Genomic DNA, 57,671 nt, shown 5'->3' with positions numbered 1-57,671 from the left:
CTCGGCGCCCTGCTCTCGCTGCTGCTGGCCTTGGCCGTTCCCCTGGCGGGGCTGATCGTCGCCAATCGGCCCGGCATCACCACAGGCATGCGTCGACTGGCCTATCTGAGCGTGGCGGCCCCCAGCCTCTATGTCCTGCTCGGAGTGGTGCAGACGCTGGTCGGCAGCCCGCTGCCCGATGTGCTGGTGTGGTCTCTGTTCTGGGTTGGCGCCATGCTGCTGGGGTGGGAGTCACACCAGACAGAGGCAGTGCAGGCCCGTCCCGTGAGCGGACTGGGACGCTGGCGCGTCGCCCATGGCATCAGCGCACTGGTGCTCTGTTGCTATGTACTCTTTCATCTGGCCAATCACCTGACCGGGTTGGTCGGCCCCGAGCTTCACGCCCGGGTCATGGAGGCGGGTCGCACCGTCTACCGGGCCGGCGTTGTCGAACCCCTGCTGGTGGCGGCGTTTCTCTTTCAGGTCGGCTCAGGTCTCTATCTTGCCTGGCGCTGGAGCAGTACCCGGCATGGCTGGCTGACCACCTTCCAGATCGCCTCTGGCGTCTATCTGTCGGTGTTCGTGCTGGGGCACATGAACTCGGTGTTCATCTATGCCCGCAGCTTACTCGGCATACCGACCGACTGGAGTTTTGCCACCGGTGGTGAGGCGGGCCTGCTGATGGATCCCTGGAACATTCGCCTGGTGCCCCACTACACCCTCGGCGTCTTCTTCGTACTGGCGCATCTGCTGGCCGGGTTGCGAGTGGTGCTCGCGGCCCACGGCGTGGCAACGAGCCGCATCAGGCTGCTGTGGTACACCGGACTGGCCGGCTCGGCAGCCCTCGCGCTGGCCATCATTGCCGGTATGGTGGGCGTCAGAATATAAGAGAGAAGAGATGTTAAATCATGGCTTGTGCGGCTTTAAATAATATTGATGCCTGACCATGAAATATTTCACCGTTCATATTTTGTTGAAATAAATTCGATAAACGACCGGTCCTTTTCGCTTGAACCATCAGTCCCAAAGGAGTGTAGATAATGAAAAAGCATATATTTATGACGGCTTCCGCATTGGTGACCATGCTGACCAGTTATGCCACATTGGCGGACGTCAACTTATATGGCCCCGGCGGGCCGCACACCGCCTTGATCAAGGTGGGCAACGCCTTTGAAGCGGAGACGGGGATCAAGGTGAACGTCCATTTCGGGCCGCAGGCGACCTGGAATGACGATGCCGGCAAAAACGCCGACATGCTGTTCGGCGCCTCCGAGCAATCGGCTTTGGCGATCGCCACCGACCATCAGCAGCAGTTCGACATCAACAAGATTACCCCGCTCTACCTGCGCCCGGCCATCATTCTGGTCAAGAAGGGCAACCCCAAGAATATCCAGGGTTTGACTGACCTGACCAAGCCAGGCATCGGCATAGTGGTACCTGAAGGAGCCGGCGTCAGCAATACATCGGGAACCGGGGTGTGGGAAGACATGATAGGTCGCACCGGTGACATCAAGCTGGTGGCCGATTTTCGAAACAACATAGTGCAATACACCCCCAACAGCGGCAGTGCCCGCAAGGCGTTTCAGGAAGATCCCAACGTCGATGCCTGGATCACCTGGATTGACTGGGCCAGGAGCAACCCGGACGTGGGCGACGTGGTGGCGATTGAAGAGCAGCTGGTGGTATATCGGGATGTGAACATAGTCCTTAACAAGAATCCGAGCCAGGATGCGGTACTTTTCGCCGAATATTTGAAAGGGGAAAAATCAAAGCAGATTTTTCAGCAGCTGGGCTGGTCCGACAAATTTTAATGACAAGAGAATGATGACCTTCTGATGACTATTATTGCATGCCAGTGCAGGGACGCATTGGCATCTATTTCCCCATAAACAGGATGGTCTGATTCACCAGATATTTATTTTGGCAATGCCGACTCTTGCTTAATAAATATGAAGCCTTAATTCATCGAGCGGATAAATTTGAAGATTGACAATCACAACCGCGAGACATTACTCATATTAACGTTCCATCACATATTTTCTTGCCGCAACATTGATTCACCCCAGCGCAGGATCAGAGAATTCACCGTCACAGGCCAGTGACACAAATTGCCACAAGGAAGGGCACAGCACGCTTTCGCTCCCCCCGGGGCAAGGCCCGGTCTCTTTTGTCGTTTGCGTACCCACGCCGACTGTGCAACCAAGGTTTGAGAATGAAACACGACATGCTAACGACGGACGCCAACAGCGCCGTTGCCTCCGTGGTTTATCGCACCAGCGAAGTGATCGCCATCTATCCCATCACCCCCAGCTCCACCATGGCCGAGCAGTCGTCGGCCTGGGCGAGCCAAGGCAGTGCCAACCTGTGGGGGGATGTGCCGCGAGTGGTGGAGATGCAGTCGGAGGGGGGCGCCATCGCCACCGTCCACGGCGCCCTGCAGACCGGAGCGCTGGCGACCTCGTTCACCTCGTCCCAGGGGCTGCTGCTGATGATCCCCAACCTCTACAAGCTGGCGGGTCAACTCATCCCCTTCGTGCTGCACGTGGCGGCGCGCACCGTGGCGACCCACGCCCTGTCGATCTTCGGTGACCACTCGGACGTGATGGCGGTGCGCCAGACCGGCTGCGCCCTGCTCTGCGCCAGCAACGTGCAGGAGGCGCAGGACTTCGCCCTCATCTCCCAAATCGCCAGCCTCAACAGCCGGCTCCCCTTCATCCACTTCTTCGACGGTTTTCGCACCTCCCACGAGATAGCCAAAATAGTGCCGCTCGCTGACGACACCCTGCGCGCCCTGCTGCCCGAGGCGGCGATCCAGGCCCATCGGGAGCGGGCGCTGACCCCCGACAAGCCGGTCATTCGCGGCACCGCCGCCAACCCGGACACCTACTTCCAGTGCCGGGAGGCGAGCAACCCCTGGTATGACGATGGCTATCGCCACGTGAGCGAGGCGATGGACGCCTTCGGCGCGCAGACCGGCCGCCACTACCGGCCGTTCGAATACCTGGGTCACCCAGAGGCCGAGCGGGTGCTGGTGCTGATGGGGTCCGCCATCGGTACCTGCGAGGAGGTGATCGAACATCTGCTGGCCCAAGGGGAGAGGGTGGGGCTGGTGAAGGTGCGCCTCTACCGCCCCTTCTCGGCCGCGCACCTGCTGGCGGTCATTCCCGCGAGCGCCAGCAAGATAGCGGTGCTGGATCGCACCAAGGAGCCGGGCGCCCAGGCCGAGCCCCTCTATCTGGACGTGATGGCGGCGCTGGCCGAGGCGGTCAGCCGGGGTGAGCGGGTCAGCTTGCCGCGGGTCATCGGCGGGCGCTACGGCCTCTCTTCCAAGGAGTTCGGCCCGGCCTGCGTGCAGGCGGTGTTTGACGAGCTGGCGCTGGCTAACCCGCGCCCGCGCTTCACCGTCGGCATCTTTGACGACATCACCGGCCTCTCCCTGCCGCTGCCGACCTCAGTACCCCCGGCCAGCCACCTCAAGCTGGAGGCACTATTTTACGGCCTTGGCAGCGACGGTACCGTGTCGGCGGCCAAGAACAGTATCAAGATCCTCGGCAACCACACCGAGCTCTACCCCCAGGGCTACTTCGTCTACGACTCCAAGAAGGCGGGTGGCCTCACCATCTCCCACCTGCGGGTGGGAACGCGGCCATTGCAGTCGGCCTACCTAGTGGAGGAGGCAGACTTCGTCGGCTGCCACCAGTGGCAGTTCATCGACCTTTACCAGATGGCGGAACGGCTCAAGGCGGGGGGCATCTTCCTGCTCAACAGCCCCTATGGTGCGGCCGAGCTCTGGGGCCGCCTCCCCCTCGAGGTACAGCATGCCCTGCGCGAGAAGGGTGCCCGCCTCTACACCATCAACGCCGCCAAAATTGCCCGCGACTGCCAGCTCGGCCAGCGCATCAACACCGTCATGCAGATGGCCTTCTTCCAGCTCACCACCATCCTGCCGCTGGATGAGGCCATCCGGTTGCTGAAACAGGCCATCGCCAACAGCTACGGCAGCAAGGGGCAGGCGCTGGTCGAACGCAACTGGCAAGCCCTCGCGGCCACCAGTACTGCCCTGACCCAGGTGCCCCTCGGCGAGGTGGAGGCCGGCAGTCGGCCCCGTCCGCCGGTGGTCTCCCCCAAGGCGCCGGACTTCGTGCAAACCGTCACCGCCGCCATGCTGGCAGGGCTTGGCGACAGCCTGCCGGTCTCCGCCTTCCCGCCAGACGGCACCTGGCCGGTGGGCACCACCCGCTGGGAGAAGCGCAACATCGCCAAGGAGGTGCCCATCTGGCAGGCAGACCTCTGCACCCAGTGCAACTACTGCGTGGCCGCCTGCCCCCACTCTGCCATCCGCGCCAAGGTGGTGGACAAGGCGGCCATGGCCGATGCGCCGGCCACCCTGGACGCGCTGGATGTGAAGGCCCGCGACATGCGCGGTCAGCACTACGTGCTGCAGGTGGCGCCGGAGGATTGCACCGGCTGCAACCTCTGCGTCGAGGTGTGCCCGGCCAAGGATCGTGCCGATCCGAATCGCAAGGCGATCAACATGGAATCGCGGCTGGATCACCTCGAGGCCCAGAAGGCCAACTACGACTTCTTCCTGGACTTGCCCGAGCGCAGCGCCGAGCAGCTGGAGCGCATCGACATCCGCACCTCCCAGCTCATCTCGCCGCTGTTTGAATACTCCGGCGCCTGCTCCGGCTGCGGCGAGACCCCCTATATCAAGCTGCTGACCCAGCTCTACGGGGACAGGTTGCTCATCGCCAACGCCACCGGCTGCTCGTCGATTTATGGCGGCAACCTGCCCAGCACACCCTATACCACCAACGCCGACGGGCGTGGCCCGGCCTGGGCCAACTCCCTGTTCGAGGACAACGCCGAATTTGGCTTGGGCTTTCGACTCACCGTGGATCAGCATCGCGAGCGGGTACGTCGCCTGCTGGCTAGCCTGGGGGACGCCGTCCCGGCCGAACTTCAACAGGGGCTGCAGGACGCCAGCCTGCCGGTCGCCGAGCAGCGGGCCCATATCGCGCTGTTGCGCGCCCTGCTGCAGGGGCGCGGCGACGCAGCGGCCCGGGAGCTGGCCCGTGATGCGGACTACCTGGTGGAAAAATCGGTCTGGCTCATCGGCGGCGACGGCTGGGCCTACGACATCGGCTACGGCGGGCTGGATCACGTGCTGAGCCTGGGGGAGAACATCAACGTACTGGTGCTCGACACCCAGTGCTACTCCAACACCGGCGGTCAGCAGTCCAAGGCCACCCCGCTCGGCGCCATCACCAAGTTTGGCGAGCAGGGCAAGCGCAAGGGGCGCAAGGATCTCGGTGCCAACGTGATGATGTACGGTCACGTCTACGTGGCGCAGATCTCCCTCGGCGCCCAGATGAACCAGACGGTGAAGTCGATCCAGGAGGCGGAGGCCTACCCGGGCCCCTCCCTCATCATCGCCTACAGCCCCTGCGAGGAGCACGGCTACGATCTGGCCCAGAGCCACGAGCAGATGAAGCAGCTGACCGCCACCGGCTTCTGGCCGCTCTACCGCTACGATCCGCGCCGCAAGGAGGAGGGCAAGGCGCCGCTGGCACTGGACTCTCGCGCCCCCAGCGCGTCGCTGGCCGACACCCTGCAGCAGGAGCCCCGCTTCGAGCGCCTCACCCGCCAGCTGCCGGAGGTGGCCAGCCGGCTCTATGAAGAGGCGCAGGAGGATGCCCACCGCCGCTTCGCCTGGCTGAGCCAGCTGGCCGGCAAGGAGGCGCCGGCGCAGGAGTAAGCGCTCAAGTTGCCACCAATAAAGAGGGCTCCCCGCGGGGAGCCCTCTTTTATCGGCTGGCGGCCATCAGGCGGGCATGTCGGCCAGCTCGTGGCGCTTCAACGCCAGCAGGGTGACCAGCAGGGCGGCACTGGCGATCAGCGCCATGCCGATATAGGTGGCGCTGAAGCCGGGCGCCAGCTCGACCGGGCTCAGGCTGGCCAGGTTGTGGCTGCTGCCCGCCGGCAGGACGGAGTGGAACAGCACGGCGCAGATGGCCACCCCGACCGCCCCGCCCAGCTCGCGGCCAAAGTTGAACAGCGACATGCCGATGCCGCGATCTTCCCGCGGCAGGGCGTTTTGCACCACCACCGAGAGCGCGGGCAGCACCAGGCCAAGGCCGATGCCGGCAAACGCCAGCCCCAGCCTGATCCAGACGTCGAAGTGGATCTGCCACAGGGCCAGCGCCGCCAGGGCGAACCCCACCACCACGAAACGCTTGTAGTAGCCGGTGTGACCGATCAGCTTGCCGCCGACGAAGGCCCCCGCCGTGATGCAGACCATGAAGATCACCATGATCTCGCCGCTGTCGCTGGCGCTCATCCCCTTCTGCCACTGCATCTGCAGCGGCAGGTAGACCAGCACGGCGAACATCAGCAGTTGCGAGGCCAGCGCCAGCAGCACGCTCACCAGATAACCGGGCTGACGCGCCAGGTGGGCCGGCAAGATGGGGTCATGGGCCCGCCGCTCGATCAGCACCAGCAACAGCAGGGCCACCACCAGCGCGGCCGCGAGCCAGATGGCGGGCAGCGCCGCCTCTGGCGAGAGCAGCAACAGGGTGAGAGTGGTGACAGTGATGAGCAGCGCCGCCCCCTTCCAGTCGAAGCGGCTGTGACGACGCACATTGAGGTGGCCCAGGTTGCGGTTCACCAGCCAGAGGGCGATGGCCCCGAGTGGCAGGTTGATCCAGAAGATCCAGCGCCAGCTGAGCTGCTCGGTAAAATAACCGCCGAGCAAGGGGCCGGCAATGCTGGAAACCGCGTAGACCGCCGAGATGTAGCCCTGATACTTGCCCACCTCCCGCGGCGGTATGCTGTCGGCGATGACGGTGAAGGCGAGCGCGATCAGGCCGCCGCCTCCCAGCCCCTGCAGCACCCGGGCGGCCAGCAGGGTCGGCAGATCCTGGGCCAGGCCGCAGGCCACCGAGCCGGCCAGAAACAGGCCTATACCGATGTTGAGCATGCGCACACGACCGAACATGTCGCTCAGTTTGCCGTAGATGGGCAGGGCGGCGGTGGCCGCCAGCAGGTAGGCGGTGACCACCCAGGTGAGGGCGGCGCCGGCATTGAGCTCGGCCCCTATGATGGGCAGCGGGGTGGTGACTATGCTCTTTTCCAGTGAACCCAGCGCGATCACCAGGGCCACGCTCGAGAAGATGGTTTTGGGGGACATAAGACGGGCTCGCTCCTTTGTTGCTCCAGCGTCTGCGGCGCAGAACTTGTTATTGTCTCATACATCACCGGCAGATGACCAAAACCAGGGCATCCGTGCCGGCAAGCATGACCCCGGTCGCGGCAATGTGCCCCCCGCTCTGGTAGGCTGCCCTTTTACCCCGAGAGGAAGCAGCCCCATGTCCGAGCAGTTCCGGTTTGAGCAGTACGACGCCCTGATTTTCGATATGGACGGCACCCTGGTGGACTCCATGCCGCGCCACCTGGATGCCTGGGAAGCCACCAGCGCCGAGTTTGGCCTGCCCTTCGATCGCGCCCAGCTCAACGAGTACGGTGGCATTCCCACCCGCAAGATCGTCGCCATTCTGGCCGAACAGCATGGGCTGGATATCGATGTGGAGGCCTTCACCCGCCGCAAGGTGGCCCTCTACATGGAGCATATCCAGCAAGTGAGCGTCTTTCCTGCCATGTGGGAGCTGGTCAGGCGCTGCCACGGCAAGGTCCCCATGGGTATCGGCACGGGCTCGCCGCGCAATCAGGCGGAGTCGATCCTCAAAAGTACCGGGCTCGATGCCTATATCCAGGTGGTAGTGAGCGCCGACGACGTGGTCAACCACAAGCCCCACCCCGACACCTTCCTGCAAGTGGCCGAGCAGCTGGGGGCCAACCCCGCCAACTGCCTGGTGTTCGAAGATACCCAGATCGGCCTGCAGGCGGGCCGCGCTGCCGGAATGGAGACGGTACTGGTGCTGGAGGGGGAGCTCTACCAGCGCTAGGCCACACAGCCCTCGCTGCGCCAATGAAAACGCCTCCGCAAGGGAGGCGTTTTGCATGCATCCGTACCGGCATGAGCCGGCCCCGCCTTACATGGCGTTGGTGGATTCGAAGATCTTGTCGGCCGACGCCTCGACGAAGCCCGGGTAGAGCACGCCGTCCGCCTGCGGGTAGCGCAGGGCGAATTCGTAGAAGCAGCTCGGGATGGTGCGCACACCGTCGCTGAAGGCCACGTCCGCCTTGTCGGCCATGGTGGAGGATTGCTCCAGCATCACCTGCGGGTCCCCTTTCACCTCGCCGCCCACGCTGTTGAGCACGAAGCCGGCCGCTTTCAGGGCAGCGTTCACCTGCTCTATGGTGTCGAAATCCCGCAGGCGGTTGATGTTGACGGTGAAGTGGTTGGCGCGATAACCCCAGGCCGCCATCCAGGCCGCATACTCGCTCTCCGCCAGCAGGGTCTGGTAGTCGGCATAGGAGACCTGCCAGGGGGCACCGGCATAGAGGAAGGCGGCGGTATCGGTCAGATGATCTGGCACCTGATCCACCAGCTTGTGGATGATGGCCTGGGCGCCTTCGGAGAGCTCCTCTACCTTCAGCTCGCTGATGAACACCTTGGGAGCGTCCGGATCCTTGTGCTCGAAGTGCTTGGCGTAGAGCTTCTTGGCCTTGAACACGTACTCGCCCTTCTGCTCGTAGCCAAGCGCCAGGAAGTGGGCCGCCAGCTTCTCCAGCCCCAGCTTGGGCAGGTTGTAGGTGCGAAACGCCACGTGATCGTTGACGATGGGCTCGCCGCCCCCCAGCAGGGTGTGCACCTTGTGGGCACTCGGGGTCACCTTGATGTAGTTGTCCCACAGATGACTGAACAGGGTGTCGATATCCTTTTGCATCTCTCTTTCCTTTGATTGCGGGTACAGACAGGGGCACCCTGAGGTGCCCCCTTTTCGTTGTTGTCAGAAGCTCAGGCCGGGAGACAGCTGATCCGGCATGGCAGCCTTGCTGTCTTCGACGGAAGCCACCGGATACGCACAGTAGTCGGCGGCGTAGTAGGCGCTCGCTCTGTGGTTGCCGGAGGCGCCGATGCCGCCGAACGGGGCGGCACTGGAGGCGCCGGTGATGGGCTTGTTCCAGTTGACGATGCCGGCGCGAATGCGCTTGAAGAAGTGGTTCCAGTCCGCCTCGCTGTCGCCGAGCAGGCCGGCCGAGAGGCCGAAGCTGGTGGCGTTGCCCTGGTCGATGGCGGCATCGAAGTCGTCGTAGCGAATGAGCTGCAGCAGCGGGCCGAAGTACTCTTCATCCGGCAGCGCGCTGACCGCGGTCACGTCTATGATGCCCGGGGAGACGAAGCCGGTGCCCGCTTCCAGGTGCTTGAGAATGAGCAGGCTCTCGCCACCGAAGCGCTGCAGGTTGGCTTGCGCCTCGACCATGCCAAGCGCAGCCTTCTCGCTGATCATGGCGCCCATGAACGGCTGCTCGGCGGCGTCATAGAGGCCGACCTTGATCTGGCCGACCACCTCCACCAGGCGCTTGACCAGAGCATCGCCCCGCTCGCCGCGCTCGACAAACAGGCGGCGCGAGCAGGTGCAGCGCTGGCCCGAGGTGATGAAGGCGGATTGCACGATGGCATGGACGGCGCCGTCGATGTCGCTCACCTCTTTCACGATCAGCGGGTTGTTGCCACCCATCTCCAGGGCCAGGATCTTGCCCGGCTGGCCGGCAAACTGCTGGTGCAGGAAGTGGCCGGTGCGGGATGAACCGGTGAAGAAGAGGCCGTCGATGTCCGGGTTGCCAGCCAGCGCCTTGCCGGTGTCCACCTCGCCCTGCACCAGGTTGAGCACGCCCTTGGGCAGTCCCGCCTCCTGCCACACCTTCAGCATGGCTTCAGCCACCATGGGGGTCAGCTCGGAGGGCTTGAACACCACGGTATTGCCGGCGATCAGCGCCGGCACGATGTGGCCGTTGGGCAGGTGGCCCGGGAAGTTGTAGGGGCCGAACACCGCCACCACCCCGTGGGGTTTGTGGCGCACGAACGCCCTGGCGCCCGGCATGGGGTTCTCCACCGTGCCGGTGCGCTCGTCATGGGCGCGGATGGAGATGGCAATCTTGCCCTGCATGGCGGCGACCTCGGTACGGGTCTCCCACAGCGGCTTGCCGGTCTCGCGGGCGATGGTCAGGGCCAGTGCCTCCTTGTGCTCGCCAAGCAGGTCGGCGTAGCGGCGCACGATGGCCAGACGCTCGTCGAGGGCCAGATCGGACCAATGATAGAAGGCATGGCGGGCGGCCTTGACGGCGGCATCGACCTGGGCGGCGCTGGCGGCCTCCCCTTGCCAGATCACCTGATTCTTGGCCGGATCCTTTGATTCGAACGGCTTGCCTTCACCGGCCAGCCACTGACCGTCGATAAACTGCACTAAATGAGTCATCCAATCACTCCCTGTGGTATGCAGGCAGCCGAGGCTGCCTGTTTCATATTCGGTTTCGTCGCCAGCCGGATCAGTCGAGATCGACGGCACGCACCATGTCGCCATCCTGCACCTTGAGCGCCGCCGCCATCTTGGGCGGAATGATGGCCTCGTGCTTGTCGAGATCGACCCGGATGTTGCCGTAGCAGGCGCGGTAGTGCTCGTAGCGGGTGTTGCAGATCAGGTGGGTCTTGCCGCCGATGGGCTCGCCCACCAGTACCCGCAGCTTCTGGCTGCGGCGCACGCTGCGAATGTTCTTCACGTCGCACTCGACGGTGGGGCCGGCATCGAAGATGTCGACATAGCCGCGATTCACGAACCCTTCGTCCTGCAGCATCTTGATGGCCGGGCGGGTCTTCTCGTGGGTCTGACCGATGACGGCGCGCGCCTCGTTGCTCAGCAGATTGACATAGATGGGGTACTTGGGCATCAGCTCGGCGATGAAGCGCTTCTTGCCGATGCCGGTAAGATAGTCGACGGTGGGAAAATCCATCGAGAAGAAATGCTTTTGCAGCCACTCGTAGAAGGGGCTGTGACCATCGCCATCGGAGACGCCGCGCATCTCGGCGAAGACGGTTTCGTCAAACAGCTCGGGGTGTTCGGCCATGAACAGAAAGCGGTGCTTGGAGAGCAGACGGCCGTTGAGCCCCTCGCGGGCGCACTCGCGCAAAAACAGGGTGCAGAGCTCGGAATTGCCGGTGTAGTCGTTGGAGAGGGTGAGCGTCTCCACCACGTTGTAGATGCCGAGCTTGGGGGAAGAGTGCACCACCTTGCCGATGTGATAGTTGTAGAACGGCTGGGACAGACCCACGGCCGCATCGATGGCGCAGGTACCGACCATTTCGCCGGTCTCCAGATCCTCGGCGACGAAGAAATAGAGGCAGTCACCCTTGCCCGCAGGCTTGTCCGAAAAGGTCTGGGTGGAGGCGTCTATCTTGCGCTGCAGCAGTTCATCGTTGACGGGCAACGAGGTCATGCCGGTGCCGGATTCGATGGCACAGGTCTTGAGACCGGCAAAATCTTTTTGCTCGATGGGACGGATAACCAACATAAATGACAACTCCCTTTCATTGACGACAGGTGGGGGCCCGGCTCCTGCCGGGCGGGTTCCCCACCTCAATTTGGATCAGGCGTTAACCACCTGGGCAACCGCTTTCTCGAACCGGGCCAGCCCTTCCTTGATGTCCGCTTCCGGAATCACCAGGGACGGCGCGAAGCGCACCACGTTGGTGCCGGCAACCAGCGCCATCAGACCCTGATCGATGGAGGCCAGCAGGAAATCGCGCGAGCGTCCCTTGTAGTCGTCGTTCAGCACGGCGCCCAGCAACAGACCCTTGCCGCGCACTTCGCTGAAACAGTGGTACTTGGCGTTGATGGCTTCCAGCCCTTCGCGGAACAGTTGCTCGCGCCGCTTGATGCCGCTCAGCACTTCCGGGGTGTTGATCACGTCGATCACCGCCTCGGCCACCGCACAGGCCAGCGGGTTGCCGCCGTAGGTGGAGCCGTGAGTGCCCACTTTCAGGTGGGAGGCGATCTCGGTGGTGGTCAGCATGGCGCCGATGGGGAAGCCACCGCCCAGCGCCTTGGCGCTGGTGAGGATGTCCGGCGTGACGCCCAGACCCATGTAGGCAAACAGATCGCCGGTACGGCCGACGCCGGATTGCACTTCGTCATAGATCAGCAGGGCGTTGTGTTTGTCGCACAGCTCGCGCACCCCTTTGGCAAACTCGTCGGTGGGACGAATGATGCCGCCCTCGCCCTGCAGCGGCTCCATCACCACGGCGCAGGTATTGTCGGAGATGACCTCGGCCAGTGCGGCCAGATCGTTGTAAGCCACGTGGGTGATGTCAGCGGGCTTGGGACCGAAGCCATCGGAGTAGGCAGCCTGGCCACCGACGCTGACGGTAAAGAAGGTACGACCGTGGAAACCCTGATGGAAGGCGATGATCTGGGTCTTGTGGGCGCCAAACTTCTCGATGGCGTAGCGACGGGCCAGCTTGAGGGCGGCTTCGTTGGCTTCGGCACCTGAGTTGCAGAAATAGACCTTGTCGGCGAAGGTAGCGGCGACCAGCTTCTTGGCCAGGCGAAGGGCCGGCTCGTTGGTCATCACGTTGGAGAGGTGCCACAGCTTCTCGCCCTGGGTTTTCAGGGCCTCTACCAGCTTGGGATGGCAATGGCCCAGGCCATTGACGGCGATCCCGCCGGCGAAGTCCACATACTCACGGCCTTCCTGATCCCAGACACGTGACCCTTCACCACGCACCGGGATGATCTTGGCGGGTGCATAGTTGGGAACCATCACTTCATCAAACACTTCACGTGTCACTGCCAACAACTCTGACATATTGCTCTCCTTCGATCTGGCGACAGAATAATCCACCGCCCAAAAGTTAAATCCATGTAAACACATCGGCATTGTCACAGAAAAAAAGCTAAAAGTCTGCAACAAAGCGCGTTACAGGGAACAATGTTCGATTGCCCGTGAGATTTTAGGCAACCGCATTGCATAACGGCTCAGGGGGTGTTGGCAAGAGATAATTTGGACAGGGAGGCAGGTGAATAAAGTGTCAGGGAAAATATTTTTGGCCTCATCACGATTTTGAGAGGCCGATCACGACTTGTCAGGAATTTGCCAGAAAATTGGCCAGCAATTGATGGCCCTGTTCGCTCAAAATGCTCTCCGGATGGAACTGAACCCCCTCTATATTCAACTGCTTATGGCGCAGGCCCATGATCTCGTCCGGGCTGCCATCGGCATGTTCGCTCCAGGCGGTGATCTCGAGACAATCGGGCAAGGTGTCGCGCTCCACGATGAGCGAATGGTAACGAGTGACCCGCAGCGGGTCGTTGAGCCCCTTGAAGACGCCCTCCCCCCGATGGCGAATGAGCGAGGTCTTGCCGTGCATCATCTGGCGCGCACGTACAACCTGAGCGCCGAACGCCTGCGCCAGGGATTGGTGGCCGAGACAGACGCCGAGGATGGGAAGCTGGCCGGCAAAACGGGAGATGGCCGCCAGAGAGATGCCCGCCTCGTTTGGCGTGCAGGGGCCGGGAGAGATCACCAGATAGCGGGGAGAGAGCCGGGCGATGGCGTCCAGCGTCAGCTCGTCATTGCGCTTCACCACCACCTCCTGTCCCAAGGCGCCAAAATATTGCACCAGATTCCAGGTAAAGGAGTCGTAGTTATCGATCAACAACAGCATGGGTCAACCAGGGCAGAGAATTAACGATCCAGATAGCGGCCCTGCTCCATCTCGCGCTCGCGCTGGCACTCGGCCAGGTAGATGGCGGCGGCGATGGCGGGGATTTTGTGGTGCTTGTCGATGGCGTTGGAGACCATCAGTTGCAGGGTATGCAGGTTCTTGGCCTTGCGGAACTTGCGCAGCCAGTGACCCTTGTCACCCAACTCTTCAATCGTGGTATTTGATTCGACAGACATGCTAACTCTTGGGGCAGACGCCCGCGTTTGAAATTGGAAGATGAAAACAACGAACAGCAGGTCGGGTAAAACAAAGAAAGCCAGGCAAATACCCAGCTCTCTTCTACTACACCTTCCCAGTATGTCAGGCTCGAGGAACGAAGCCGACTACATCATATACGCTGGCCAGGGTTTTTTCAGCCCTTTCCCGCGCCTTTTGTGCACCTGCCGCCAAAATGGCCTGCAGATGAGCCTCATCCTGACGCAGCTCGTGGAAGCGCGCCTGGATCGGCTCCAGCAAGGCAACCACGGCCTCGGCGGTTTCGGTCTTGAGGTGACCGTACATCTTGCCTTCGAAATGCTGCTCCAGCTCGGGGATGGAGCGACCGGTCACCCCGGACATCAGGGTCAGCAGGTTGGAAACCCCCGGCTTGTTCTCCGGATCGAAACGCACCACCGCCGGCTCGTCGGAGTCGGTCACCGCACGCTTGATCTTCTTGACGATCTGTTTGGGATCTTCCAGCAGGCCGATGAAGTTGGCCTCGTTGTCATCCGACTTGGACATCTTCTTGGTCGGATCCTGCAGGCTCATCACCCGGGCGCCTTCGGTCGGAATGAAGGGTTCCGGCAGGGTGAACACCTCGCCGTAGAGGTTGTTGAAGCGGGTGCAGATGTCGCGGGTCAGCTCCAGGTGCTGCTTCTGGTCGTTGCCCACCGGCACCTGATTGGCCTGATAGAGCAGAATGTCGGCCGCCATCAGCACCGGATAACCGAACAGGCCGACGTTGACGTTGTTCTCGAAACGGGCGGACTTGTCCTTGAACTGGGTCATGCGCGACAGCTCGCCCATCTGGGTGTAGCAGTTCAGGATCCAGCCGAGCTCCGCGTGCTGCGGCACGTGGGACTGGATGAACACGGTGCTCTTGGCCGGATCGATCCCCACCGCCAGATAGAGGGCGGCGGCGTCCAGGCAGGCCTTGCGCAGGGCGACCGGATCCTGGCGGGTGGTGATGGCGTGCAGATCGACGATGCAGTAGAGGCAGTCGAAGTCATCCTGCATGTTGACCCACTGACGCAGGGCCCCCATGTAGTTGCCGATGGTCAGCTGGCCCGACGGTTGGGCCCCGCTCAATACGATAGGTTTAGTCATCAGAGTGTTGATCCTTGTTATTCGGCCTGCCTGGCCAGCTTATTCGGCCAGCAGCGCGTCGAGCTGGGCAAACTGTTCGCATACCCAGTCCGGGCGGGAATCTGCGATGGGACGACCGTAGTTGTAGCCGTAGGTCAGCCCCACCACCTTCATGCCGGCGGCCTGAGCGGCCAGCACGTCATTTTCGGAGTCGCCCACCATCAGGGTGCGCGACGGGCTGACGCCCAGCTCGTGACAGGCCAGCAGCAGCGGTTCCGGGCTCGGTTTCTTGACGGGCACGCAGTTGCCCCCCAGCCAGAACGCGAAGCAATCGGCGATGCCGAGGGCATCGAGGATCGGCTGCACGAAGTGGCTCGGCTTGTTGGTCACGATCCCCTGCCGGTAGCCCAGCGCCTGCAGGCGGCGCAGGCTCTGCTCGACCCCGTCATACATGGCCAGCCCTTCCAGCAGGCAGGCCTGATAGTGACGGTCAAACAGCGGACGGGCGCTGGCAAACAGCTCGGGCGCCGCGCGATAGTCCAGCGCCCGCTGGATCAGCTTGTCGGCACCGTTGCCGACCCAGGTCCGCACCACGGCCTCGTCGGCCTCGGCCAGCCCGAGTTCGGTCAGCGTACGGTTGACCGCCAGCGCCAGTTGCGGGGCGCTGTCGATCAGGGTGCCGTCCAGATCGAACAGCACCAGGTCAAAATCACGTTCAGCGTTTGACATGAGAGAGCTCCGCCCGCATCTCGTCGATCACCGCCTTGTAGTCCGGGCGGCTGAAGATGGCAGAGCCGGCCACGAACATGTCGGCACCCGCCTGGGCAACTTCACGGATGTTCTCCACCTTGACCCCGCCGTCGATCTCGAGACGGATGTCACGGCCGCTCTCGTCGATCAGGCGGCGCACCTGGCGCAGCTTGTCGAGGGTGCCAGGAATGAAGCTCTGGCCACCGAAGCCCGGGTTGACCGACATCAGCAGGATCACGTCCAGCTTGTCCATCACGTACTCCAGGCAGGTGAGCGGGGTGGCCGGGTTCAGCACCAGACCGGCCTGGCAGCCCTGCTCCTTGATGAGGCCCAGGGAGCGGTCGACGTGGTCGGACGCTTCCGGATGGAAGGTGATGAGGGAGGCACCCGCCTTGGCAAAGTCGGGAATGATGCGATCCACCGGCTTGACCATCAGGTGCACGTCGATGGGGGCTTCGATACCGTAGTCACGCAGGGCCTGACAGACCATGGGGCCTATGGTCAGGTTGGGCACATAATGGTTGTCCATCACGTCGAAATGGACCACGTCGGCACCGGCGGCCAGCACCTTGGCGACATCGTCCCCCAGACGGGCAAAGTCGGCGGAGAGGATCGAGGGGGCAATCAGAAAGTCTTTCATCAGCGTCATCCATTGGCAGCGTGGCAGAAAAAGCGGCGCAATTTTACCGCAAACGAGCGCCGAAAACGACCCGCACAGGGTATGGAAAAAGCGAACCTCATCATGACAGAACATGAGAACCAAACATCGCGTCTACAAGTATCAATAAGACCCAGCCTCAAGTACGTGTTGTAAGGTGAACCTCAACGCTAGTTATCACCGCGAAAACCTTCTTCGTCATGTGTGATAGCCTTTCTACATCTACTCTCTCTTTTCCCATTTTTACTGAGCTTGCATCAGCGTCATCCCCCTCAACGACACCTGTGGTGAAGGCCGTGTTGCAACTATTCATATCTGGGCAGGACCTTACGGGAAGGAAGCAAACATCAGATGTGCCTGGATATCTCATGGGTACTCCATACAACACCTACTAGGACATAGTCTTTTTGCTCTGCACCTGACGATGCCCCCGTCCCGCTCATGGAGCGTCATCATCGCGGATAGACGGTTATTTTTTCTGCGCTTATAATCGCCGCACAGTGCCATAACGAAACACAAGGAGGTAAAAAATGGTTATCCAAGCGTGTCCGATGTTCTCGGCTCGCCTGTTCGGCACATTCGCCTGCTCTTGCCTGCATACCATCGCGCTGCGATAGCGGGTTCGAGCAAAGCCGACTCCCTTCCATACCGAGACCTTTCTCGACTCTGCCGTTGTCGCCAGCGCTCCTGATGACAGGGATCTTTGATCCCGCGATTTAAGAGAGCAAGAGCATGACAACCCTGATGAGTACCCATTCCCTGCAGATGAGTGCGGGGCACCTTCCGTTATTTGACCACCTCGAACTTGGCATCCGCGCGGGCGACCGGCTCGGCCTGATTGGTGCCAACGGCTGCGGCAAGAGCACATTGCTGACACTGCTGGCGGGCGAGCGCACGCCCCAGGCTGGCCGGGTCGTGCAGGCCGCAGCCTGCCGCTGCGAGTTCGTGGCCCAGCAACTGCCGGCCAGACTTTCAACCCTCAGCACCCGCGCCGTGCTGCTGGATGCGCTGGGCAACGACCCCGCCGCCGAATGGCAGGTGGACAAGCTGCTGGCCGAGCTGCAGCTGGAGGCCCAGGCCGCGCTGCCAGTCAGTGCGCTGAGCGGCGGCCAGCACAGCCGGCTGCAGATAGGGCGCGCCCTGCTGCGTCAACCCAACCTGCTGCTGCTCGATGAGCCCAGCAACCACCTGGACTTGCCCGCCCTGCTCTGGCTCGAGCAGTTTCTGCTGGGCTGGCGCGGCGCCTTCGTGCTGGTCTCCCACGATGCTCGCCTGCTGGACAGAGTCACCGAGCAGACCCTGATCCTGCGAGATGGCCAGCTGCACCGCTTCGCCCTGCCCTGCAGCCAGGCGCGGGCGGCGCTGGCCGCCGAGGATGAGCAGGCCCGCCTGCGCCGGGCCGACGAGCAAAAAGAGATCGACCGCCTGAGCGCCAGCAGCAAACGACTCGCCATCTGGGGGCGGGAGCATGACAACGAGAAGCTGGTGCGCCAGGCCAAGTCCATGGAAAAACGCATCGCCCGCCTGCAGGAGGAGCAGAGCCAGGTGGCGGCGCTGGCCCCCTGGCGGCTCGAGCTGCGCGGACTGAGCCTGCCCGCCGACACCCTGCTGCGGCTGGAGGCCCTCGACGTGGCACCGGCACCAGCATTGCCGCCGCTGCTGCGCGCCGAAGGGCTCTGGCTGCGGGCGGGTGACAGGGTCGCCCTGCTCGGAGCCAACGGCACCGGCAAGTCCTCCCTGCTGCGCCAGTGCTGGCGAGAACTGGCCGCGCAGAGCCCGCAGGCTGGCTGGTACTGCCACCCCGGCGCCAGCATCGCCTATTACGATCAGTCCCTGCAGCAGCTGGCGGACGACGCCACCCTGAGCGACGCCCTCTACCCGCTGGCCCCTCTACCTGAAGGGGCACGGCGGCAGGCGCTGATCCGGGCGGGTTTCCCCTATGCCCGCCACGGCCAGCAGGTGCACACCCTGAGCGGGGGCGAGCGGGCACGACTGCTGTTTCTCGCCCTGTCGCTCGGCAGCCACCACATGCTCTGGCTCGACGAGCCCACCAACCACCTGGATCTGGCGGGCAAGGAGGAGCTGGCCGAGGCCATTGCCGCCTTCCCGGGGGGCGTGCTGCTGGTCTCCCACGATCGGGAGCTGATCGAGCGCGGCTGCAACCGCTTCTGGCTGATAAAGGATGGGCGCATCCGGGAGGCTCACAGTGCCGAGCGGGCCTATGCCGAGTTGCTCGGCGATGCGCCCTTGCCGGCAGCAGACAAGGCAAGCCTGGCCGCCCCCGCCATGGGGCAGGCCCTGGCCGGCCCGACACATGACGAAGAGTTACTGCTGGCACGCTGGTATGAGCTCGATGCCCTGCTCGCCGCCGATCTGGCCCGCAAGCCCAGGCACCAGACCCCGCGCCTGCAACAGCAGTGGCAGGGCGAACTGGCACGCCTTGCTGACCTGCTCGGCTTTGCCTGACGCCAGCCAGCATCATCCATCCTTTATCACTCAACTCACGCGGCCAACTCAGGTTGGCTGCAAGGAGCCACCATGACAGCAACACAACAACCCCACATCAGGCTGGATCCGGTCAGCGACGCCGATCTGCCCCACATCTACCGCGGCCTCTCCGATCCGCGGGTCGTCGCCTACTACGGCGTCAGCTACGACAGCCTGACGGCGTGCCAGGCCCAGATGGATTGGTATGCCGAGCTGACCCGCACCGGCCGCGGCGCCTGGCACCTCATTCGTGACCAGCACACGGGCGAACCGCTCGGCGCCATCGGCTACAACGATGCCGACCCTAAGCACCGGCGGGCCGAGCTGGGCTACTGGCTCTATCCCGAGCATTGGGGCAAGGGGGTGATGAGTGCGGCGCTGCAACTGTGGCTGCCGCTCACTTACCGCACCACAGCGCTGCACCGGCTGCTGGCGGTGGTGGAGGAGCCCAACCGCCCCTCCGCTCGCCTGCTGGAGCGGGCTGGCTTTCACTACGAGGGCACCGCGCGGGAGTGCGAACGCAAGGGGGATGGTTTCATCTCCCTGCGCCACTACGCCATCTTGCGCAGCGACCTGTCCGCCAGCCGCTGACAGGCAGCAAAAAGCCCCGCACTGCGGGGCTTTTTTCGGGTTACTTGATGGCGCAGACACGATCATCTGGCGCCGAGCAGCGACCTCTGCGTCGCCATAACGAGAAGCAGCCATACCCCAGACTGAGCACGACGGCATAGAGCACCTGGGAAGCGAGCGCCACCAGCACCAGGGCGCAGAGCAGTACGCTTATCCCCGCCAGCCCCTTGCCCACCCCGCCGAGCAGACGCCAGCCCGCTGCCATGCAGAGCAGATAGACCAGCACGAAGTTGCCGTTGGCGTAGCGGATCAGCTCATCGAGGGGCAGTCGCAACCAGATGATGAGGGTGATGCAGAGCAGGCAGATGAGCAGTACCAGACCGAGCGCCCGCAGCGGCGCGCCGCGAGCGGTAAGCACCGCCAGCGAGGGGGGCAGCTTGCCTTCGCGCGCCATGCTCCAGATAAGCCTCGCAAAACCCTGAATGTAGATGTTGATGCTGGCAAAACAGGAGAGGTAGCCAAGCACCGCCACCAGCCACTTGGCGGTGGGGCCGAACAGTAGCGAGAGCAGGGCCGGAATGGCGGTGGCGTTGGTCGCCTCATCGCCGTAGAGGCCATATTTGAGCACCACCAGCGAGTGCACCCAGTAGATGAGCCCCGCCAGCAACACCCCACCGAGCAGGGCCAGCGGATAGTCCCGCTCCGGTCGCTTGAACTCCTCCCCCATGTGGGCGAAGGCCTCGAGCCCCACGAAACACCAGAACATCACCGCCAGCGCGGTGGCCATGGCGGGCCATTCCTCCGTCGTCGGCAGCGGCCGGGCGGCGTCGCGCCAGCTGATATCCCCCTTGAACCAGATAAGCAGGGTCAGCCCCAAAATGGCGAGCGCGATCAGCAGTTGCAGGTTGCCGGAGGAGCGCGCTCCGCGCAGCCCCAGCAGAAAGACCCCGAGCAGGGTGAGCAGCTGGATGGCCCACAGAGTCCACTCCCCCAGATCGAACAGGGCGTGCCAGAAGCCGGCGGCGATCATCAGGGCGGCGGGCAGGCCCACCGGCAACACCGCCAGAAACAGGAAGGCGGAGAAGCGTTCGGCGCCGTTGCCAAAGGCGAGGCCGATAAGGTGTGGCGCCCCGCCGGCGTGGGGGTAGCGGCGGCCGAGGCGAGCGAAGGTAAAGGCGATGGGCAGCACCAGCGCAATCAGCAGCAACCAGGCCCAGAGCGAGGCCCCGCCCGCCAGCGAGGCGGCGGTAGCCGGCACCACGAAGATCCCGGTGCCCAGCAGCGAGGTGGCGAGCAACCCCATCCCCTGCCAGAGCCCGAGATCCTTTTTCAACCCAGACATATCCTTTTGTCCTGTCTAGAAAAACATCCCGCCATGTTAGGCCTGCCCCGCCTCTTTGTTAAGGGCGGCGGCGAGAATATGCCCGGTTTTATGCAAGGCCGTAGCCCTGGACAGCGGCCATAAAAAAAGCCGCCTCTTGCGAGGCGGCTTCTTCATTCAAGCGGGTAATCGGTGTTATCAGGCAATCAGCTTGTAGATGATACCGGACATGGCGATCAGGCCGATGATGGTCACGAAGCCGTTGCTGATGTTGCCAGCGTATTTGCGCATGGCCGGCACCTTGGTGATGGCGTACATCGGCATCAGGAACAGCAGCATGGCGATGATGGGGCCGCCCAGGTCTTCAATCATGCCGAGGATGCTCGGGTTGATGGTGGCGATGGCCCAGGTGGTCAGGATCATGAACACGGCAGTGACTTTGTTCAGTTGCTTGGTGTCAACGTTCTTGCCTTTCTCGCGCAGTGCCTTGGCCATCAGGCCGTTCATGCCCTCTTGCGCACCCAGGTAGTGACCCAGGAAGGATTTGCTGATGGCAACCATGGCGATCAGCGGAGCCACGGTGGCGATGACCGGGTTGTCGAAGTGGTTGGCCAGGTAGGACAGGATGGAGATGTTCTGTTCCTTGGCGGCAGCCAGGTCAGCCGGAGAGAGGCTCAGTACGCAGCTGAATACGAAGAACATAACGGTCATCACCATCATGACGTGGGCGCCCAGCAGGATGTTGCTGCACTTCTTCTCGGCACCTTCACCGTAACGACCCTTGTTGTCCACCGCGAAGGAGGAGATGATCGGGGAGTGGTTGAAGGAGAACACCATGACCGGGATGGCCAGCCACAGGGTCTTGATGAAATCGCCGTTGAAGGCATCACCCAGCGCCGGGGCTTCGGTGATGATGGCACCATTCCAGTGCGGGATCAGGTAGAGCGCCAGGCCCATCAGGGTGATCACGAACGGGAATACCAGCACGCTCATCGCTTTGACGATGACCTGGCCGCCCAGACGAACAACCGCCATCAGACCCAGGATCAGCGCCAGTGACAGGACGGCACGGGGAGGTGCAGTCATGCCCAGCTGGTGAACAATCAGGCTCTCGACGGTGTTGGTGATGGCGACCGAGTACATCAGCACGATCGGGTAGATGGCAAAGAAGTAGAGCAGGGTGATGAACTTGCCTGCGGTCTTGCCGAAGTGCTCTTCTACTACTTCGGTGATGTCGCCGTCACGGGTGGAGCCGGACAGCACGAAGCGGGTCAGGCCACGGTGGGCGAAGAAGGTCAGCGGCAGGGCCAGGATCAGCATGGCAACCAGCGGCCACAGGCCACCTACACCGGCGTTGATCGGCAGGAAGAGCACACCGGCACCGATGGCGGTACCGTACAGACCCAGCATCCAGACCACATCGGCCTTGTTGATGCCACGGGAAGACGCATTACTGGCTAAGTTGCCTTCTACTGCAATGTTCATGTCAGACATAGGGGTGTTCCTGTCATCAAGGAAAATAGAAAATATCTAGTCAACCGGGCGCAATGCCCTGTCCCATTTCCCTGGAACGCCTGCAGTTCATCCCTGTTTTATTCTCATTCCCATCGCTCCGGCAAACTGGTCATCACTCCATGTAACAACCAAATTGCAACAAACAGACCGGTGGGGAGTGGGCCCGAGGGCCGCAAACGCGTCAGTTTTTACAACTCACTAACACGCCTTTGTTTCGATGAGCTGACTCTAATTAAATCCCCTTAGCGATCACAGTGTTTTTTTGAATTAATCAACCAAAGTTTGATTGGAATCGCCTTTCTGGCGTCAGAGATCACGTTTCGAGCCCAATTTTGTGAACAGCCGTTAACAAATAGCGGTAGTTTCACCCGTATCTATATCCTTATGGGTACAACAATTTCGCTACATGTGTCTGTTTGTTGGCCACGTTGTGCCTTGCCCCGCCCTGGCGTACCCTGTTGTTCAACATTTTTCCGCTGAATTAATATGGCCATCACCCGTACCGACCTCGCCGAACTGGCGGTGTTTGCCGCCGTCGCCCGTCACCAGAGCTTCAGCAAGGCCGCCCTCGAACTTGGGGTCTCGGCATCCGCCTTGAGCCACAGCCTGAAAGGGCTGGAGACCCGGCTGGGGGTGCGGCTGCTCAACCGCAGCACCCGCGCCGTGGTGCCCACCGAGGCGGGCCAGCGGCTGCTGACCCAGCTGCTGCCGACCCTGAACCATCTGGAGAGCGCACTGGACGAGCTGACCCGTCACAGCGACGAGCCGGTGGGACGGCTGAAGATCTGTGCACCGCGCGGGGCCATCGACGACCTGCTGGCCCCGGTGTTGATCGATTACCTGGTGCGCTACCCGCGCATGCAGGTGGAGGTGGTGGAACAGGAGCTGATGCCGCGCCTCATCGAGGATGGTTATGACGCCGCTATCTTCTACGGCGATCTGCTGCCCAAGGAGATGATCGGGGTACCGCTCGGGCCGCCCCAGCGCTATCTGGTGGTGGCGGCGCCCGCCTATCTGGCCGAACACGGCACCCCGCAACACCCTCGCGAGCTGTCGCGCCACGCCTGCATCGGCTACCGGCTCACCCCCTCCCATCACTACCGCTGGGCCTTCGCCGGGGAGGAGGGATCCCTGCTGGAGATAGAGGTGACGGGTCCGCTCACCACCAGCACACCGGCCCTCTATCTGGGGGCGGCCGAGGCGGGGCTGGGGCTGGCCTACTGTCTGGAAGAGGAGGTGAGCCAAAAAGTGGCCCAGGGGAAACTGCTCACCGTGTTGGAGCCCTGGTGCCCCACCTTTGCCGGTTTTTATCTCTTCTATCCCAGCCGGCATCAGCTGGGCAGCGGCTTGCGGGCTCTCATCGACATGCTGAAAGCCCACTATCAGCCGACCAATTACTGAATATTGCTCATCAATCCTTCAAGTAGAACCCGGATTATCGCAAAAACAATATTAATCTAGACTGTCTGCTCGATAATCGAACTCCCCAAGAGAACAGATATGTCTGCCTATTTCACTCTGCGCCAGCGGGCGATGACCCGCCGTTTCTGGGGCTATGCCCTCCCCTCCGTCATGGCCATGCTGGTATCCGGCGCCTACTACCTGGTCGATGGCATCTTCGTCGGCCACTACGTGGGGGCCGCCGGCCTCGCCGGCATCAACCTGGTCTACCCGGTCATCATGGTGCTGATCGGCCTTGCCGCCATGATCAGCATGGGGGCGGCCACCGCCATCTCCTTCCAGCAGGGCGCCAGGAACACCGGGCTGGCCCGCCAGGCGCTGGTCAATGCGCTCTGGCTGCTGGCGGGGCTGGGCACGGTGGCGCCGCTGCTGCTGCACTACTGGCACATCGACATCCTGCTGGCACTGGGCATCGAGCAGGGCACCGACACCTGGCAACAGGCCAGCGACTACCTCTACTGGATCGGCGGCGGCACCCTGCTGCTGGCCTGCAACCTGGCGGTGCCCTATCTGCTGCGCAACGACGGCCGGCCGCGGCTCGCCATGCTGCTGGTCAGCGGCGGCGCCATCCTCAACATCATCCTCAACTACATCATGGTGGGCCGGCTGGGGCTGGGGCTCATCGGGACGGCTCAGGCCACCCTCATCTCGGAAGGGGTGGTCAGCCTGCTGGGCCTGGGTTACTTCTTTACCCGTCACGCCAGATTGCGGCTGGAATGGCGCCAGCTGATGCCCTGCTTGCCGGCCATGCCAAACCTGCTGTTCACCGGTCTGCCGAGCCTCATCGCCCAGTTCAACCTTGGCCTGCTGCTGATGCTGCACAACAGCCAGCTAATGGTGCACGGCTCGGTCAAGGATCTGGCGGGCTTCACCGTGGCCGGCTACACAGAGGCGGTGTTCATCGTCATCTTGCAGGGGCTGGCCTTTGGCATCCAGCCGCTGGTCAGTCAGGCGGCCGGCGCCAAGCGCCATCGCGATCTGAAGTTCCTGATGGAGATGGGGCTCAAGATCACGCTCGTCTACGGTCTGGCGGTCTGGCTGCTGATCCAGCTGCTGCCGCGCCAGGTAGCCATGCTCTACACCGGCGATCAGGATGGCGAGCTGCTCGCGGCCGCCATCAGCAGCCTGACCCTCAACCTCGGCGCCATTCCGCTGGAGGGGATCATCATGTTCGGCATCGTGCTGCTGCAATCCATGGCGCGCACCCGTCAGGCGCTGTTCATCTCCATCGCCAAGACCCTGCTGCTGCTGCCGCTCATCTTCATGCTGCCGCTCTGGTGGGGCCGCGACGGCGTGCTGCTGGCCCAGCCCACCACTGTGCTGCTGCTGACCCTGCCGCTGTGCTGGTTGCTGTGGCGCGAGTGGCACCAGCTCAAGCTGGCCTGCGCCCCGCACACCAGGCGCTCGCCCAAGGCGCTTGCCCGTCAGCAGGTCACGCTGGCACGGCGCGCAGGTTGATGCACGGCTAACCCAGCCGGCTGGCGCAGGTGCGGATCTCGGGCTCGACCAGCGCCTGCTGGGCGGCCACCAGCTGCAGCTCGTAGGCGCCCGCCAGCCAGGTCTGGGCCAGCACCATGTCCACGCTGGCATTGGTGCGCTCGAACGCCGCCACCGGCGTGAAGCCCGCCAGCAGGTTGGCCAGCATGGTGGCGCTCAGCAGATCCCCCACCCCGATGGGCTGACGTTGAAACTCATAGAGGGGGCGCGAGATATGAAACGCCCCTTCTTCGCACACCAGCAGCATTTCGAACCGGTCCAGGCTCAAGCCGGCGCGGCCCAGATGCTTGACCATCACCAGCTCGACACCCCCGTCACGCAGTTGCTGGCAGGCGGCCAGCGCCTCGCTCAGGTTGTGGATCTCGCGGCCGGTGAGCTGCTCCAGCTCCAGCAGATTGGGTGCCAGCAGGTCGGCGCAGGTCAGCGCCCGGTTTTTCAGAAAATCGGCGACGCCGGGCGCGACGATGCACCCCTTGTCGGGATGCCCCATCACGGGGTCGCAAAAATAGCGGGCGTTTGGATTGAGCGCCTTGAGGTGAGCCACCGCCGCCAGTATCTCCTCCCCCTGCTCGGCCGAGCCGAGATAGCCGCTCAGGATCGCATCGCACTGCCCCAGTACGCCGATGTCGGCCAGCCCCGCCATCAGCTGGCGGATATGGCCGTTTGGCATCACCATCCCCTGCCAGCCTGCGCTGTACTGGGTATGGTTGGAAAATTGCACCGTGTTGACGGGCCACACCTCCAGCCCCATGCGGCGCATGGGAAACACGGCGGCGCTGTTGCCGGCGCAACCGAACACCACGTGAGACTGGATGGAGAGAACTCGCTTCATGCTGACTCGCAAAAAAATGGATGAACCAAAATGGGAAAAACGGGCCTTGCGGCCCGTTGTTGTCACTGTGATTAGTGCAGCACCTTGACGGTGTAGCTGCCATCGGCCTGACGATAGAGGCCGTGAATGTCGGTCTCGAAGCCCGGGTAGTGGGCACCGATCTCGCACAGCATCTCGAGGAACTCGAGCACCGGCAGAGAATCCTGGGTCACCATCTCGCCCGGCAGCACCAGCGGTACTCCCGGCGGGTAGGGCAGGATCATGTTGGCGCTGATGCGGTCCACCATGTCGCGCAGCGGCACTTCCACCACGTTGCCGGCCAGCTCCTGCTGCCAGGCGGCGTGCGGGGTCATCTTCATCTCCGGCAGCACATCGAACGCCTTGAACATCAGCTCCGGCAGACGGTACTTGCTGGTCAGCTCGTGAATGCGCTGGGCCAGCTCCTGGATGCGCATCCCTTCGTAGAAGCTCGGGTCTTCACGATAGAGGCTCGGCAGGATGCTCTTGATGGTCAGGTTCAGGTCGTAGCCGCGCTTGAACTCGGTCAGGGCGCGCAGCAGCTGCATCGCCTTGGACTGATCGATACCGATGGAGAAGAGGAACAGCAGGTTGTAGGGGCCGGTCTTCTCCACCACGATGCCGCGCTCGTCCAGGAACTTGGAGACCAGGGACGCCGGGAGACCGCGCTCCAGCAGCTGGCCATCACGGCCCATGCCCGGGGTCAGCAGGGTCACCTTGATGGGATCCAGGTACATGTGGTCGTCATCGATGTCCTTGAAGCCGTGCCAGTCATCCTTCGGATCCAGCTTCCAGCACTCGACGGTGTCGATGTCGTCCGGCTGCCATACGTCGAAGAACCAGCCTTCGCTCTGCTCACGCAGGCGTTTGATCTCTTTACGGAAGGAGATGGCGCGATCGATGGAGTCCTTGATCAGCCGCTTGCCGGTGTTGCCCCGCATCATGGCAGCGGAGATCTCGGTAGAGGCCACGATGCCGTACTGCGGCGAGGTGGAGGTGTGCATCATGAAGGCTTCGTTGAAGGTCTCTTCCTCCACGTCACCCTTGATGTGGATCATCGACGCCTGGGAGAAGGCCGCCAGCAGCTTGTGGGTGGACTGGGTTTCGTAGAACACCTTGCCCGGCATGGCTTCGCCGCTCATGCCGCACTTGCCTTCATAGATCGGGCTGAAGTTGGTGTAGGGCACCCAGGCACTGTCGAAGTGGATGTAGGGGGTGTCCAGCGCCTCCTTGATGAAGCCGGTGTTGTAGAGCAGGCCGTCATAGGTGGAGTTGGTGATCACGGCGTAGCGCGGCGCCTGGGCACCCGGGGTGGCGGCCACCTTGGCGGCGATGGTGTCGCGGCTGAATTCGCTCTGCGGGATGCCACCCAGAATGCCATAGGCGTTGCGGGTCGGACGGAAGTAGAGCGGGGTCACGTCATTCATCATCATCAGGTGAGTGAGCGACTTGTGGCAGTTGCGATCCACCAGCACGGTGCTGCCGGCCGGCGCCGAGTACATGCCGACGATCTTGTTGGCGGTGGAGGTGCCGTTGGTGACGATGTAGGAGCGATCGGCGTTGAAGGTACGGGCGATGTACTCCTCGGCTTCCTTGTGCGGACCTGAGTGATCCAGCAGGGAGCCCAGCTCCGGCATGGAGATGGAGACGTCGGCCTTGAAGGCGTTCGGGCCGTAGAAGTCATAGAAGATGCTGCCGGCCGGGCTCATCTGGAAGGCGGTACCGCCCATGTGACCCGGGGTACAGAAGGTATACTTGCCCTCTTCCACGTACTTGAACAGCGCCTTGGTGAACGGCGGCAGGATGGCGTCCTGATACTCCTGGGTGGCCTGACCCATCTTGAGGGCGATGTCGTCAGCCATGCCGAGACGGTACTCGAAGAAGTGCACGTTCAGACGCAGGTCAGTCAGGTGAATGTCCAGGGTGGACTGGTCGTTGGCGAAGGCGAAGATCGGCAGCTTCTCGTTGCGATCGTGGATCTCCTTGCACAGACCCAGGGAGTATTTGTCCCAGTCGAAGATGGCGCCGCAAACGCGGGGGTTCTTCTCGATGAGTTTCAGCAAGTCGGCCACATCGACCGGATAGACGACCTCGAAACCCTTGCGCTCGAGGGAGGCTTGCAGCTGACGAATGGGTTCTTCTTTAAAGAAAACGCCGAGGTGGTTGAGGATGGCAATGATGTTCATCTTGATGCTCCACACGTAAGAGGGCGCTCTCCATCAGGGATGGTGAGTGAAGAGCGCTCGGAAGATAAAAGGGGAAATCAGTTGCTGGGCTGTTCGCTCAGCAGGGCATCGTGCTGACGCAGGCCCAGTTTTTTGGCGTAGAACATCAGGATGATGAGCGACACCACGAAGGTTGCTGTGAGGTTGGAACCCTTGGCGCCCATCAGGGCAATCAGGCAGAAGACGCAGGCCACACCGGAGAAGATCATGGCGCCGATGCTGCGGGAGGTCATGCCCTCGAAGCGAATGAGGTTAATGCTGGAGTAGAAGTAGGGCAGCATGGTCAGCAGCACCGCATCTGTGGTCAGCACGTTGAAGAGATCGGCCGCGTGGGCGGACTGGGAGGTGAAGGCGGTCAGGCCAATCATCAGCGCAGTCATCTTGAGGGAGCCCAGGATCAGACCCTTCTTGGCGACGCCGTTCTTGTCCACTTCGCCGTAGATTTTCGGGAAGTTGCCGTCGTGGGCGGCGCGCTTGCCCGCCTCGCCCACCAGCATCATCCAGGAGCCCAGCGAGGTGAAGCAGGCCAGGGCGGTAAAGGCGGAGACGAACGGCGCGGACCAGTTGCCGAAGATGACGGAGGAGGCCATGGCAAACGGCGCGCCGGAGGCCGCCACTTCACCGGCCGGGAACATGCCGCTGATCACCTGGGTGGAGAGGATGTAGATGACCCCCGCGATACCGGTGCCCAGCATGGTGGCGAGCGGTACGGTGCGCTTGGGATTCTTCACCATGCCGGAGGAGACGGCAGCGGACTCTACCCCAACGAAGGACCAGAGGCAGATGAGCACGGCGCTGATGACCGCATGCAGGTCGCTGCCGCTGGTGGTGTTCCAGTTCTGGCTGTAGACGGCGCTGTCGAAGTGACCCCAACCCACCAGGGCGGTGCCCACCACCGGCAGCAGGATCAGCACCAGACCCAGGGTACAAAGCCGGCTCACCCAGCTGCCGCCCAGCAGGTTGACCAGGGTGAAGATCCAGACGGCGGCGATGGTGGCAGCGGCGGCCGGGATCGGGCTGTTGAGGATCGGGAAGAAGACGGAGAGGTAGGAGACGCCGGTGATGGCGATGGCCAGGTTGCCGATCCAGTTGGCATGGTAGTAGAGCACACCGGTCTGGAAGCCGAACACCGGAGAGATCTCGCCGGCGTAGGCGATGGGGCCGCCCTCCTGCGGGTTCTTGGTGGCGAGGCGGGCGAACACGAAGGCCAGCCCCATGGCGCCGACCAGGCAGATGGCCCAGCTGAACACAGAGATGGAACCTATGGTGGCCAGGGCCGAGGGCAGCAGCGCGATACCGCTCCCCATCATGTTGCCGGCCACTACACCTGTACAGGCGACAAGGCCGATCTTCTTGCTCGTATCTAAGGACATAAAATCTCCGGATCGATATTAAGGCATCAAACACACGCTTGGCGGAGCCTTCCGCCAATCAATGGCCACAGACTAGGCCTCTGCGCCCCGGAAAACATAAAGTCCCGCTAAGGGATAAAAACATGAGCAAACTTTTTCAGTCCGCCCGTCAAAGCCGATAAAAACAGAGTTAAAACAGCAGGTTGACTGAAGGCACCGCAAGCATCTTGATAAAATCTTGATATCCGTCGCCCCCCCTTGATGAGACCACTCGGTGCCACCCGAACCACCTTGATATTTTTCTGATGACCCGCTGCGGTGCTGCTGGGCCAACAACCCCCTCTCCCCCGAACTGCATATGCCAAAGCGACCCCCTTTTCCCCTCACCGCCCTTCATTGCACCGCTCGCTTTGCACGACCCGGGGCCCACCTGACCGGCATAACGCCCCCTCACACACCAAACGGACGAAGTGATGACCCGGTGCGATATCGACTAAGGCGGCCAGGTCGCCGGGGCGACGGTCACGGCTGTCGGCATCGACAGGCTGCAGCTGCAAATGGCGGTCGGGGCTTGATCAGCAGAGGGATGGCGCAGCCACAGGCCTGCCATGGCCAGTCGTTGTTGCGAGTCAGGGATAGGGATAGGGATAGGGATAGGGATAGGGATAGGGATAGGGATAGGGATAGGGATAGGGATAGGGATAGAAGAGCAAGCCCGAGTGCCCATGGGAGGGCAAGAAACACGCAGGCCGCCCGTGGGCGGCCTGCGAACAGCGGGGCGGCGCGCGGCCGGCGCCGCTCAGAACAGCTTGACCTTGCTCTGGCCCAGGGCGTTGAACAGCGCCGGGGTGAGGGTCTCCATGTTGCTGTAGAAGCCGAGCTGCTGGCAGAGCAGGTAGGTCTGCTCGGTCGCCTCCATCAGAAAGGCTTGGCTGTAGGCATCCCCCGCCGCTTCCGGGTGGCCATCCAGCTCCGCCAGCTTGCCGCGCAATATGTGATAGAGCACAGAGCGGCCCCGGCTGCCGGCCTCGCCCAGCAGACGGTTGGCCTCCTGCTGCTGGCCGCCCAGAATGGCCTGCAGGGTCAGCGCCTCCCACACCCGGGCCGGCTGCACAGGCTGGCTCTGAACCACCCGGGCCAGGTGAGCACCTATCTGCTGCAACCGGTCGCTCTGGGGGGTGCCCGTCAGAGTTGCCAGCGCCTCCCCGGCCAGATAGCGCTCCGCCAGCAGCAGCGGCTGATCCGGCTGGCTGGTCAGCGACTTGTCGAGCAGCTCGACGCCACGCTTGAGGGCCACCGGATCCTGGCTGTTGATGTAGTAGTGCGCCTCCATCATGGCCATCAAGGCGCCGTCATCGGTGGGCCAGCCCATGCCAGGCTGCGCGTCGGGCTGATTGAGGGCGCTCAGCAGATCCCGGCTGCTCGCCTGCAAGACCCCGTGCACGTTGTGGCGGCTGAGCTGGTACTGGTGGCTGAACAGCACCCGGTTGGTGTTGATGTTGCGGTACTCCAGATCGAGATAGGTGCCCCCCGGCTGGCGGGAGACCCGCACGCTCAGCTCCTTGCCGGGCAGGATGCCCCCCATCAGGGTGTTGGCGCCGTACTGCACCCGCAGCGGCGTGGCGGCAGCCACCTCCCCCATCAGGGCGCGGGTGATGCCGTCGGCGAGGCGCACGTTCTCGTTGCTACCATCCATGCCGGAGTGAAAGCGAAACACCAGCAGCTCGGGATCCAGCATGGAGTGCACCTGGGGACTGGTGTGCTGATAGCTGAGCAGGCTGACCAGGGCGACCAGGATCGCCACCACGAAGATATCGAACCCCACCAGCTTCCAGCGACTGCCCCCCTCCCTGGCATGGGTGGTGACGGCGCGGGTCAACGGGCCGGCCGGGAAGGGGGTGACGTTGGCCTGCTCCTCCTCTTCATCGAGGTCTGGCATCGCGAGCGGCGGCCGGGGGGCACTCACGCTCTCCTGCTCGCCTGCCATCACCACCGAGACCACCTGCTGCGGTCGCACCGGCGCCACCAGCTTGTAGCCGCGCTTGGGCACCGTGACTATGTAGTCGGCGGCGTCGTTGCGGCCATCCTTGAGGATCTTGCGCAGCTCGAAAATGGATTGGGTGACCACCTGATCGGTCACCTCGGCGCCGTCCCACACCTCGTTGATCAGGCAGTCGCGCCCGAACACTGTGCCGGCGTTGCTCGCCAGGAAACGCAACAGATTGACCAGCCGGGGCTCGAGGTAGACCTCGCGGTCGGGGCGACAGAGCATATTGTCGTCGACGCTCAGGGTCCAGTCGTGGATCTCAAAAACCGATTCGCTCATGATTCACTCGCTGCAGATGGAGACGATGCAAGATGAGAGTGACGTAACACCGGGCGGCTGAACGGGCAGCAGGGCGCTGCAAAAGGCAGTGCCGCCGGCAGGGTGAACATTCCTGTGAGTCAGGCCGGGCTGGCCTGTTTACGTCCGCAGAGCGTCCTTGCGGGCATGCCGATCGGGTCGATCGGAAAGGGTCACTTTAAGCAAAACGGGAGTGGGATCCCACTTTTTTTGGCCACAAATCGCCGCTGAATTGATCCAACATGGGGGTTTTGGCAAACATCGTGCCAACAGGTATCCATATGGACAGGATCTTTCCCTGCCGACAGGGCGTCTGCCGCCATAAAAAAGAAGGCCCCCGCAGTGCGAGGGCCTTTCATCATCCATTTGTTCCCGACCGGGCTCAGCAGTAGCCGTAGCCCAGCAGACGCTGGTAGCGCTGCTCCAGCAGCTGCTCGTTGTCGAGGGGACGCAGGGCGTTGAGATCCTGCTGGATGCGGTCTTTCAGGTGCTTGGCCATCTTCTCCACATTGCGGTGGGCGCCGCCGAGCGGCTCCTCGACGATGTTGTCGATGAGCTTCAGCTCTTTCAGACGCTGGGCCGTGATGCCCATGGCATCGGCAGCCACCGGCGCCTTGTCGGCGCTCTTCCACAGGATGGAGGCGCACCCTTCCGGCGAGATGACGGAGTAGGTGGAGTACTGCAGCATGTTGACGCGATCGCCGACACCGATGGCCAGGGCGCCGCCGGAGCCGCCTTCACCGATCACGGTGCAGACCACCGGCACGGTCAGACCGGCCATCACTTTCAGGTTGCGGGCAATCGCTTCGGACTGGCCACGCTCCTCGGCACCGACGCCCGGGTAGGCGCCCGGGGTGTCGATGAAGGTGATGATCGGCATCTTGAAGCGCTCGGCCATCTCCATCAGGCGCAGGGCCTTGCGGTACCCTTCCGGGCGCGGCATGCCGAAGTTGCGCTTGATCTTCTCCTTGGTCTCGCGCCCCTTCTGGTGGCCGATGACCATCACAGGCTCGCCGTCCAGACGGGCGATGCCACCGACGATGGCCTTGTCATCGGCATAGGCGCGATCGCCGGCCAGCTCGTCGAAATCGGTGAAGATGTGCTCGATGTAGTCGAGGGTATAGGGGCGCTGTGGATGACGCGCCATCTGTGACACCTGCCAGGCGCCCAGATCGCCGAAGATCTTCTTGGTCAGCTCTTCGTTTTTCTTCTCCAGCCGACGAATATCTTCGCTCAGATCCACGGCACTGTTGTGCTCGCTCACATGGCGCAGTTCATCGATCTGTGCCTGCAACTCGGCGATCGGCTGTTCAAAATCCAGAAAAAGACTCATAGGGACTATAGATCCTCTAATCAAAAACCAATTCAACCCGCTCTCGTCCCAGCAGGACGCGCAAGTCATCTATCAGTTGATCGGTGGGCGTCACCCGCCACTCGGTGCCGAGCGTCAATCGCACCCGGGAGCCGGGGCGACGATAGTTTACCTGAACCGGACAGACTCCGGCACGGGCGGGCTCCAAAATCTCGCACAAACGCGGGAAAAAGCGATCATCGATTCGCTGTTCATCGAGAGAGATGCGGATTGCCCTGGCAAAACGCTCTCTCGCATCGTTGATATCCAGTAATTCACGGGCCGACATTTTAAGGCCACCGGAGAAGTCATCAAAGCTGACCTGTCCAGAAACCACCAAAATACGGTCTTTTTGCATCAACTCTTCATATTTTTCCAGCGCTTCACTGAACAGGGTCACATCGAGGCGACCGGAACGGTCGTCCAGGGTGAAGATCCCCATCTTGTTGCCGCGCTTGGTCACCATGCTGCGCGCCGCGATCACCAGCCCCGCTGCCGTGGTCACGGTATCGCGGGAGGTGGGATGCAGATCGCACAGGCGACCCGAGGTGTAACGACGTAATTCGCCGCTGTACTGGTTGATGGGGTGACCGGTCAGGTAGAGCCCGAGGGTTTCGCGCTCCCCTTCCAGCCACACCTTGTCGGGCCAGTGCGGCACGTTGGCGAACGCCTTCTTGACGTCGTCTATCTCCTCGGTGAGCACGCCGAACATGTCGACCTGCCCCACCGCCTGGGCCTTGGCGTGCTGCTCGGCGGCGCGCATCGCCTCCTCCAGGGTCGCCATCAGGGCGGCGCGGTGAGGACCGAGCCGGTCCATGGCGCCGGAGAGGATAAGCTTCTCCATCACCCGCTTGTTGAGCTTCTTGATGTCGACCCGGTTGCAGAAGTCGAACAGGTCGCGGAACGGGCCATCCCGATCCCGTGCTTCCAGGATCGCATCGATGGGACCTTCCCCCACCCCCTTCACCGCGCCTATGCCGTAGACGATATGACCGTCCTCGTTGACGCTGAAGCGGTAGCGACCGGTGTTGACGTCCGGCGGGATCACCGTCAGCCCCATCCGCTGACACTCGTCCACCAGGGTCACTATCTTGTCGGTGTTGTCCATGTCGGCGGTCATGACCGCCGCCATGAACTCGGCCGGGAAGTGGGTCTTGAGCCAGAGGGTCTGGTAGGAGACCAGGGCATAGGCGGCGGAGTGCGATTTGTTGAAGCCGTAGCCCGCGAACTTCTCCACCAGGTCGAAGATCTTCATCGCCAGCTCGCCGTCGACGCCGTTCTTGATGGCTCCCTCTTCAAAACCGGCCCGCTGCTTGGCCATCTCCTCGGGCTTTTTCTTGCCCATGGCCCGGCGCAGCATATCCGCGCCCCCCAGGGTGTACCCGGCCAGGGTCTGGGCGATCTGCATCACCTGCTCCTGGTAGAGGATGATGCCGTAGGTGGGCTCCAGGATGGGTTGCAGACTCTCGTGCTGCCACTTCTCGTCCGGATAGGAGATGGCTTCATTGCCGTGTTTGCGGTCGATGAAGTTGTCCACCATGCCTGACTGGAGCGGGCCCGGCCGGAACAGGGCCACCAGCGCGATCATGTCTTCGAAGCAGTCCGGCTGCAGCCGCTTGATGAGATCCTTCATGCCGCGGGATTCGAGCTGGAATACCGCGGTGGTTTCGTAGCGCTGCAGCAGGTCGAACGAGCGCTTGTCGTCGATGGGGATGGCGGCGATGTCGACCGGCGGCTTGCCCTCTTTGGCAAGGCGCGGGTTGATCATGCCAAGGGCCCAGTCGATGATGGTGAGCGTGCGCAGACCCAGGAAGTCGAACTTCACCAGGCCGGCGTACTCCACGTCGTTCTTGTCGAACTGGGTGACCGGGTGATGGCCCTCGTCATCGCAGTAGAGCGGCGCAAAGTCGGTGATCTTGGTGGGCGCGATCACCACGCCACCAGCGTGTTTGCCGGCGTTGCGCACCACCCCTTCCAGCCGGCGCGCCATGTCGATGAGATCCTTGACCTCCTCGTCCTGCTCGTAGAGCTCGGGCAACTTGGGCTCGGCCTCGAACGCCTTGGCCAGGGTCATGCCGGGATCCGGCGGAATGAGTTTCGAGATGCGATCGACGAAACCGTAGGCGTGGCCCAACACCCTTCCTACGTCCCGTACCACCGCCTTGGCCGCCATGCTGCCGAAGGTGATGATCTGGGACACCGCATCCCGGCCGTACATCTCGGAGACGTGCTCGATCACCTCATCCCGTCGGTCCATGCAGAAGTCGACGTCGAAGTCGGGCATGGAGACCCGCTCGGGGTTCAGGAAACGTTCGAACAGCAGGTCAAATTCGAGTGGATCCAGGTCGGTGATCTTGAGGGCGTAGGCCACCAGCGACCCCGCACCCGACCCCCGGCCCGGACCGACCGGGATGCCGTTGTCCTTGGACCACTGGATAAACTCCATCACGATGAGGAAGTAACCCGGAAAGCCCATCTGGTTGATCACTTTCAGCTCGATGTCGAGGCGCTCGTCGTACTCGGGACGACGCTCGGCCCGCACAGCCGGATCCGGGAACAGGAACTCGAGTCGCTCCTCCAGCCCCTCTTTCGACTTGGCCACCAGGAAGTCTTCGGTGGTCATGTCGCCGGTGGGGAAGTTGGGCAGGAAGTATTCACCCAGACGCACCGTCACGTTGCAGCGCTTGGCGATCTCCACCGTGTTCTCCAGCGCCTCCGGGATGTCGGCGAACAGCTCGCACATCTCGTCCTGGCTGCGCAGGTACTGCTGCGGGCTGTAGCGGCGCGGGCGACGCTTGTCCATCAGGGTGTAGCCGTCGTGGATGGCGACCCGGATCTCGTGGGCGTCGAAGTCATCGGCGGTGAGGAACACCACCTCGTTGGTGGCCACCACCGGCAGCGCGAACTCGCTCGCGAGGTTCACCGCCATGTGGAGGTAGACCTCCTCGTCGGGGCGACCAGTGCGCAGCAGCTCCAGGTAGTAGGCGTCAGGGAAGTGGGTCTGGTAGAAGGCGACGCACTGCTCGGTCATCTGGCGGTTGCCCTTGAGCAGGAACTTGCCCACGTCCCCCTCACGACCGCCGGAGAGCACGATCACTCCCTTGGCGTGCTCGACCAGCCACTCCTTGTCGATGACCGGCCGTCCCTGCACATGACCGCGCTGATAGCCACGGGAGATGAGCAGGGTGATGTTCTGGTAGCCGTCGTTGTCCATGGCGAGCAGGGTGAGACGAAACTGCTCGTCGCCGAGTTCACTGCTCTGCACCCAGAAGTCTGCACCGACCAGGGGTTTGATCCCCTTGCCGTGGGCGGCGCCATAGAAGCGCACCAGGCCGCACATGTTCATCTGGTCGGTCAGGGCCAGCGCCGGCATGTTGTCGGCCGCCGCGGCGCCGACGATGGGGTTGATCTTCTGCAGACCATCCACCATGGAGAAGTCGGTATGCACCCGCAGGTGAATGAAACGGGGGTCAGCCATCGTCATGCCCTCTCATTACGCAAGCAGCCATCGCTTAGACAAATCAGCATGGGTTATTCCACTCCCAGTGCGCGGCGCACCGGTTTGAAACTTTGACGATATTCCGGCAACGGGCCGCGCTCGGCCAGGATGGCGAGGTGCTCCGCGGTCGGATAGCCCTTGTGGCGGGCAAAGCCGTATTCGGGATGGCGGCTGTCCAGCTCGGTCATCTCCGCATCCCGGGTCACCTTGGCGAGGATGGAGGCGGCACTGATGGCGGCCACCAGGCTGTCGCCCTTGACCACGGCGCGGGCTTCCATCGGCAGAGCCGGGCAGCGGTTGCCATCGATGAAGACCAGCTCGGGCGTGACCTTGAGCCCCACCACGGCGCGCTGCATCGCCAGCATGGTGGCGTGCAGGATGTTGAGCTCGTCGATCTCCGCCGGGCTGGCGCGACCGATGGCGAAGGCCAGCGCCTTCTCTTTGATCTCGTCAAACAGGGCGAGCCGCTTCTTCTCGGAGAGCTTCTTGGAGTCGTTGAGCCCGGCGATCGGGTTGGCCGGGTCGAGGATGACGGCGGCGGTGACCACGTCTCCCACCAGGGGGCCGCGGCCCACTTCGTCCACACCGGCAACCAGCTTGTCGTCAGGAATATCGATCATCATCTTGTAGCCTTGAATCAAAACAGGCCCCGCAGGGCCTGGCGTCGCGTTGGCGCAGCCACGCTGGCAGCCCGTTCTCTACCGGCCCAGCAGCTCGGCCACCGCCTCGGCGGCCTGGTGGTCGGCATTGCAGCGAATGAGCTGATGGAGCTCGGTGAAGGTGTTCACCAGCGCGCTGTTGTCGTGCTCGAAATACTTGCTCACCTCGACCACCAGGTTCTCCGGGGTGCACTCGTGCTGGATGAGTTCGGGCACCAGCATGCGGCCGGCCAACAGGTTGGGCAGGGAGACGAACTCGGTCTTCACCAGCCGCTGGGCCAGCCAGTAGCTGAAGGGCTTGAGCTTGTAGCCCACCACCATGGGTTTTTTCACCAGCATGGCTTCAAGCGCCGCGGTGCCGGAGGCCAGCATCACCACGTCGGCGGCGATCATCGCCTCGCGGCCCTGCCCTTCCAGCAGCACCATGTCGAGATCCGGCGCCACGTCGGCCTTGATGGCCATGAACTGCTCGCGCCGCTTCTGGTTGACCAGCGGCACGATGAAGCCGAGATCCGGGTAGCGCACCGTCAGGTGCTTGCACGCCTCGAGAAACAGCGGCGACATGAAGCCCACTTCCGCCGTGCGGCTGCCCGGCAGCACCGCCAGCCAGCGGCGATTGGCGTCGATGCCGAGGGTTCTGCGCACCGCGGCCTGATCCGGCACCAGCGGGATGTCGTCCGCCATGGTGTGGCCGACGAAGCGGCAAGGGGCATCGAAGCGGTCGTAGAAGGCTTTCTCGAACGGCAGGAAGGCGAGCACCATGTCGGTGGCGGCCTTGATCTTGTGAATGCGGTTCTGGCGCCAGGCCCACACCGAGGGGCTGACATAGTGAACCGTCTTGATACCGGCGCGGCGCAGTTTCAGCTCCACCCCGATATTGAAATCCGGTGCATCCACCCCGATGAAGATATCGGGTGGATTGGCGATGAAGTGGCGCAGCAGTTCGCGGCGGACCTTGAGGATGCGCGGCAGACGGCCCAGCACCTCGGTGATCCCCATGACGGAGAGCTCTTCCATCTCGAACAGGGCCTTCACGCCGAGGGCCTGCATGCGCGGCCCGGCGATCCCTTCGAACTGCGCGTCCGGGTAGCGGGCCTGCAGCTCGCGTACCAGACCGGCAGCCAGAATGTCGCCGGAGACCTCTCCGGCGACGATACCGATGCGAACCGGATCAGGCACGGATGATCCCGCGCTCGTTGTCTTTGAGGAAGTCCACATAGAGCTGGACGGCCGGCTCGGCTTGCGCCATCTCGATCAGCACAGGCAGCACCTCTTCGACGGTCTTGCCGGAGCGGAAGATCTCCTTGTAGGCACGTTTGACGGCGGAGATGGCCTCAGGCGTGTAACCGCGGCGACGCAGCCCTTCGGAGTTGACCCCGAACGGTTTGGCATAGTTGCCGGCGGCCATCACGTAGGGCGGCACGTCCTTGTTGAGGGCGGCGCAGCCACCGACGAAGGCGTGGGAGCCGACGCGGCCGAACTGGTGGATCGCGGAAAGACCGCCGAAGATCACGAAATCGCCGATCACCACGTGGCCCGCCAGGGTCGCGTTGTTGGCGAAGATGCAGTTGTCACCGATGATGCAGTCGTGGGCAACGTGGACGTTCACCATGAACAGGTTGCCGCTGCCGATCCGGGTCAGGGACTGATCCTGGATGGTGCCGCGGTGCACGGTGCAGTTCTCGCGAAAGACGTTGTTGTCGCCGATCTCGAGGAAGGTGCGCTCGCCGGCGTACTTCTTGTCCTGGCAATCCTCACCGATGGAGGTGTGCTGGAAGATCTTGTTGCCGCGACCAATCTTGGTCGGGCCCTTGATCACCACATGGGAGCTGACCCAGGTGTTGTCGCCGATTTCCACCTCGGCACCGATGACAGAAAAGGGGCCGATTTCAACCCCTTTACCGATGACGGCAGACTCATGGACGACGGCAGTATCGTGAATGATGGCAGTCTGGTCGATCACGTGTGTTAAACCTCGCGTTTGGCGCACATCAGCTCGGCGGTACAGACCACTTCACCGTTGACCGTGGCCACACCGGTGAACTTGGCGATACCGCGACGCTCTTTCAGGAACTCCACGTCCAGCACCAGCTGATCGCCGGGGCCAACCGGACGCTTGAAACGAGCGTTGTCGATTGAGGCAAAGTAATAGAGTTCGTTGGGGGACGGCTTGCCCACCATGGTAAACGCCAGGATACCGGTGGCCTGTGCCATGGCTTCCAGGATCAGCACACCGGGGAACACCGGCTTGGCCGGGAAGTGCCCCTGGAAGATCGGCTCGTTGAAGGAGACGTTCTTGATGGCACGCAGGGTCTTGCGCTCATCGCTGATCTCGTAGTTTTCCACCTTGTCCACCATCAGGAACGGATAACGGTGGGGCAGCAGATCCATTATTTCCTGGATACCCAGGCTCTTCTTTTCAGTAGTCAAAACAGTACCCTATACCAATCGTGATTATTCTTGGTCCAGCTTCTTCTCAAGCTTGCTCAACCGCTTGTGCATCTCTTCGATACGCATCACCCGGGCGGCGGTCTTGCGCCACTCTTTATTGGTTTGCAGGGGGATGCCGGAAGAGTAGACACCGGGCTCGGTAATGGGTCGCATCACCATGGCCATGCCGGTAACGGTGGCCTGGTCGCAGATCTCCATATGCCCGTTAAAGACGGAGGCGCCGCCAATGATACAGTATTTGCCGACCTTGAGACTACCTGCCATCACGGTGGAGCCCGCCACGGCTGTGCCGTAGCCGATCTCTACGTTGTGGGCGATCTGGCACTGGTTGTCGATGATGACGTTGTCAGCGATGCGGGTATCTTCCAGCGCGCCGCGGTCGATGGTGGTGCAGGCACCGATTTCGACCCGGTTGCCGATGGTCACGCCGCCGAGCTGGGGGATCTTGATCCACTCGCCGCGCTCGTTGGCATAACCGAAACCATCGGCGCCGATCACTGTGCCGGATTGAACCAGACAGTCGGTGCCCATGGTGACGTCGTGATAGAGGGTGACGTTGGCCCACAACCGGGAGCGGGCTCCCAGTCGGGTATTCTTGCCAACGAAACAGCCCGGACCTATGCGCACATCATCCCCCAGCACCACGCCGGATTCGATCACCGCATTGGCCCCGATGGCCACTCTCTCGCCCAGTTGCACGTCCGCCGCGATCACCGCGCTCGGATGGATATCCGTGGCCGGCTGCGGCGTGGTGTCCAGCAGTTGGGCAACCCTTGCAAAGCCCACGTAGGGGTCTTTGAGCACCAGGGCATTGGTGGGACAAAATGGCAGATCCGCTTCTGTGATGAGCACGGCGGTCGCCTTGCTCTGCTCCAGATAATGCCGGTACTTTTTATTGGACAGGAAGGTGATGTCCCCCTCCCCGGCCTTTTCCAGTGTCGCTACCTTGCGGATTTCCAGGGTTCCGTCGCCATGGACCTGGGCCCCCAGTTGCTGGGCCAGCTGTGCGAGAGTGAATGCCATCAATTAGTTGCTCTTGCTTACCTGAGAAATAACCTGGGCAGAGATGTCCAGCTTGCTGGCGGCGTACGGGGCGGCATTGCGCTCCAACACCAGATCGTAACCATTGCTCTTGGCGATGGAGTCGATGGCTGCCTGCACCTTGGTCAGGATCTTGTTGCGCTCTTCGGACTGACGGCGACCATTGTCCTGTTCAAACGCCTGACGCTTCTGGTTGAACTCCATCTGCAGCTTGGCCAGCTTCTCCTGGCTTTGTTTTTTCTGGTCGGCGCTCATGAAGGCTTCATCCTTCTTGAACTTCTCGACCAGTTTCTGACCATCGGCTTCCAGCTTCTGCAGCTCGCGCATGCGCGGCTCGAATTCGCCTTTCAGCTTCTTGGAAACGGCTTCACGCTGGGGCAGCTTCTGGAAGACTTCGCCCATGTCGACCACGGCGATCTTGGTCTCGGCCAAGGCGGAGCCCATGCCGGCAGCCATCAGTGCAAAACTCAAACCAGCTACTTTCAACGCTTTATTCACACTTACTCCTTGTTCCCTCATGTGAGGGCTACCTGATTTACCTGATTATGCAAGTGGTACCCGGACCGACTTGTTACCTGGTGAGGCACGCAGGCTGCGCGTCCCATCATTGAATACCCCCACCATTGGGTGGGGGCAAGGTCCGTCCTTAGAAGGTACGGCCGATGTTGAATGAGAAGAACTCGGTCCGGTCGCCCTCGTACTGCTTGAGCGGACGGGCAATCGCGAACACCAGAGGACCCATCGGGGAGAGCCACTGCAGCGACAGACCGGCCGAGGCGCGGTAGTTGGTCGGATCCGAATAGTCGGCCAGATAGTTGCAGCCGCTGAAGCAACGGTTGCGGTACTGGTCATAGTCGAAGGTGGTATCCCACACGGAGCCGGCATCGATGAAGAAGCTGGTCCGCAGTTGCGGCTGATAGGTCTCGGACGCAAACGGCGTCGGCACTATCATCTCGAGGGAGGCGACCGCCAGGGCGTTGCCGCCCACCGAGCTGTCGGTGCCCTGGATGACGTCGTTGCCGCTCAGGTTGTAGTAGTAGAGCGCCTTCGGACCCACGGTGTTGCTCTTGAAGCCGCGCAGGGTGTCGAAACCGCCGGCGAAGTAGTTCTCGAAGAACGGCAGTACGTGATCATAGTTGCCGTTGCTGCCGTAGCCGTTGCCGTAGGAGGCACGCGCCTTGGCCATCAGCACCCACTTGTGATCCGCATCGAACGGGAAGTAGTGCGCGTCTTCGGCGTTGAGCTTGAAGTACTGCAGATCCATACCCGGCACTGTGACCTTGGCATTGACCCGCTGACGATCGCCGGCGGTCGGGAACTGGCCCTTGTTGAGGGTGGAACGGGTCCAGCCGGCGGTGAGGTCGACGGTGTTGAACACCATACGGTTGTCGCCATCCTTGTTCTTGCTGTACACCTTCCAGAACTCATCCACCTGCAGATAGGGGTTGGGCTGGGACAGTTTGTTGTTTTCGGCCCCGAGGCTGAAGTCGAGACGGTTGTTCTCGTTGACCGGGAAACCACTGGAGAGGCGGAAGCCGATGGTGGTGTTCTCGTAGTCCACGATGTTGGCGTCGGCCGCACTGAACTGGTTGTAGTAGAGACGACCGCCCAGGCTGACCCCGTCCACGGTGAAGTAGGGATCGTTGTAGCTGAGGTCGACGCTCTTGGAGTACTTGTTGGTACTGGCGGAGATGCCGATCTTCTTGCCGGTCCCCATGAAGTTGTCCTGCTGCAGGCCCGCCTGCAGGCTCAGGCCCGACTCGGTACCGTAGCCGACACCGGCGTTGATGGAACCGGCAGGCTGCTCCTTGACCTTGAAGTCCAGATCGACCTGGTCATCGCTGCCCGGCACCCGCTTGGTGTCCACTTCCGCGCTCTCGAAGAAGCCGAGGCGGTTGAGACGGGTCTTGGACTGCTCGACGCTGTCGGAGGAGAGCCAGGTGCCCTCCATCTGACGCATCTCGCGGCGCAGCACTTCGTCCTTGGTGGTGACGTTGCCACTGAAGTTGATGTTGCGCACATAGACGCGCGGGCCCGGCTCGATGTTGACGATGAGCTCCACTTCCTTGGTCTGGTCGTTGACCTGCGGGAAGGTGACCACTTTCGGGTAGGCGTAGCCGTAACGACCGAGGAACTTGGAGAGCACCTCTTCGGTATGGGTCACCTGGCTGGCGGAGTAGATGCTGCCGGTCTCGATGGGGATGAGCCCCTTCATCTCGCCGCCGCGATCGATCAGATCGCCCTTGAGCTGGATGCCGGAGACCTTGTACTGATCCCCTTCCTTGACGTTGAGGGTGACGTAGACCCCCTTCTTGTCCGGGGTCATGGAGACCTGGGTGGACTCCTGCTGGAAGCGGATGTAGCCGCGGTCCATGTAGTAGGAGCGCAGGGTTTCGATGTCGCCGGCCAGCTTCTGTTTCTGGTAGCGCTGGTCGCCGGTGAAGTTCCACCAGGGCACGTCATCCTTGAGGGAGAGCTGGGCCAGCAGCTTCTCTTCCGGGAAGACGTTGTTGCCGACGATGTTGATCTGCTGGATCTTGGCCGCTTCCCCTTCCACGAAGGTGAACTTGAGGTCGACCCGGTTGCGCGGCAGCGGGGTGACGATGGCCTTGACCTTGGCGGAGTACTTGCCCACGCCGTAGTAGAAATCTTCCAGCCCCTTCTCGAGGGAGCTCAGCACGGTGCGATCGAGGGGATCACCCACCCGGATGCCGGAGGACTCCAGGCTCTGGGTCAGTTGCTCCTCCTTGATGTCCTTGTTGCCGGAGAATTCGATGCTGGAGATGGTCGGCCGCTCCTTGACCATCACCTGCAGTACCTGGCCGTCGCGGTAGACCTTGACGTCCTCGAAGTTGCCGGAGGCATAGAGCTTCTTGATGGCGTTGGCCAGCGCGACGGAGTCGACGGAATCGCCAACCCGGATCGGCAGGTTCAACAGGGCGGCACCCAGGGTCACCCGCTGCAGACCTTCAACCTGAATATCTTGCACCACAAAAGAGGCAGGGGCCGCCTGGGCCAGGAAACTGGCACCCAGCAGGCAACTCAACACCAATGCTTTTTTAACAGCCATTTTGTTCTTATGTGTCCTTGTTGATGCTCTGGCCTCAGAGGCGAGCGAAATCATTAAACAGCGCAATACCCATCAGTAACATCAGAATGGCGGCGCCAATCCGGAAACCCACTTCCTGAATTTTTTCCGATACCGGCTTGCCGGTGACCGCCTCGATGAGGAAGTAGACCAGATGGCCACCGTCCAGCACCGGCAGGGGGAACAGGTTGATGATCCCCAGGTTGACGCTGATGAGCGCCAGGAAGCCGAGGAAATAGACCAGTCCATAGTCGGCACTGCTGCCCGCCCCCTTGGCAATGGAGATGGGGCCGCTCAGGTTGTCCAGCGAGACGATGCCACCGATCAGCTTGCCGATCATGTCGAAGGTCAGGGTGGTCAGGCTCCAGGTCTTCTGGGCGCCCTGCCACAGGGCTTGCAAAGGCCCATACTGTAACAGAATCCGATACTCATCCGGTAATGGAACCAGTTGCGGCGACAGGCCGACGAAACCGACCAGCTGGCCCCGCACCTTCTTGGCATCCGGGGTCAGGGTCAGGGTCAGCTCGCTGCCCGCCCGCTCGACGGTCACCTCAAGCGGCTGCCTGGGCGACTGCTGCACCTGGTGGACAAACTGAACCCACTCGGTGATCGCCTCATCCCCTACCCGCTTGATGCGGTCGCCAGCCTGGAGGCCGGCCTTCTCGCTGGCGCTCGCGGCCACCACAGCCTCGACCACCGGCAGCACCTTGCCACCGAGGGGCACTATCCCGAGGCTGCCGATGGGAGACTCCTTGTCGGGATCAAACTTCCAGCCGGCCAGTTGCAGGGTCTTGTCCACCGCATAACTGGTGTTGGCCGCCTTGAGTTTGAGCTGGACCGAGTCATCGCCAAGGTGGCTGATGAGGGCATAGGTCACGCTCTCCCAGTCACCTGTCTCCTCGCCGCCGACGCCGACGATCTCCATGCCGGGCTCCACCCCGGCCGCCGCCACGATGGAGGCGGGACGCACCTCGCCCACCACGGGTTTGACGGCGGGGACGCCGATCATGAACATCAGCCAGAGGGCGAACAGGGCAAACACGAAGTTGGCCATGGGGCCGGCTGCGACGATGGCCATCCGCGCCCAGACGCTCTTGTGGTTGAAGGCGTATTGCTCGTCACCGGGCTTGAGCTCGTCGACCCGGCCATCCAGCATCTTGACGTAACCGCCAAGGGGGATCAGGGCCAGCACGTACTCGGTGCCATCCTTGCCAAGCCGGCGCCAGATGGCCTTGCCAAAACCGATGGAGAAGCGCTCGACCTTGACGCCGCAGCGGCGGGCCACCCAGAAGTGGCCGAATTCATGTACCGCAACCAGCAGCCCGAGGGCAACGATAAAGGCACCAATGTTCCACAACACACCGCCCATCAGCCCATCACCTCGCATTCATGCATGGTCCTGTCTCCGACAATCAGGGTGAAGGCAGCACAATGCCACGAAATACTTCTCATCAGCTAAGCTCCTCAATCAAATTGTGAGCACGGGCACGGGCCGCCCCATCCAGCGCAATCAAATCGTCCAGCGAGCCGACATCCGTGCCGCCCAGGGCGAGCATGGTGGCCTCATTGACTCTGGCAATATCCATAAAACCGATCCGCTCTGCAAGGAAAGCCGCTACGGCCTCCTCGTTGGCGGCATTGAGGGCCGTGGTCGCGGCCTGACCCTGCTGACAGGCATGCATGGCAAGCTGCAGACAGGGATAGCGCTCATAGTCGGGACGGATAAAGCTGAACTCTCCGACACTGAAGAAGTCCAAAGGTTCCACACCGGACTCGACCCGAGCCGGATAGGCCAGGGCGTGGGCGATGGGGGTGCACATGTCCGGGTTGCCGAGCTGAGCCAGCACGGAGCCGTCCTTGTACTGCACCATGGAGTGGATGACCGACTGGGGATGGATCACCACCTGGATCTGCTCGGGCGCCGCGTTGAACAGCCAGCGCGCCTCGATATACTCCAGCCCCTTGTTGATCATGGTGGCGGAGTCGACCGAGATCTTGGCCCCCATGGACCAGTTGGGATGGGCGATGGCCTGGGCCGGGGTGACATGGGCCAGCTCGCCGATGTCGGTGTAGCGGAACGGGCCGCCGGAGCCGGTCAGCAGGATCTTGCTGATCCCGGCCCCCGCCAGGTCGCAAAAGCCCGGCTGGCGCTGGATGGCCTCGGGCAGGCACTGGAAAATGGCGTTGTGTTCGCTGTCGATGGGCAGCAGCTCGGCGCCGTGCTCGCGTACCGCCTCCATGAAGAAGGCACCGGACATCACCAGCGCCTCCTTGTTGGCCAGCAGGATGCGCTTGCCGGCCCGCACCGCGGCCATGGTGGGTGCGAGGCCGGCGGCACCGACGATGGCCGCCATCACGCTGTGGGCATCGGGGTGAGCGGCCACGTCACACAGGGCGGCCGGACCGGACAGCACCCGGGTGGCGCTGCCGTGGGTCTTGAGTTGACCGGCCAGCTCGGTAGCCGCAGTTTCGTCCACCATAACGGCGAAACGGGGGGAAAACTCGAGGCAGTCGCGCAGCATGGCATCCACGCTGCGGGCCGCCGTCAGCGCCAGCACCTGCCAGCGCCCAGGATTGTGCCGCAGTACCTTGAGCGTACTCTGACCAATGGAGCCGGAGGCTCCCAGAATCACCAGGTTATGCATCAAAACTCCCGCTGTATGACGAATGGATGGCACCTGCGGCCTGCCGGATCATCGGGCAGTCCATCAGAACTCCTGGCTGAGCAACAGGTAGCTGAGCAGGAATACCGGCAGGGCGGCGGTCAGGCTGTCGATACGGTCGAGAATGCCGCCGTGACCGGGCAGCAGGGTCCCTGAATCCTTGATGCCGGCCTCGCGCTTGAACATGCTCTCGGTCAGGTCACCGAGCACAGAGGCGAGCACCGCCAGCAGGGAGCAGAACAGCACTATGGCCATCTTGGCGGGCACGAAGCCCATGAACCAGGTCACCCCCACCGCCAGCAGGCTGGCGGTAAACAGGCCGCCACACATGCCTTCGATGGTTTTACCCGGGCTCACGGCCGGCGCCAGCTTGTGTTTGCCGAACGCCTTGCCGAAAAAATACGCGCCAGAATCTGCCGCCCAGACCAGTCCCATCACGAACAGCAGGATCCAGGCTCCCATCATGGGGTCGTGATAGAAGTTGTAACCACGGATGGCCACCAGGGACCAGAAGAAGGGCACCAGGGTCACCAGACCGAACAGGGACTTGAGCCAGATGGACTCCTTCCACAGCTTGGCGCTCTGGGGGTAGCGCAGCACCAGCAGCAGCCCCAGCAGCCACCAGCTGACGGCGGTCCAGAGCACGCCCATCACCAGCGGATGCAGATGGGGAGTCCACAACTGCTCCACCGGCAGCCAGAACAGGCTGGCACCGAGCAGCAGGCAATAGACCAGCGGCAGCCACTGTTGCGGTTTGGCGGAGACAAAGCCGCTCCACTCGCGGCTGGCCAACAGAAATACCAGAGATGCCAACAGGGCAAAGAATTTCAACGGCAGAAAAAAGAGGGCTCCCAACACCAGGGGAACCAGTAGCAATGCGGTAATAATTCGTTGTTTTAGCAAAAGAAGCCTCTCTCTTGGGAGGGGGGTTAGCCGGTCTGTTGCTCGGCGATCAATTCCCGGATCTGTTCACCGGTGCAGCCAAAACGGCGCTCACGGGAGACGAAGGAGGCCACGGCCTCGCTGAACTCGGCTTCGCCGAAGTCGGGCCACAGCACCGGGGTAAAATAGAGCTCGGCATAGGCGAGCTGCCACAGCACGAAGTTGCTGATGCGATGATCGCCACCGGTACGGATCAGCAGATCCACCGGCGGCAGGTCGGCCATGCACATCTCGCGACCAAGCAGGGTTTCATCAATCTGGTCGGCCGACAATTCACCTGCCGCCACAGCCGTGGCCAGCTTGCGGGCCGCCTGGGTGATGTCCCACTGGCCACCGTAATTGGCGGCGATGTTGAGGGTCAGCCCCCTGTTGTTGGCGGTCAGCGCCTCCGCCTTGGCGATTTTGGCCTGCAGCCGTTCGCTGAAGCGGGCGGTATCGCCGATCACCTTGAGCCGAATGCCGTTGCTGTGCAGCTTCTGCACCTCGCGGCCCAGCACCGTCATGAACAGCTCCATCAGGGCACTGACCTCCCCTTCCGGACGGCGCCAGTTCTCGCTGGAAAACGCAAACAGGGTGAGCGCATCCAGCTTGGCACGCGCGGCAAAGGTTACCGCCTCGCGAACGGACTTCACGCCGGCCTTGTGGCCATAGACCCGCATCTTGCCACGGTTCTGGGCCCAGCGTCCGTTGCCATCCATGATGATGGCCACATGACGAGGCAAGGACGAATTGGCACAATCACCTACGGCTGCCAAAAGCGACATTCATTTCTCCCACAAAGACAAAAGCGCCGTGCAGGGGCACTACACGGCGCTCGTAATATACCTGTCAGAGGCTTAGATTTCCATTAGCTCCTTTTCCTTCACGGCCAGTGCATCGTCTACCAGCTTGATGAAGGAATCGGTCAACTTCTGGATCTCTTCCTGGGCACGACGGTCGTCGTCTTCGGAGATCTCTTTGTCTTTGAGCAGGGCCTTCAGATCGGCGTTGGCATCGCGACGGATGTTGCGAATGGCAACCCGGGCACCTTCCGCTTCGGCACGCACGATCTTGGTCAGATCACGACGGCGCTCTTCGGTCAGCGGCGGCAGCGGCACGCGCAGGGTCTGGCCGTTGCTGGACGGGTTCAGGCCCAGATCGGAGGTCAGGATGGCCTTTTCCACCGCCTGGATCATGGAGCGATCGAAGATGGAGATGGAGAGGGTGCGGGCATCTTCTGCCACCACGTTGGCCAACTGTTTCAGAGGAGTGGCAGCACCGTAATACTCCACCTGGATGCCATCGAGCAGGCTCGGGTGAGCGCGGCCGGTGCGGATCTTGGACATCTGGGTCTTGAGCGACTCGACACTCTTGCCCATGCGGTCCTTGGCGTCGTTTTTAATCTCGTTGATCACAGTGGTTTTCCTTTTGGCGAACGAGCCGTCTACCGGCCCGTGTCTATCTTATTTGCTGGCGTCATGGACAAACGAGCCGGAGCTCACGCTTGTCTCACTTGCTGACATGGTGGATCAGGGTACCTTCCGGCTCACCCATGATCACCCGACGCAGCGCACCCGGCTTGTTCATGTTGAACACGCGGATCGGCAGATCGTGGTCGCGGGCCAGAGTAAAAGCAGCAAGATCCATCACTTTGAGTTCTTTTTCAAGAACTTCATCATAACTCAGTTCATGGTACAGCACGGCATCCGGGTTCTTGACCGGATCATCCGTGAACACGCCATCCACCTTGGTGGCCTTGAGCACGACGTCAGCTTCGATCTCGATCCCGCGCAGACAGGCCGCAGAATCGGTAGTGAAGAAGGGGTTGCCGGTACCGGCGGAGAAGATCACCACCTTGCCGGCGCGCAGCTGGCTGATGGCTTCAGCCCAGACATAGGAGTCACAGATGCCTTGCAGGGAGATGGCAGACATCAGACGGGCATTCACATAAGCACGATGCAGGGCATCACGCATGGCCAGACCGTTCATCACGGTAGCCAGCATACCCATGTGGTCGCCCACCACGCGGTTCATGCCCGCCTTGGCAAGACCGGCACCACGGAACAGGTTGCCGCCACCGATGACCAGACCGACCTGAACACCCAGCTCAACCAGTTCTTTGATCTCTTGGGCCATCCGATCCAGCACCGCCGGATCAATGCCAAAACCCTCGGATCCTTGCAGGGCTTCACCACTCAACTTCAGAAGAACACGTCTGTATGCAGGCTTGGGATTGGTACTCATGTCACTGATTCCTGGTCATATAAAGACCGCGACATAAGTCGCGGTCTGGGGAAACGGAAAAACCGGTTCGATTAGGCCTTTTGAGCGGCCGCGATTTGAGCTGCTACTTCTGCAGCGAAATCGGTCTCTTGCTTCTCGATGCCTTCGCCCACTTCGAAACGGGTGAAGGAAACAACGTCAGCGCCTTCTTTCTTCAGCAGCTCGGCAACGGTCATGGAAGGATCCTTCACGAACGGCTGACCAGTCAGGGAAACCTCACCGGTGAACTTCTTCATGCGGCCTTCAACCATCTTCTCGGCGATCTCTTTCGGCTTGCCGGAGTTGATGGCGATGTCGATCTGGATTTCGCGCTCTTTGGCAACGACGTCGGCAGACACATCTTCCGGCTTGACGAATTGCGGGCTGTTGGCAGCAACGTGCATGGCCAGATCTTTGGCCAGCTCGTCGGTACCGCCGACCAGCTTGGTGATAACACCGATACGGGAACCGTGAACGTAGGTGCCCAGGTTGTCACCTTCAACCAGCATCACGCGACGCAGGTTCATGTTCTCACCGATCTTGGCGATCAGGTTGGTGATGGTCAGCTCTACGGACTCGCCGTTGCCGAAGTCAGCGGCTTTCAGCGCGTCAACGTCAGCAATCTTCTGGGTAGCGGCGATCTCAACGATTTTCTGACCCATGGCCAGGAAGCCGGCATCCTTGGAAACGAAGTCAGTCTCGCAGTTCAGCTCGATCATGACGGCAACGTTGCCTTCGGTACGGGCGAAGATCACACCTTCAGCGGCGATACGGCCAGCTTTCTTGGCGGCTTTGGCCTGACCGGATTTGCGCATGTTTTCGATAGCCAGTTCGATATCACCGTTGGCTTCTTCCAGTGCTTTTTTGCAATCCATCATGCCAGCGGCGGTGCGCTCGCGCAGTTCTTTTACCAGGGCGGCAGAAATGTTTGCCATGTCCAGTATCCTCGGTCTTGAATTGACAAGAAACAGGGGCCACAAGGGCCCCTGCTAACCAATTACATCAGCTTGGTTAATAAGGGCTTTGCAGTCCTTATCAATTACTCAGCTTCAACGAAGCCATCTTGTTCGGCTTGAACAACGATGTCCTGAGCGCGAGCTTCCAGTACGGTGTCAGCAGCAGCATTCAGGTACAGCTGAACGGCACGGATAGCGTCGTCGTTACCCGGGATGACATAGTCAACGCCGTCCGGGTTGGAGTTGGTATCAACGATGGAAACTACCGGGATACCCAGGTTGTTGGCTTCTTTGATAGCGATGTGCTCGTGGTCGGCATCGACAACGAACAGAACGTCAGGCAGGCCGCCCATGTTCTTGATACCACCTAGGCTCTTCTCCAGCTTTTCCATTTCGCGAGTACGCATCAGCGCCTCTTTCTTGGTCAGCTTGTCGAAGGTACCGTCTTGGCTCTGGGTTTCCAGATCTTTCAGGCGCTTGATGGACTGACGAACGGTTTTCCAGTTGGTCAGCATGCCGCCCAGCCAGCGGTGGTTAACATAGAACTGGTCGCAACGCTCAGCGGCTTCTTTTACGGCTTCAGACGCGGCACGCTTGGTACCTACGAACAGTACCTTGCCCTTCTTGGCAGCTACGGAGCTGATGAAGTTCATGGCATCGTCAAACATCGGAACGGTTTTTTCCAGGTTGATGATGTGAACCTTGCTGCGGGCACCGAAGATGTAGGATTTCATTTTCGGGTTCCAGTAACGAGTCTGGTGACCGAAGTGAACGCCGGCTTGCAGCATGTCGCGCATAGAAACTTTAGCCATTTTATACCTCTGTATTGGGGTTAGGCCTCCACACATCCCATATAACCGACCCGTTAAGGCACCCCGGCATATGTGTCGATGTGTGTGTGTTGTTTAAGTAAGGGTGATGGTACGGGGAGACAAGTTCCCCATTCCGGCGCGCTTTATACCATAACTTTGGTCAGGACACCACCAGCCTCACCGCTAAAAATGGATCCCTGCCGAGCAGGTTGCGGCACCGATTTGACGCTGTGATGACAATCACACTGGAAGTAAACGGGGGTTGGGGATAAAATTTTGGCCTGATTGCAAACGCATCTATTTTTCATTACCTGATTGCCGGACATCACAGGGTGCGCGGTCAGGTCCCAAGAGAGATCCCATGTCCATTAAAATCAAGACACCGGAAGAGATTGAAAAGATGCGCGTTGCCGGCCAGCTGGCCGCCGATGTGCTGGTCATGATCGCCCCCCACGTCAAGGCGGGCGTCACCACCGACGAACTGAACACCATCTGCCACAACTACATGGTCGACGTGCAGCAGGCCATCCCTGCCCCGCTCAACTATCACGGCTTCCCCAAGTCCATCTGCACCTCGGTGAACGATGTGATCTGCCACGGCATCCCGAACCACAAGAAGCTGCGCGAGGGTGACATCATCAACCTCGACATCACCGTCATCAAGGATGGCTACCACGGTGATACCTCCGCCATGTTCATCGTGGGCGAGACCACCCCGCTGCGTCGCCAGCTCTGCAAGGTGGCTCAGGAGAGCCTCTACGCCGCCATCAAGCAGGTGCGCCCCGGCATGTGCATCACCGAGATCGGCGCCGTGATCCAGCCCATCGTCGAGAAGGCCGGTTTCTCCGTGGTACGTGACTACTGCGGTCACGGCATCGGGGCCGAGTTCCACGAAGAGCCGCAGATCCTGCACTACCGCAACGGCGGCAAGCTGGAGCTCAAACCGGGCATGTGCTTCACCATCGAGCCCATGGTCAACAGCAAGAAGTATCACTGCAAGGTCAACCCGAAGGATGGCTGGACCGTGACCACCAAGGATGGCGGCGACTCCGCCCAGTGGGAGCACACCCTGCTGGTGACCGAGGATGGCTGCGAGGTGCTGACCCTGCGCCCGGACGACACTATCGACCGTCTCATCAAACACGGTTAACATCAAACCCCGGCCCCTCGCCGGGGTTTTGTTTTTATCAGCCGCAGGCCCCGCACTTCTGCCTGCGACAAGAGTGTGAGACGCCATGGACGCCAGCCTGCTTTCCCCCCATTTGCTGCCCGACGATCAGCTCACCCGCGAGAACTGCAAGGAGTACCTGAGCCGTTTTCTCGGCTGGCTGCACGCCCGCTTCGACGCCGGTGACAACATCATCGAGCTGGTGGCCACCCGCTCCGAATACATGGACCAGCTGCTGACCCGGCTGTGGCAGAAATTCGGCTTCGACAAGACGGAGCTCACCCTGATCGCGGTGGGAGGCTATGGCCGCGGCGAGCTGCACCCCCACTCCGACATCGACCTGCTGATCCTCTACGAAGGGGACGAGCTGGACGAGGTACTGGGGCTGCGCATCGGCGAGTTCATCACCCTGTTGTGGGATCTCAAGCTGGAGGTGGGCCAGGCGGTGCGCAACGTACGCGAGTGCATCGAGCAGGGACGCGGCGACATCACGGTCGCCACCAACCTCATCGAGGCGCGCTACATCACCGGCCGCGAGGCGGGCTTCCAGCAGCTCAAGGAGGCTACCGGCCCCCAGCACTTCTGGCCGAGCGAGCAGTTCTTCAAGGCCAAGCGCGAAGAGCAGGCCCAACGCCATCAGCAGTTTCTCGGCACAGCCTACAAGCTCGAACCGGATCTCAAGTGCAATCCGGGGGGGCTTCGCGACATCCAGACCCTGGCCTGGGTGGCCCGCCGCCACTTCGGCGCCACCACCCTGTTCGAGATGACCAGCCACGGTTTTCTCAACCGGGCCGAGTATCGCGAGCTGCTCGACTGCCAGAATTTCCTCTGGAAGGTGCGCTTCGCCCTGCACATGGCCATCAACAAGGGCGACAACCGGTTGCTGTTTGACCGCCAGCGCACCGTGGCCCAGATGCTGGGCTTCGAGGGGGAAGGCAACGCCCCGGTCGAGCAGATGATGAAGCGCTTCTATCAGACGGTGCGACGGGTCTCCGAGCTCAACGAGATGCTGCTGCAGCTGTTTGACGAGGCGATCCTCGGCAACACCGCCATGGACGTGCGCCGCCTCTCCGACGAGTTCCAGCTGCGCGGTCGCCTCATCGATGCGGTGGATAGCGAGCTGTTCGGCCGCGATCCCGCCGCCATCCTGCGCCTCTTCTACCAGATTGCCCAGCACCCGGAGATTGCCGGCATCCACTCCGCCACCCTGCGCCAGCTGCGCGAGGCGCGCCGCAAGCTCAACTGCTGGCTGCAGGACCTGCCGGAGTGCCGCCGCCTGTTCATGGCGCTGCTGCGCCACCCCAACGGCATCGGCCAACCCCTCAGCCTGATGCACAAATACGGCATCCTGGCCGCTTACCTGCCGCAGTGGAACCTTATCGTCGGCCAGATGCAGTTCGACATGTTCCACGCCTACACGGTGGACGAACACACCCACCGGCTGCTCAAGAACATCCACCAATTTCCCAACCCGGCCAGCCGCCAGACTCACCCGCTCTGCCACGAGGTGTTCACCCGGCTGCGCAAGCCAGAGCTGCTCAGCATCGCCGCCCTCTTTCACGACATCGCCAAGGGGCGGCGCGGCGATCACTCCGAGCTCGGCGCCGTCGATGCGCTGGAGTTCTGCCAGCTGCACGGCCTGGATCGCTACGAAAGCCGGCTGGTCGCCTGGCTGGTGCGCCACCACCTGCTGATGTCGGTCACCGCCCAGCGCCGCGACATCTACGACCCGGACGTGGTCACCGATTTTGCCCAGAAGGTGCGCGACGAGCAGCACCTCGACCTGCTCTACTGCCTGACAGTGGCCGATATCTGCGCCACCAACGACACCCTCTGGAACGACTGGAAGGGCACCCTGCTGCGCGAGCTCTACTTTGCCACCCAGAAGGCGTTGCGCCAGGGACTGGAGAACCCGCCTGACATGCGCCTGCGGATCCGTGAAAACCAGCGCCAGGCCAAGCAGTTCCTGGCCCAGCGCGACGTGCCGGAGGAGGCCATCAACCAGCTCTGGAGCGATTTCAAGGCCGACTATTTCCTGCGCCACACCCCGGAGCAGATCGCCTGGCACTGCCGCAAGATCATCGAGCACGGCGACAACCCGGCGCCGCTGGTGATCATCGGCAAGCACCCGACCCGCGGCGGCAGCGAGGTGTTCATCTACTGTCGCGACACCCCGAATCTGTTCGCCACCGTGGCCTCGGCGCTGGATCAGAAGAACCTCAACATCCACGACGCCCAGATCATGAATTCGCGCAGCGACTACGTGCTCGATACCTTCGTGGTGCTCGAGCCCAACGGCGAGCCCATCAGCCCCAACCGCACCGCCACCATCAAGAAGGCGCTGGAGAAGGCGCTGCAGGAACCGGGCAAGCTGGTGCTGCGCAGCAAGCCCCTGTCGCGCCGCCATCGCCAGTTCAGCGTACCGACCCGGGTGGTGTTTCTGCCCCACAAGGGGGAAAACCGCCACACCCTGCTGGAGCTGACCGCACTCGACACCCCGGGCCTGCTGGCCCGCATCGGCGCCGTGTTCCAGCAGTGCGGCCTGTCGCTGCACGCCGCCAAGATCACCACCATCGGCGAACGAGTGGAGGACTTCTTCAGCCTCACCACCCTGGCTGGCGAACCCCTGACCCAGACCGAGCAGCAAGCACTGGAAGAGCGGCTGGTCAATCAGCTCAACCCTGTGGAGAGCGCTGGAGGGTAGACCCATGGCACTCCGGGCCGGCCTCACAAGACCCCGTTTATCAGCCTGATTTTTCAGTCAGAACAAGTGGTTGGGCCACTCGAGTACAATAAATCGCCGTTCTTGTGAAGAAATCGGCCCGGGCCCTTAAAAACAGTTGGAAAAGTGTGATACAACAAACGGAATTTTTTAAAGGAAACCTGTCATGACCGAGTTGCAACAGATCATCGAAGCGGCCTTCGAGCGCCGTGATTCCATCACTCCCGGCTCCGTCGATGCCGCCACCAAGGCCGCCATCCTGCAAGCCATCGACCTGCTGGATTCCGGCAAGGCCCGCGTCGCCGAGAAGATTGCCGGCGAGTGGGTGGTGCACCAGTGGTTGAAGAAGGCGGTGTTGCTCTACTTCCGCATCAATGACAACGGCATCATCAAGGGCGACGATGCCCAGTACTACGACAAGGTTCCCCTCAAGTTCTCCGACTACAGCGCCGAGCAGTTCAAGGCCGCCGGTGTGCGCGTGGTACCCCCTGCCACCGCCCGCAAAGGCTCCTTCATCGCGCCCAATACCGTGCTGATGCCCTCCTACGTCAACATCGGCGCCTTCGTCGATGAAGGCACCATGGTCGACACCTGGGCCACCGTGGGCTCCTGCGCCCAGATCGGCAAGAACGTGCACCTCTCCGGCGGCGTCGGCATCGGCGGCGTGCTGGAGCCGCTGCAGGCCAACCCGACCATCATCGAGGACAACTGCTTCATCGGTGCCCGCTCCGAAGTGGTGGAAGGGGTGATCGTGGAGGAAGGCTCCGTCATCTCCATGGGCGTCTTCATCGGCCAGTCCACTCGCATCTATGACCGTGAAACCGGCGAGATCCACTACGGCCGCGTGCCGGCTGGCTCGGTGGTCGTCTCCGGCTCCCTGCCCTCCAAGTGCGGCAAGTACAGCCTCTACGCAGCCGTCATCGTCAAGAAGGTGGATGCCAAGACCCGCGCCAAGGTCGGCATCAACGCCCTGCTGCGTTCCATCGACGAGTAAGCGGTTTTGCTGTGATTTAAAAGGGCGCCTGATGGCGCCCTTTTGATTTTGGCGCCCCTGTCACAGGCAAGCCACACCGGCTCGGTTAAGATAGACGTGACAGGATCGTTTCAAACCGAGGAAGCCTGATGTACGAGAATCTGAAGAGCCTGGGGATCCAGGATCCCGCCTCCGTCGACAGCTATACCCTGCGCCAGGAGGCCAACCACGACATCCTCAAGATCTACTTCAAGAAGCAGAAGGGTGAGTTTTTCGCCAAGAGCGTCAAGTTCAAATACCCGCGCCAGCGCAAGACCATGCTGGTCGATTCGGGCACCCATGAGTACAAGGATGTCACCGAGATCAACGCCAATCTGAAATACGTGGTGGACGAGCTCGACAACCTGACCCAGGGCGTGCACGTGCAGGCCGACCCGGACATCAAGCAGAAGATCTTGCGCGACCTGCGCCACCTGGAAAAAGTGGTGCAGAACAAGATCAGCGAAATCGAGCGGGATCTGGAAAAGCTCTAAACCGGTCTGATGCAGCAAAGGCGCCCACGGGCGCCTTTTTCATTGGGTCACAACAGACAGGCGCCATCAGGCCAGCCCCGCACATGCCCCGCCGCCCAAACGCGGCCCAGCAAAAAGGGAGGCTTGCGCCTCCCTTTTCGGAACTCGGAATGAAAGCAGGGATTAGTTGCTCTTCATCCAGATGTCCATGTCGGTTTTCAGGTTGTCGGACTTGGTACCGAAGATGGCTTGTACGCCAGAACCTGCAACCACCACACCGGCGGCGCCCAGTTTCTTCAGACCGGCCTGGTCAACCTTGGCCACATCCTTCACGCCGACACGCAGACGGGTGATGCAAGCGTCCAGAGAAGCGATGTTCTCCTTGCCACCGAAGGCAGTGACCAGTGCGGCAGACATCTCGTCCTTGCTCTGACCAACGCTCTCTTCAGCAGTTTCGTCTTCACGGCCCGGGGTCTTCAGGTTCATGGCACGGATGACCACGGTGAAGACCACGTAGTAGATGACGGCATAAACCAGACCCAGACCCACCAGCAGCAGCATGTGATCGGCACGCGGGGATTGCACCACGAAGTCGATGAAGCCGTTGGAGAAGGTG

46 protein-coding genes (2 of these 46 running past the window's edge) are annotated in these 57,671 nt (G+C 62.0%); 12 read left to right on the top strand and 34 right to left on the bottom strand.

What is annotated here, in order from left to right:
* The 3 genes from AB5Y94_RS13310 to nifJ form a co-directional block, all read left to right on the top strand.
* A protein-coding gene (locus tag AB5Y94_RS13310; protein ID WP_368205747.1) for a hypothetical protein crosses the window boundary here: on the top strand, positions 1 to 867 show its 3' portion. The gene continues 159 nt to the left of window position 1, outside the view; the window shows 867 of its 1,026 coding nt (coding positions 160-1,026); the start codon falls outside the window, past its left edge; the stop codon is at positions 865 to 867.
* Positions 868 to 1,019: 152 nt separating this feature from the next.
* Positions 1,020 to 1,790, top strand: a complete 771-nt coding sequence (locus AB5Y94_RS13305; RefSeq protein ID WP_368205745.1) for a substrate-binding domain-containing protein — start codon at positions 1,020 to 1,022, stop codon at positions 1,788 to 1,790.
* Between the two features lie 413 nt (positions 1,791 to 2,203).
* Positions 2,204 to 5,737, top strand: a complete 3,534-nt coding sequence (gene nifJ, locus AB5Y94_RS13300) for a pyruvate:ferredoxin (flavodoxin) oxidoreductase (protein WP_368205743.1) — start codon at positions 2,204 to 2,206, stop codon at positions 5,735 to 5,737.
* A 66-nt stretch (positions 5,738 to 5,803) separates the two neighbouring features.
* Here nifJ and AB5Y94_RS13295 read toward each other — a convergent pair whose 3' ends face one another.
* Positions 5,804 to 7,168 carry an MDR family MFS transporter gene (locus AB5Y94_RS13295; protein ID WP_368205741.1) on the bottom strand — a complete coding sequence of 455 codons (1,365 nt, stop codon included), beginning with the start codon at positions 7,166 to 7,168 and terminating at the stop codon, positions 5,804 to 5,806.
* A gap of 178 nt (positions 7,169 to 7,346) precedes the next feature.
* Here AB5Y94_RS13295 and AB5Y94_RS13290 point away from each other — a divergent pair, with 178 nt between their 5' ends.
* Positions 7,347 to 7,943 (top strand): HAD family phosphatase, encoded by a 597-nt coding sequence (locus tag AB5Y94_RS13290; protein WP_005298416.1) that lies wholly within the window; start codon positions 7,347 to 7,349, stop codon positions 7,941 to 7,943.
* A gap of 87 nt (positions 7,944 to 8,030) precedes the next feature.
* On the opposite strand, the gene AB5Y94_RS13285 is transcribed toward AB5Y94_RS13290, so the two are convergent.
* The 9 genes from AB5Y94_RS13285 to rpe all read right to left on the bottom strand — a co-directional run bounded on the left by AB5Y94_RS13285 (position 8,031) and on the right by rpe (position 16,337).
* Complete coding sequence (locus tag AB5Y94_RS13285) at positions 8,031 to 8,828, bottom strand: DUF1338 domain-containing protein (RefSeq protein ID WP_005298414.1); 798 nt, start codon at positions 8,826 to 8,828, stop codon at positions 8,031 to 8,033.
* 63 nt (positions 8,829 to 8,891) lie between these two features.
* The gene (gene astD, locus AB5Y94_RS13280) at positions 8,892 to 10,361 is read right to left on the bottom strand and encodes a succinylglutamate-semialdehyde dehydrogenase (RefSeq protein WP_368205739.1); all 1,470 of its coding nucleotides are present in this window, start codon (positions 10,359 to 10,361) and stop codon (positions 8,892 to 8,894) included.
* Positions 10,362 to 10,431: 70 nt separating this feature from the next.
* Positions 10,432 to 11,451: an arginine N-succinyltransferase gene (gene astA / locus AB5Y94_RS13275; RefSeq protein WP_005298408.1), complete on the bottom strand. Its 1,020-nt coding sequence runs from the start codon at positions 11,449 to 11,451 to the stop codon at positions 10,432 to 10,434.
* 75 nt (positions 11,452 to 11,526) lie between these two features.
* Positions 11,527 to 12,744: an aspartate aminotransferase family protein gene (locus AB5Y94_RS13270; protein WP_368205738.1), complete on the bottom strand. Its 1,218-nt coding sequence runs from the start codon at positions 12,742 to 12,744 to the stop codon at positions 11,527 to 11,529.
* A 277-nt stretch (positions 12,745 to 13,021) separates the two neighbouring features.
* Positions 13,022 to 13,603 (bottom strand): aminodeoxychorismate synthase component II, encoded by a 582-nt coding sequence (locus AB5Y94_RS13265; protein WP_005298405.1) that lies wholly within the window; start codon positions 13,601 to 13,603, stop codon positions 13,022 to 13,024.
* A 20-nt stretch (positions 13,604 to 13,623) separates the two neighbouring features.
* Positions 13,624 to 13,839, bottom strand: coding sequence for a hypothetical protein (locus tag AB5Y94_RS13260; RefSeq protein WP_005298403.1), 216 nt, complete (start codon positions 13,837 to 13,839; stop codon positions 13,624 to 13,626).
* Positions 13,840 to 13,963: 124 nt separating this feature from the next.
* Positions 13,964 to 14,968: a tryptophan--tRNA ligase gene (gene trpS / locus AB5Y94_RS13255; RefSeq protein ID WP_201885567.1), complete on the bottom strand. Its 1,005-nt coding sequence runs from the start codon at positions 14,966 to 14,968 to the stop codon at positions 13,964 to 13,966.
* A gap of 39 nt (positions 14,969 to 15,007) precedes the next feature.
* Complete coding sequence (locus AB5Y94_RS13250; RefSeq protein ID WP_024941156.1) at positions 15,008 to 15,676, bottom strand: phosphoglycolate phosphatase; 669 nt, start codon at positions 15,674 to 15,676, stop codon at positions 15,008 to 15,010.
* Positions 15,663 to 16,337 carry a ribulose-phosphate 3-epimerase gene (rpe, locus tag AB5Y94_RS13245; RefSeq protein ID WP_201891796.1) on the bottom strand — a complete coding sequence of 225 codons (675 nt, stop codon included), beginning with the start codon at positions 16,335 to 16,337 and terminating at the stop codon, positions 15,663 to 15,665. Before rpe ends, AB5Y94_RS13250 begins: the two co-directional genes overlap by 14 nt.
* A gap of 750 nt (positions 16,338 to 17,087) precedes the next feature.
* Here rpe and AB5Y94_RS13240 point away from each other — a divergent pair.
* On the top strand, positions 17,088 to 18,821 hold the full coding sequence (locus AB5Y94_RS13240; protein ID WP_368205736.1) for an ABC-F family ATP-binding cassette domain-containing protein: 1,734 nt from the start codon (positions 17,088 to 17,090) through the stop codon (positions 18,819 to 18,821).
* A gap of 72 nt (positions 18,822 to 18,893) precedes the next feature.
* A complete protein-coding gene (locus tag AB5Y94_RS13235) occupies positions 18,894 to 19,433 on the top strand; it encodes a GNAT family N-acetyltransferase (RefSeq protein WP_368205734.1) in 540 nt (179 codons plus the stop codon).
* A 40-nt stretch (positions 19,434 to 19,473) separates the two neighbouring features.
* On the opposite strand, the gene yjeH is transcribed toward AB5Y94_RS13235, so the two are convergent.
* Positions 19,474 to 20,754 (bottom strand): L-methionine/branched-chain amino acid transporter, encoded by a 1,281-nt coding sequence (yjeH, locus tag AB5Y94_RS13230; protein WP_117404546.1) that lies wholly within the window; start codon positions 20,752 to 20,754, stop codon positions 19,474 to 19,476.
* Between the two features lie 177 nt (positions 20,755 to 20,931).
* Positions 20,932 to 22,227 (bottom strand): HAAAP family serine/threonine permease, encoded by a 1,296-nt coding sequence (locus AB5Y94_RS13225; protein ID WP_005303413.1) that lies wholly within the window; start codon positions 22,225 to 22,227, stop codon positions 20,932 to 20,934.
* 507 nt (positions 22,228 to 22,734) lie between these two features.
* Between AB5Y94_RS13225 and AB5Y94_RS13220 the strand changes: the two genes are divergently transcribed.
* Both AB5Y94_RS13220 and AB5Y94_RS13215 read left to right on the top strand, forming a co-directional pair.
* Positions 22,735 to 23,649, top strand: a complete 915-nt coding sequence (locus AB5Y94_RS13220; protein WP_024941002.1) for a LysR family transcriptional regulator — start codon at positions 22,735 to 22,737, stop codon at positions 23,647 to 23,649.
* 99 nt (positions 23,650 to 23,748) lie between these two features.
* Positions 23,749 to 25,167: an MATE family efflux transporter gene (locus tag AB5Y94_RS13215; RefSeq protein ID WP_041203375.1), complete on the top strand. Its 1,419-nt coding sequence runs from the start codon at positions 23,749 to 23,751 to the stop codon at positions 25,165 to 25,167.
* 7 nt (positions 25,168 to 25,174) lie between these two features.
* Here AB5Y94_RS13215 and pdxY read toward each other — a convergent pair whose 3' ends face one another.
* The 21 genes from pdxY to rpsB all read right to left on the bottom strand — a co-directional run bounded on the left by pdxY (position 25,175) and on the right by rpsB (position 51,680).
* Positions 25,175 to 26,038, bottom strand: coding sequence for a pyridoxal kinase PdxY (gene pdxY, locus AB5Y94_RS13210; protein WP_368205732.1), 864 nt, complete (start codon positions 26,036 to 26,038; stop codon positions 25,175 to 25,177).
* A gap of 71 nt (positions 26,039 to 26,109) precedes the next feature.
* On the bottom strand, positions 26,110 to 28,242 hold the full coding sequence (locus AB5Y94_RS13205) for a lysine decarboxylase CadA (RefSeq protein WP_368205731.1): 2,133 nt from the start codon (positions 28,240 to 28,242) through the stop codon (positions 26,110 to 26,112).
* Positions 28,243 to 28,319: 77 nt separating this feature from the next.
* Complete coding sequence (gene cadB / locus AB5Y94_RS13200; RefSeq protein ID WP_017764129.1) at positions 28,320 to 29,654, bottom strand: cadaverine/lysine antiporter; 1,335 nt, start codon at positions 29,652 to 29,654, stop codon at positions 28,320 to 28,322.
* A 778-nt stretch (positions 29,655 to 30,432) separates the two neighbouring features.
* Positions 30,433 to 31,959, bottom strand: a complete 1,527-nt coding sequence (gene cadC / locus AB5Y94_RS13195; RefSeq protein ID WP_206219611.1) for a lysine decarboxylation/transport transcriptional activator CadC — start codon at positions 31,957 to 31,959, stop codon at positions 30,433 to 30,435.
* A 400-nt stretch (positions 31,960 to 32,359) separates the two neighbouring features.
* Positions 32,360 to 33,310: an acetyl-CoA carboxylase carboxyl transferase subunit alpha gene (accA, locus tag AB5Y94_RS13190; protein WP_005303428.1), complete on the bottom strand. Its 951-nt coding sequence runs from the start codon at positions 33,308 to 33,310 to the stop codon at positions 32,360 to 32,362.
* 16 nt (positions 33,311 to 33,326) lie between these two features.
* The gene (gene dnaE, locus AB5Y94_RS13185) at positions 33,327 to 36,806 is read right to left on the bottom strand and encodes a DNA polymerase III subunit alpha (protein WP_005303432.1); all 3,480 of its coding nucleotides are present in this window, start codon (positions 36,804 to 36,806) and stop codon (positions 33,327 to 33,329) included.
* A 53-nt stretch (positions 36,807 to 36,859) separates the two neighbouring features.
* Positions 36,860 to 37,450 (bottom strand): ribonuclease HII, encoded by a 591-nt coding sequence (rnhB, locus tag AB5Y94_RS13180; RefSeq protein WP_368205729.1) that lies wholly within the window; start codon positions 37,448 to 37,450, stop codon positions 36,860 to 36,862.
* A gap of 75 nt (positions 37,451 to 37,525) precedes the next feature.
* Positions 37,526 to 38,665 carry a lipid-A-disaccharide synthase gene (gene lpxB / locus AB5Y94_RS13175; protein ID WP_005303436.1) on the bottom strand — a complete coding sequence of 380 codons (1,140 nt, stop codon included), beginning with the start codon at positions 38,663 to 38,665 and terminating at the stop codon, positions 37,526 to 37,528.
* The gene (gene lpxA, locus AB5Y94_RS13170; protein ID WP_005303438.1) at positions 38,658 to 39,449 is read right to left on the bottom strand and encodes an acyl-ACP--UDP-N-acetylglucosamine O-acyltransferase; all 792 of its coding nucleotides are present in this window, start codon (positions 39,447 to 39,449) and stop codon (positions 38,658 to 38,660) included. The genes lpxB and lpxA overlap by 8 nt, the downstream gene beginning before the upstream one ends.
* Before the next feature lie 5 nt (positions 39,450 to 39,454).
* Positions 39,455 to 39,916 (bottom strand): 3-hydroxyacyl-ACP dehydratase FabZ, encoded by a 462-nt coding sequence (fabZ, locus tag AB5Y94_RS13165; protein WP_010634777.1) that lies wholly within the window; start codon positions 39,914 to 39,916, stop codon positions 39,455 to 39,457.
* 24 nt (positions 39,917 to 39,940) lie between these two features.
* The gene (lpxD, locus tag AB5Y94_RS13160) at positions 39,941 to 40,960 is read right to left on the bottom strand and encodes a UDP-3-O-(3-hydroxymyristoyl)glucosamine N-acyltransferase (protein ID WP_005303442.1); all 1,020 of its coding nucleotides are present in this window, start codon (positions 40,958 to 40,960) and stop codon (positions 39,941 to 39,943) included.
* Positions 40,961 to 40,963: 3 nt separating this feature from the next.
* Entirely contained in the window at positions 40,964 to 41,476 is a 513-nt protein-coding gene (locus AB5Y94_RS13155; protein ID WP_017764121.1) for an OmpH family outer membrane protein, read from the bottom strand.
* A 148-nt stretch (positions 41,477 to 41,624) separates the two neighbouring features.
* A complete protein-coding gene (bamA, locus tag AB5Y94_RS13150; RefSeq protein ID WP_368205727.1) occupies positions 41,625 to 44,048 on the bottom strand; it encodes an outer membrane protein assembly factor BamA in 2,424 nt (807 codons plus the stop codon).
* 34 nt (positions 44,049 to 44,082) lie between these two features.
* Complete coding sequence (gene rseP / locus AB5Y94_RS13145) at positions 44,083 to 45,435, bottom strand: sigma E protease regulator RseP (protein ID WP_043171962.1); 1,353 nt, start codon at positions 45,433 to 45,435, stop codon at positions 44,083 to 44,085.
* A gap of 82 nt (positions 45,436 to 45,517) precedes the next feature.
* Positions 45,518 to 46,711: a 1-deoxy-D-xylulose-5-phosphate reductoisomerase gene (gene ispC / locus AB5Y94_RS13140; RefSeq protein WP_338714292.1), complete on the bottom strand. Its 1,194-nt coding sequence runs from the start codon at positions 46,709 to 46,711 to the stop codon at positions 45,518 to 45,520.
* Between the two features lie 63 nt (positions 46,712 to 46,774).
* Positions 46,775 to 47,632, bottom strand: coding sequence for a phosphatidate cytidylyltransferase (locus AB5Y94_RS13135; protein WP_005303453.1), 858 nt, complete (start codon positions 47,630 to 47,632; stop codon positions 46,775 to 46,777).
* A 26-nt stretch (positions 47,633 to 47,658) separates the two neighbouring features.
* On the bottom strand, positions 47,659 to 48,435 hold the full coding sequence (gene uppS, locus AB5Y94_RS13130) for a polyprenyl diphosphate synthase (protein ID WP_017779849.1): 777 nt from the start codon (positions 48,433 to 48,435) through the stop codon (positions 47,659 to 47,661).
* Positions 48,436 to 48,507: 72 nt separating this feature from the next.
* Positions 48,508 to 49,065, bottom strand: coding sequence for a ribosome recycling factor (frr, locus tag AB5Y94_RS13125; RefSeq protein ID WP_010634784.1), 558 nt, complete (start codon positions 49,063 to 49,065; stop codon positions 48,508 to 48,510).
* A 94-nt stretch (positions 49,066 to 49,159) separates the two neighbouring features.
* Positions 49,160 to 49,894, bottom strand: a complete 735-nt coding sequence (gene pyrH / locus AB5Y94_RS13120) for a UMP kinase (RefSeq protein WP_005303458.1) — start codon at positions 49,892 to 49,894, stop codon at positions 49,160 to 49,162.
* Positions 49,895 to 49,965: 71 nt separating this feature from the next.
* Entirely contained in the window at positions 49,966 to 50,847 is an 882-nt protein-coding gene (tsf, locus tag AB5Y94_RS13115) for a translation elongation factor Ts (protein WP_005303460.1), read from the bottom strand.
* A 104-nt stretch (positions 50,848 to 50,951) separates the two neighbouring features.
* Positions 50,952 to 51,680, bottom strand: a complete 729-nt coding sequence (gene rpsB, locus AB5Y94_RS13110; protein WP_005303470.1) for a 30S ribosomal protein S2 — start codon at positions 51,678 to 51,680, stop codon at positions 50,952 to 50,954.
* Between the two features lie 361 nt (positions 51,681 to 52,041).
* Between rpsB and map the strand changes: the two genes are divergently transcribed.
* The 4 genes from map (at position 52,042) to AB5Y94_RS13090 (ending at position 57,076) form a co-directional block, all read left to right on the top strand.
* Positions 52,042 to 52,830, top strand: coding sequence for a type I methionyl aminopeptidase (gene map / locus AB5Y94_RS13105; protein WP_005303471.1), 789 nt, complete (start codon positions 52,042 to 52,044; stop codon positions 52,828 to 52,830).
* Positions 52,831 to 52,915: 85 nt separating this feature from the next.
* Complete coding sequence (gene glnD, locus AB5Y94_RS13100) at positions 52,916 to 55,552, top strand: bifunctional uridylyltransferase/uridylyl-removing protein GlnD (protein ID WP_017781881.1); 2,637 nt, start codon at positions 52,916 to 52,918, stop codon at positions 55,550 to 55,552.
* 184 nt (positions 55,553 to 55,736) lie between these two features.
* On the top strand, positions 55,737 to 56,564 hold the full coding sequence (gene dapD / locus AB5Y94_RS13095; protein WP_005303473.1) for a 2,3,4,5-tetrahydropyridine-2,6-dicarboxylate N-succinyltransferase: 828 nt from the start codon (positions 55,737 to 55,739) through the stop codon (positions 56,562 to 56,564).
* Between the two features lie 128 nt (positions 56,565 to 56,692).
* Complete coding sequence (locus AB5Y94_RS13090) at positions 56,693 to 57,076, top strand: DUF3461 family protein (RefSeq protein WP_005303475.1); 384 nt, start codon at positions 56,693 to 56,695, stop codon at positions 57,074 to 57,076.
* Between the two features lie 162 nt (positions 57,077 to 57,238).
* On the opposite strand, the gene ptsG is transcribed toward AB5Y94_RS13090, so the two are convergent.
* Positions 57,239 to 57,671 carry the end of a PTS glucose transporter subunit IIBC gene (gene ptsG, locus AB5Y94_RS13085; RefSeq protein ID WP_005303477.1) on the bottom strand. It continues 998 nt past the right edge of the window, so 433 of the gene's 1,431 nt are visible here — the last part of the coding sequence; its start codon lies beyond the right edge, outside the window; its stop codon occupies positions 57,239 to 57,241.

The organism is Aeromonas sp. s5, assembly GCF_040907865.1.
Taxonomy (GTDB): Bacteria; Pseudomonadota; Gammaproteobacteria; order Enterobacterales; family Aeromonadaceae; genus Aeromonas; species Aeromonas dhakensis.
This window is presented reverse-complemented; position numbering and strand designations above follow the sequence as displayed.

Excerpts from the sequence above, each read along its gene's own strand:
- AB5Y94_RS13090 (WP_005303475.1), top strand. The coding sequence starts at position 56,693 with ATGTACGAGAATCTGAAGAGCCTGGGGATCCAGGATCCCGCCTCCGTC.
- uppS (WP_017779849.1), bottom strand. The coding sequence starts at position 48,435 with ATGTCGCTTTTGGCAGCCGTAGGTGATTGTGCCAATTCGTCCTTGCCT.
- nifJ (WP_368205743.1), top strand. The coding sequence starts at position 2,204 with ATGCTAACGACGGACGCCAACAGCGCCGTTGCCTCCGTGGTTTATCGC.
- AB5Y94_RS13225 (WP_005303413.1), bottom strand. The coding sequence starts at position 22,227 with ATGTCTGACATGAACATTGCAGTAGAAGGCAACTTAGCCAGTAATGCG.
- AB5Y94_RS13265 (WP_005298405.1), bottom strand. The coding sequence starts at position 13,603 with ATGCTGTTGTTGATCGATAACTACGACTCCTTTACCTGGAATCTGGTG.
- ispC (WP_338714292.1), bottom strand. The coding sequence starts at position 46,711 with ATGCATAACCTGGTGATTCTGGGAGCCTCCGGCTCCATTGGTCAGAGT.
- yjeH (WP_117404546.1), bottom strand. The coding sequence starts at position 20,754 with ATGTCTGGGTTGAAAAAGGATCTCGGGCTCTGGCAGGGGATGGGGTTG.
- trpS (WP_201885567.1), bottom strand. The coding sequence starts at position 14,968 with ATGACTAAACCTATCGTATTGAGCGGGGCCCAACCGTCGGGCCAGCTG.
- AB5Y94_RS13205 (WP_368205731.1), bottom strand. The coding sequence starts at position 28,242 with ATGAACATCATTGCCATCCTCAACCACCTCGGCGTTTTCTTTAAAGAA.
- tsf (WP_005303460.1), bottom strand. The coding sequence starts at position 50,847 with ATGGCAAACATTTCTGCCGCCCTGGTAAAAGAACTGCGCGAGCGCACC.
- pyrH (WP_005303458.1), bottom strand. The coding sequence starts at position 49,894 with ATGAGTACCAATCCCAAGCCTGCATACAGACGTGTTCTTCTGAAGTTG.
- map (WP_005303471.1), top strand. The coding sequence starts at position 52,042 with ATGTCCATTAAAATCAAGACACCGGAAGAGATTGAAAAGATGCGCGTT.
- lpxD (WP_005303442.1), bottom strand. The coding sequence starts at position 40,960 with ATGGCATTCACTCTCGCACAGCTGGCCCAGCAACTGGGGGCCCAGGTC.
- rpsB (WP_005303470.1), bottom strand. The coding sequence starts at position 51,680 with ATGGCTAAAGTTTCTATGCGCGACATGCTGCAAGCCGGCGTTCACTTC.
- dapD (WP_005303473.1), top strand. The coding sequence starts at position 55,737 with ATGACCGAGTTGCAACAGATCATCGAAGCGGCCTTCGAGCGCCGTGAT.
- AB5Y94_RS13215 (WP_041203375.1), top strand. The coding sequence starts at position 23,749 with ATGTCTGCCTATTTCACTCTGCGCCAGCGGGCGATGACCCGCCGTTTC.
- AB5Y94_RS13250 (WP_024941156.1), bottom strand. The coding sequence starts at position 15,676 with ATGTCAAACGCTGAACGTGATTTTGACCTGGTGCTGTTCGATCTGGAC.
- rpe (WP_201891796.1), bottom strand. The coding sequence starts at position 16,337 with ATGAAAGACTTTCTGATTGCCCCCTCGATCCTCTCCGCCGACTTTGCC.
- cadB (WP_017764129.1), bottom strand. The coding sequence starts at position 29,654 with ATGTCCTTAGATACGAGCAAGAAGATCGGCCTTGTCGCCTGTACAGGT.
- AB5Y94_RS13240 (WP_368205736.1), top strand. The coding sequence starts at position 17,088 with ATGACAACCCTGATGAGTACCCATTCCCTGCAGATGAGTGCGGGGCAC.
- AB5Y94_RS13270 (WP_368205738.1), bottom strand. The coding sequence starts at position 12,744 with ATGTCAGAGTTGTTGGCAGTGACACGTGAAGTGTTTGATGAAGTGATG.
- accA (WP_005303428.1), bottom strand. The coding sequence starts at position 33,310 with ATGAGTCTTTTTCTGGATTTTGAACAGCCGATCGCCGAGTTGCAGGCA.
- AB5Y94_RS13260 (WP_005298403.1), bottom strand. The coding sequence starts at position 13,839 with ATGTCTGTCGAATCAAATACCACGATTGAAGAGTTGGGTGACAAGGGT.
- AB5Y94_RS13305 (WP_368205745.1), top strand. The coding sequence starts at position 1,020 with ATGAAAAAGCATATATTTATGACGGCTTCCGCATTGGTGACCATGCTG.
- glnD (WP_017781881.1), top strand. The coding sequence starts at position 52,916 with ATGGACGCCAGCCTGCTTTCCCCCCATTTGCTGCCCGACGATCAGCTC.
- pdxY (WP_368205732.1), bottom strand. The coding sequence starts at position 26,038 with ATGAAGCGAGTTCTCTCCATCCAGTCTCACGTGGTGTTCGGTTGCGCC.
- AB5Y94_RS13285 (WP_005298414.1), bottom strand. The coding sequence starts at position 8,828 with ATGCAAAAGGATATCGACACCCTGTTCAGTCATCTGTGGGACAACTAC.
- bamA (WP_368205727.1), bottom strand. The coding sequence starts at position 44,048 with ATGGCTGTTAAAAAAGCATTGGTGTTGAGTTGCCTGCTGGGTGCCAGT.
- AB5Y94_RS13295 (WP_368205741.1), bottom strand. The coding sequence starts at position 7,168 with ATGTCCCCCAAAACCATCTTCTCGAGCGTGGCCCTGGTGATCGCGCTG.
- AB5Y94_RS13220 (WP_024941002.1), top strand. The coding sequence starts at position 22,735 with ATGGCCATCACCCGTACCGACCTCGCCGAACTGGCGGTGTTTGCCGCC.
- astD (WP_368205739.1), bottom strand. The coding sequence starts at position 10,361 with ATGACTCATTTAGTGCAGTTTATCGACGGTCAGTGGCTGGCCGGTGAA.
- rnhB (WP_368205729.1), bottom strand. The coding sequence starts at position 37,450 with ATGATGATCGATATTCCTGACGACAAGCTGGTTGCCGGTGTGGACGAA.
- AB5Y94_RS13290 (WP_005298416.1), top strand. The coding sequence starts at position 7,347 with ATGTCCGAGCAGTTCCGGTTTGAGCAGTACGACGCCCTGATTTTCGAT.
- astA (WP_005298408.1), bottom strand. The coding sequence starts at position 11,451 with ATGTTGGTTATCCGTCCCATCGAGCAAAAAGATTTTGCCGGTCTCAAG.
- dnaE (WP_005303432.1), bottom strand. The coding sequence starts at position 36,806 with ATGGCTGACCCCCGTTTCATTCACCTGCGGGTGCATACCGACTTCTCC.
- rseP (WP_043171962.1), bottom strand. The coding sequence starts at position 45,435 with ATGGGCGGTGTGTTGTGGAACATTGGTGCCTTTATCGTTGCCCTCGGG.
- AB5Y94_RS13235 (WP_368205734.1), top strand. The coding sequence starts at position 18,894 with ATGACAGCAACACAACAACCCCACATCAGGCTGGATCCGGTCAGCGAC.
- cadC (WP_206219611.1), bottom strand. The coding sequence starts at position 31,959 with ATGAGCGAATCGGTTTTTGAGATCCACGACTGGACCCTGAGCGTCGAC.